This is a genomic window from Streptomyces aculeolatus, assembly GCF_020400605.1.
In the GTDB taxonomy this organism is placed as follows: domain Bacteria; phylum Actinomycetota; class Actinomycetes; order Streptomycetales; family Streptomycetaceae; genus Streptomyces; species Streptomyces aculeolatus.
Genome location: NZ_JAINRD010000019.1, coordinates 113,854 through 170,572 on the forward strand (window position 1 = coordinate 113,854; position 56,719 = coordinate 170,572).

The 56,719-nt window shown below is 74.0% G+C and carries 49 protein-coding genes (2 of these 49 running past the window's edge); 31 read left to right on the forward strand and 18 right to left on the reverse strand.

Annotated elements, in window-relative coordinates; translation table 11 throughout:
* The 3 genes from LG396_RS27320 to LG396_RS27330 all read left to right on the forward strand — a co-directional run.
* Positions 1-252 carry the 3' portion of an NAD(P)H-binding protein gene (locus LG396_RS27320; RefSeq protein ID WP_225796840.1) on the forward strand. The gene continues 102 nt to the left of window position 1, outside the view, so 252 of the gene's 354 nt are visible here — the last part of the coding sequence; its start codon lies off the left edge, out of view; its stop codon occupies positions 250-252.
* Positions 253-338: 86 nt separating this feature from the next.
* Complete coding sequence (locus LG396_RS27325) at positions 339-1,619, forward strand: glutaminase (RefSeq protein ID WP_225796794.1); 1,281 nt, start codon at positions 339-341, stop codon at positions 1,617-1,619.
* Positions 1,609-2,793 carry a GDSL-type esterase/lipase family protein gene (locus tag LG396_RS27330; protein ID WP_225796795.1) on the forward strand — a complete coding sequence of 395 codons (1,185 nt, stop codon included), beginning with the start codon at positions 1,609-1,611 and terminating at the stop codon, positions 2,791-2,793. The genes LG396_RS27325 and LG396_RS27330 overlap by 11 nt, the downstream gene beginning before the upstream one ends.
* A gap of 37 nt (positions 2,794-2,830) precedes the next feature.
* On the opposite strand, the gene LG396_RS27335 is transcribed toward LG396_RS27330, so the two are convergent.
* Positions 2,831-3,577 (reverse strand): phosphotransferase family protein, encoded by a 747-nt coding sequence (locus LG396_RS27335; protein ID WP_225796796.1) that lies wholly within the window; start codon positions 3,575-3,577, stop codon positions 2,831-2,833.
* 178 nt (positions 3,578-3,755) lie between these two features.
* On the opposite strand from LG396_RS27335, the gene LG396_RS27340 reads away from it, so the two are divergent.
* The 3 genes from LG396_RS27340 to LG396_RS27350 all read left to right on the forward strand — a co-directional run bounded on the left by LG396_RS27340 (position 3,756) and on the right by LG396_RS27350 (position 9,263).
* A complete protein-coding gene (locus LG396_RS27340; RefSeq protein ID WP_225796797.1) occupies positions 3,756-5,888 on the forward strand; it encodes a protein kinase domain-containing protein in 2,133 nt (710 codons plus the stop codon).
* 2 nt (positions 5,889-5,890) lie between these two features.
* A complete protein-coding gene (locus LG396_RS39425) occupies positions 5,891-7,225 on the forward strand; it encodes a serine/threonine-protein kinase (protein ID WP_308190133.1) in 1,335 nt (444 codons plus the stop codon).
* A gap of 157 nt (positions 7,226-7,382) precedes the next feature.
* Entirely contained in the window at positions 7,383-9,263 is a 1,881-nt protein-coding gene (locus LG396_RS27350; protein ID WP_225796798.1) for a glycoside hydrolase family 2 protein, read from the forward strand.
* 91 nt (positions 9,264-9,354) lie between these two features.
* Here LG396_RS27350 and LG396_RS27355 read toward each other — a convergent pair whose 3' ends face one another.
* Complete coding sequence (locus tag LG396_RS27355) at positions 9,355-10,392, reverse strand: LacI family DNA-binding transcriptional regulator (RefSeq protein ID WP_225796799.1); 1,038 nt, start codon at positions 10,390-10,392, stop codon at positions 9,355-9,357.
* A 138-nt stretch (positions 10,393-10,530) separates the two neighbouring features.
* On the opposite strand from LG396_RS27355, the gene LG396_RS27360 reads away from it, so the two are divergent.
* Entirely contained in the window at positions 10,531-11,490 is a 960-nt protein-coding gene (locus tag LG396_RS27360) for an NHL repeat-containing protein (RefSeq protein ID WP_225796800.1), read from the forward strand.
* A gap of 123 nt (positions 11,491-11,613) precedes the next feature.
* On the opposite strand, the gene LG396_RS27365 is transcribed toward LG396_RS27360, so the two are convergent.
* Positions 11,614-12,210: a hypothetical protein gene (locus LG396_RS27365; RefSeq protein WP_225796801.1), complete on the reverse strand. Its 597-nt coding sequence runs from the start codon at positions 12,208-12,210 to the stop codon at positions 11,614-11,616.
* Positions 12,211-12,306: 96 nt separating this feature from the next.
* Between LG396_RS27365 and LG396_RS27370 the strand changes: the two genes are divergently transcribed.
* A complete protein-coding gene (locus LG396_RS27370) occupies positions 12,307-12,834 on the forward strand; it encodes a GNAT family N-acetyltransferase (RefSeq protein WP_225796802.1) in 528 nt (175 codons plus the stop codon).
* A 46-nt stretch (positions 12,835-12,880) separates the two neighbouring features.
* Here the strand turns inward: LG396_RS27370 and paaK are convergent, their stop codons facing one another.
* Together paaK and paaI are read right to left on the reverse strand one after the other, a co-directional pair.
* Entirely contained in the window at positions 12,881-14,140 is a 1,260-nt protein-coding gene (gene paaK / locus LG396_RS27375; RefSeq protein ID WP_225796841.1) for a phenylacetate--CoA ligase PaaK, read from the reverse strand.
* A gap of 50 nt (positions 14,141-14,190) precedes the next feature.
* Positions 14,191-14,721 (reverse strand): hydroxyphenylacetyl-CoA thioesterase PaaI, encoded by a 531-nt coding sequence (gene paaI / locus LG396_RS27380; RefSeq protein WP_225796803.1) that lies wholly within the window; start codon positions 14,719-14,721, stop codon positions 14,191-14,193.
* A gap of 98 nt (positions 14,722-14,819) precedes the next feature.
* On the opposite strand from paaI, the gene LG396_RS27385 reads away from it, so the two are divergent.
* The 5 genes from LG396_RS27385 to LG396_RS27405 all read left to right on the forward strand — a co-directional run bounded on the left by LG396_RS27385 (position 14,820) and on the right by LG396_RS27405 (position 20,250).
* Positions 14,820-15,734 carry a 3-hydroxyacyl-CoA dehydrogenase family protein gene (locus tag LG396_RS27385; protein ID WP_225796804.1) on the forward strand — a complete coding sequence of 305 codons (915 nt, stop codon included), beginning with the start codon at positions 14,820-14,822 and terminating at the stop codon, positions 15,732-15,734.
* Between the two features lie 192 nt (positions 15,735-15,926).
* Positions 15,927-17,591: a DMT family transporter gene (locus tag LG396_RS27390; RefSeq protein WP_372483576.1), complete on the forward strand. Its 1,665-nt coding sequence runs from the start codon at positions 15,927-15,929 to the stop codon at positions 17,589-17,591.
* Entirely contained in the window at positions 17,503-18,360 is an 858-nt protein-coding gene (locus LG396_RS27395; protein WP_225796805.1) for a glutaminyl-peptide cyclotransferase, read from the forward strand. Before LG396_RS27390 ends, LG396_RS27395 begins: the two co-directional genes overlap by 89 nt.
* 107 nt (positions 18,361-18,467) lie before the next feature.
* Complete coding sequence (locus LG396_RS27400) at positions 18,468-18,824, forward strand: YciI family protein (RefSeq protein WP_018838453.1); 357 nt, start codon at positions 18,468-18,470, stop codon at positions 18,822-18,824.
* 85 nt (positions 18,825-18,909) lie between these two features.
* Entirely contained in the window at positions 18,910-20,250 is a 1,341-nt protein-coding gene (locus tag LG396_RS27405; RefSeq protein WP_225796806.1) for an RNA polymerase sigma factor, read from the forward strand.
* 65 nt (positions 20,251-20,315) lie between these two features.
* Here the strand turns inward: LG396_RS27405 and LG396_RS27410 are convergent, their stop codons facing one another.
* Positions 20,316-21,323 carry a sigma-70 family RNA polymerase sigma factor gene (locus tag LG396_RS27410; RefSeq protein ID WP_308190134.1) on the reverse strand — a complete coding sequence of 336 codons (1,008 nt, stop codon included), beginning with the start codon at positions 21,321-21,323 and terminating at the stop codon, positions 20,316-20,318.
* 153 nt (positions 21,324-21,476) lie between these two features.
* Between LG396_RS27410 and LG396_RS27415 the strand changes: the two genes are divergently transcribed.
* Complete coding sequence (locus LG396_RS27415; RefSeq protein WP_225796807.1) at positions 21,477-22,481, forward strand: DUF6528 family protein; 1,005 nt, start codon at positions 21,477-21,479, stop codon at positions 22,479-22,481.
* A gap of 179 nt (positions 22,482-22,660) precedes the next feature.
* Here LG396_RS27415 and LG396_RS27420 read toward each other — a convergent pair whose 3' ends face one another.
* Positions 22,661-23,431 (reverse strand): MerR family transcriptional regulator, encoded by a 771-nt coding sequence (locus LG396_RS27420; protein ID WP_225796808.1) that lies wholly within the window; start codon positions 23,429-23,431, stop codon positions 22,661-22,663.
* 274 nt (positions 23,432-23,705) lie between these two features.
* On the opposite strand from LG396_RS27420, the gene LG396_RS27425 reads away from it, so the two are divergent.
* The 3 genes from LG396_RS27425 to LG396_RS27435 are packed head-to-tail and all read left to right on the forward strand — an operon-like array spanning position 23,706 to position 27,210.
* Positions 23,706-25,256, forward strand: coding sequence for a flavin-containing monooxygenase (locus LG396_RS27425; protein WP_225796809.1), 1,551 nt, complete (start codon positions 23,706-23,708; stop codon positions 25,254-25,256).
* Positions 25,253-26,302: an alpha/beta fold hydrolase gene (locus tag LG396_RS27430; RefSeq protein ID WP_225796810.1), complete on the forward strand. Its 1,050-nt coding sequence runs from the start codon at positions 25,253-25,255 to the stop codon at positions 26,300-26,302. Before LG396_RS27425 ends, LG396_RS27430 begins: the two co-directional genes overlap by 4 nt.
* A complete protein-coding gene (locus LG396_RS27435; RefSeq protein ID WP_225796811.1) occupies positions 26,299-27,210 on the forward strand; it encodes an SDR family oxidoreductase in 912 nt (303 codons plus the stop codon). Before LG396_RS27430 ends, LG396_RS27435 begins: the two co-directional genes overlap by 4 nt.
* 111 nt (positions 27,211-27,321) lie before the next feature.
* On the opposite strand, the gene LG396_RS27440 is transcribed toward LG396_RS27435, so the two are convergent.
* Positions 27,322-27,519, reverse strand: a complete 198-nt coding sequence (locus LG396_RS27440) for a hypothetical protein (protein ID WP_037745798.1) — start codon at positions 27,517-27,519, stop codon at positions 27,322-27,324.
* 93 nt (positions 27,520-27,612) lie between these two features.
* Complete coding sequence (locus tag LG396_RS27445) at positions 27,613-31,050, reverse strand: S41 family peptidase (protein ID WP_225796812.1); 3,438 nt, start codon at positions 31,048-31,050, stop codon at positions 27,613-27,615.
* A 159-nt stretch (positions 31,051-31,209) separates the two neighbouring features.
* On the opposite strand from LG396_RS27445, the gene LG396_RS27450 reads away from it, so the two are divergent.
* The 4 genes from LG396_RS27450 to LG396_RS27465 are packed head-to-tail and all read left to right on the forward strand — an operon-like array spanning position 31,210 to position 34,733.
* Positions 31,210-32,412: an energy-coupling factor ABC transporter permease gene (locus LG396_RS27450; protein ID WP_225796813.1), complete on the forward strand. Its 1,203-nt coding sequence runs from the start codon at positions 31,210-31,212 to the stop codon at positions 32,410-32,412.
* A gap of 2 nt (positions 32,413-32,414) precedes the next feature.
* Positions 32,415-33,179, forward strand: coding sequence for a cobalt ECF transporter T component CbiQ (gene cbiQ, locus LG396_RS27455; protein ID WP_225796814.1), 765 nt, complete (start codon positions 32,415-32,417; stop codon positions 33,177-33,179).
* A complete protein-coding gene (locus tag LG396_RS27460) occupies positions 33,176-33,919 on the forward strand; it encodes an energy-coupling factor ABC transporter ATP-binding protein (RefSeq protein ID WP_225796815.1) in 744 nt (247 codons plus the stop codon). Before cbiQ ends, LG396_RS27460 begins: the two co-directional genes overlap by 4 nt.
* A 10-nt stretch (positions 33,920-33,929) precedes the next feature.
* Positions 33,930-34,733 carry an MOSC domain-containing protein gene (locus LG396_RS27465; RefSeq protein WP_225796816.1) on the forward strand — a complete coding sequence of 268 codons (804 nt, stop codon included), beginning with the start codon at positions 33,930-33,932 and terminating at the stop codon, positions 34,731-34,733.
* 15 nt (positions 34,734-34,748) lie between these two features.
* On the opposite strand, the gene LG396_RS27470 is transcribed toward LG396_RS27465, so the two are convergent.
* The 5 genes from LG396_RS27470 to LG396_RS27490 all read right to left on the reverse strand — a co-directional run bounded on the left by LG396_RS27470 (position 34,749) and on the right by LG396_RS27490 (position 41,131).
* Positions 34,749-35,999 carry a hypothetical protein gene (locus tag LG396_RS27470; RefSeq protein ID WP_225796817.1) on the reverse strand — a complete coding sequence of 417 codons (1,251 nt, stop codon included), beginning with the start codon at positions 35,997-35,999 and terminating at the stop codon, positions 34,749-34,751.
* Positions 36,000-36,107: 108 nt separating this feature from the next.
* Positions 36,108-36,959 (reverse strand): EamA family transporter, encoded by an 852-nt coding sequence (locus LG396_RS27475; protein ID WP_100299536.1) that lies wholly within the window; start codon positions 36,957-36,959, stop codon positions 36,108-36,110.
* Positions 36,956-37,450 carry a YbaK/EbsC family protein gene (locus LG396_RS27480; RefSeq protein WP_037745827.1) on the reverse strand — a complete coding sequence of 165 codons (495 nt, stop codon included), beginning with the start codon at positions 37,448-37,450 and terminating at the stop codon, positions 36,956-36,958. The genes LG396_RS27475 and LG396_RS27480 overlap by 4 nt, the downstream gene beginning before the upstream one ends.
* A 93-nt stretch (positions 37,451-37,543) precedes the next feature.
* A complete protein-coding gene (locus LG396_RS27485) occupies positions 37,544-39,274 on the reverse strand; it encodes a penicillin-binding transpeptidase domain-containing protein (protein ID WP_225796818.1) in 1,731 nt (576 codons plus the stop codon).
* Positions 39,275-39,370: 96 nt separating this feature from the next.
* On the reverse strand, positions 39,371-41,131 hold the full coding sequence (locus tag LG396_RS27490) for a dolichyl-phosphate-mannose--protein mannosyltransferase (protein ID WP_225796819.1): 1,761 nt from the start codon (positions 41,129-41,131) through the stop codon (positions 39,371-39,373).
* Between the two features lie 236 nt (positions 41,132-41,367).
* Here LG396_RS27490 and rsmI point away from each other — a divergent pair, with 236 nt between their 5' ends.
* From rsmI to LG396_RS27525, 7 genes are all read left to right on the forward strand, one after another.
* A complete protein-coding gene (gene rsmI, locus LG396_RS27495) occupies positions 41,368-42,228 on the forward strand; it encodes a 16S rRNA (cytidine(1402)-2'-O)-methyltransferase (protein WP_225796820.1) in 861 nt (286 codons plus the stop codon).
* 121 nt (positions 42,229-42,349) lie between these two features.
* The gene (locus tag LG396_RS27500; protein ID WP_018852753.1) at positions 42,350-42,613 is read left to right on the forward strand and encodes a hypothetical protein; all 264 of its coding nucleotides are present in this window, start codon (positions 42,350-42,352) and stop codon (positions 42,611-42,613) included.
* Between the two features lie 78 nt (positions 42,614-42,691).
* Positions 42,692-43,615 carry a TatD family hydrolase gene (locus LG396_RS27505; RefSeq protein ID WP_225796821.1) on the forward strand — a complete coding sequence of 308 codons (924 nt, stop codon included), beginning with the start codon at positions 42,692-42,694 and terminating at the stop codon, positions 43,613-43,615.
* Positions 43,612-44,505, forward strand: coding sequence for a 16S rRNA (adenine(1518)-N(6)/adenine(1519)-N(6))-dimethyltransferase RsmA (gene rsmA, locus LG396_RS27510; protein ID WP_037745840.1), 894 nt, complete (start codon positions 43,612-43,614; stop codon positions 44,503-44,505). Before LG396_RS27505 ends, rsmA begins: the two co-directional genes overlap by 4 nt.
* Positions 44,502-45,452: a 4-(cytidine 5'-diphospho)-2-C-methyl-D-erythritol kinase gene (locus LG396_RS27515; protein ID WP_225796822.1), complete on the forward strand. Its 951-nt coding sequence runs from the start codon at positions 44,502-44,504 to the stop codon at positions 45,450-45,452. The genes rsmA and LG396_RS27515 overlap by 4 nt, the downstream gene beginning before the upstream one ends.
* A gap of 103 nt (positions 45,453-45,555) precedes the next feature.
* Complete coding sequence (locus tag LG396_RS27520) at positions 45,556-47,409, forward strand: ABC-F family ATP-binding cassette domain-containing protein (protein WP_225796823.1); 1,854 nt, start codon at positions 45,556-45,558, stop codon at positions 47,407-47,409.
* 146 nt (positions 47,410-47,555) lie between these two features.
* A complete protein-coding gene (locus tag LG396_RS27525; protein ID WP_225796824.1) occupies positions 47,556-49,304 on the forward strand; it encodes an outer membrane protein assembly factor BamB family protein in 1,749 nt (582 codons plus the stop codon).
* 107 nt (positions 49,305-49,411) lie between these two features.
* Here LG396_RS27525 and galK read toward each other — a convergent pair whose 3' ends face one another.
* Genes galK through galT form a run of 3 tightly spaced genes read right to left on the reverse strand, consistent with a single transcriptional unit; the run spans position 49,412 to position 52,802 of the window.
* Positions 49,412-50,647 carry a galactokinase gene (gene galK, locus LG396_RS27530; protein WP_263979653.1) on the reverse strand — a complete coding sequence of 412 codons (1,236 nt, stop codon included), beginning with the start codon at positions 50,645-50,647 and terminating at the stop codon, positions 49,412-49,414.
* Positions 50,644-51,705 carry a UDP-glucose 4-epimerase GalE gene (gene galE, locus LG396_RS27535; RefSeq protein ID WP_225796844.1) on the reverse strand — a complete coding sequence of 354 codons (1,062 nt, stop codon included), beginning with the start codon at positions 51,703-51,705 and terminating at the stop codon, positions 50,644-50,646. The genes galK and galE overlap by 4 nt, the downstream gene beginning before the upstream one ends.
* Positions 51,706-51,713: 8 nt before the next feature.
* Complete coding sequence (gene galT / locus LG396_RS27540; RefSeq protein ID WP_225796825.1) at positions 51,714-52,802, reverse strand: galactose-1-phosphate uridylyltransferase; 1,089 nt, start codon at positions 52,800-52,802, stop codon at positions 51,714-51,716.
* A 266-nt stretch (positions 52,803-53,068) separates the two neighbouring features.
* On the opposite strand from galT, the gene LG396_RS27545 reads away from it, so the two are divergent.
* Complete coding sequence (locus tag LG396_RS27545; protein WP_225796826.1) at positions 53,069-54,739, forward strand: sodium:solute symporter family protein; 1,671 nt, start codon at positions 53,069-53,071, stop codon at positions 54,737-54,739.
* 9 nt (positions 54,740-54,748) lie between these two features.
* Complete coding sequence (locus tag LG396_RS27550) at positions 54,749-55,123, forward strand: membrane protein (protein WP_037745867.1); 375 nt, start codon at positions 54,749-54,751, stop codon at positions 55,121-55,123.
* A 106-nt stretch (positions 55,124-55,229) separates the two neighbouring features.
* Here LG396_RS27550 and LG396_RS27555 read toward each other — a convergent pair whose 3' ends face one another.
* Positions 55,230-55,925 carry a response regulator transcription factor gene (locus LG396_RS27555; protein WP_225796827.1) on the reverse strand — a complete coding sequence of 232 codons (696 nt, stop codon included), beginning with the start codon at positions 55,923-55,925 and terminating at the stop codon, positions 55,230-55,232.
* A 359-nt stretch (positions 55,926-56,284) separates the two neighbouring features.
* On the opposite strand from LG396_RS27555, the gene LG396_RS27560 reads away from it, so the two are divergent.
* On the forward strand, positions 56,285-56,719 hold the 5' portion of the coding sequence (locus LG396_RS27560; protein WP_222439901.1) for a response regulator transcription factor. The gene runs 330 nt beyond the window's last position; only the first 435 of its 765 coding nucleotides appear in the window; it begins with the start codon at positions 56,285-56,287; the stop codon falls past the right edge of the window.

The window sequence follows — 56,719 nt, forward strand, 5'->3', positions numbered from 1 at the left end:
CTCGCCGCGCGGGGCGTGGACGCACGGGTCGGCGATCTCTCCGGCATGACCGCGGAGGAACTGGCGGCCCTGTTCGGGGGTGCCGACGCGATCGTCTTCAGCGCCGGCTCGAACGGCGGCAGCAGGGAGGTCACGAGGGCCGTCGACGGCGACGGGGTACCCCGGATCGGCCGGCAGATCCTCGAACTCGACGGGGGCTCGACGCCGATCGGCGAGGCGGTCCGGGCGAACGTCCGCCAGACAGGGCCCTGAGGGTTTTCCCGGGCCGCCCCGCGCGCCGCGGCGGTCCCGGGTCCGCCGCCATGGCGTAGAAAGTTGATCTGCAGGGAGGAGGACGCATGCGGTCGGTCATTCCCGACTATCTGGCCGAGGCGCTCGGAGACGTCGAGTCGGACACGTCCGGAGAGCAGGCGGGGTACATCCCCCAGCTCGCGGCAGCGGACCCGGGGCGCCTCGGGGCCGTCTTCGCCACCGTCGACGGCGAGGTCTACGGGGCCGGCGACATCGACACCGAGTTCACGATCCAGTCGATCTCGAAGCCGTTCACGTACGCGCTGGCGCTCGCCGACCGCGGCTTCGACCCCGTGCTCGCGAAGGTCGGTGTCGAGCCGTCGGGGGAGGCGTTCAACGAGATCTCCCTCGAAAGCGACACCGGACGCCCCCGCAACCCCATGATCAACGCGGGCGCCATCACCACGCACTCCCTGGCCGGCACCCCGGACATGAGTCCGGCGGAGCGGGTGGAGCGCGTGGTCGACGGCCTCTCGGCCTTCGCCGGCCGCCCCCTGGGGATCGACGAGGCGGTGTGCGTGTCGGAGATGGAGCACGCCCACCGCAACCTCGCCATCGCGCACATGCTCCGCAGCCACAGCGTCCTCACCGAGGACCCGAGGGCCGTCGTCGACGGCTACACCCGCCAGTGCGCCGTGCTCGTCACCGCGCGGGACCTGGCCATGATGGCCGCGACGCTGGCCAACCGCGGGGTGAACCCCCTCTCGGGCCGGCAGGTGGTGGGCGAACGGGTGGTGCGCCAGGTGCTGAGCGTCATGTCCACCTGTGGCATGTACGACGCGGCCGGTGACTGGGCGACGCAGGTCGGCATCCCGGCGAAGAGCGGCGTGGCCGGAGGGCTGATCGGCGCGCTCCCCGGGCAGATCGGCATCGCCACGTTCTCACCGCGGCTGGATCCGCACGGGAACAGCGTCCGCGGGGTGTCGCTCTTCGAACGGTTCTCCTCCGACATGGGTCTGCACGTGATGGAGGTGCCGCCGGCGGCGCGGGCGGTGGTGCGGTCCAACCACGTCGCCGGCAGCGGCCCCGCCGCGGTCCGGGTCCTCCAACTGCAGGGCGGGATCGGCTTCGCCGCGGCCGAGAGGGTCGTCCGGGAAGCGGTGTCCACCGCGCCCCGGGAAGCCGGGGTGGCTCTCGACCTCACCATGGTTCATTCGATCGACGACGTGGCACGGCGCATGCTGCTGGAGGTCGTGCGCCGGCTCACGCTGGACGGGCACGAGGTCTACCTCGTCGATCCGGAATCGGTCATCCCCGATCCCGATCCCGGCGACGGCGGGCGGGTCACGGTCGTGGCCGACGTGGAAGAAGCCGTGCATGGACACTGAGCACGGCTGGACCAGTACCCCCGTCACCGCCGACCTCCTGCGCGGCGCACTCGACCTGGAACGGACCGAACGCGGCGTGCTGCCCCACCGGTTGCCCGCGTACGCCCGCGCGCAGATCCCCGACGGCCAGCTCGCGATGGCCGAGTCGCAGCCCTCCGGCGTACGGCTGGTCTTCCGTACCGCGGCCACCGCCGTCGAGGTGGACGTCGTGGCGACCAAGCGGGTCTACGCCGGCGCGGCGCCCCGCCCCGACGGGGTGTACGAGCTGCTCGTCGACGGCCGGCTCGCGGGCCGGGCCGGTGTGCCGGACGGTGACGTCTTCACCATCGACATGGCCGCCGGGACGGTGGAGACCCGGCCCGGGCCGGTGCGGACCCTGCGGTTCACCGGCCTGCCCGGCGACGACAAGGACGTCGAGATCTGGCTGCCGCACGACGAGACCACCCAGCTGGTCGCCCTGCGCACCGACGCCCCCGTCCGCACCGCGCCGCCCCGCGGCCGCAGGGTCTGGCTGCACCACGGCAGCTCGATCAGCCACGGCTCCAACGCCGACACCCCGACCGGGACCTGGCCGGCCGTGGCCGCGGCGCTGGGCGAAGTGGAGCTGGTGAACCTGGGGTTCGGCGGCGGCGCCCTCCTCGACCCGTTCACCGCCCGCGCGATGCGCGACACCCCCGCCGACCTGATCAGCGTCAAGATCGGCATCAACGTCGTCAACGCCGACCTGATGCGGCTGCGCGCGTTCGGCCCGGCCGTCCACGGCTTCCTCGACACGGTCCGCGAAGGACACCCCACCGCCCCGCTGCTGGTGGCGTCCGCCATCCACTGCCCCATCCACGAGGACACCCCCGGGCCCAGCGCCCCGGACGTCGGCGCGATGAGCGAGGGGCGGTTGCGGTTCCTGGCCACCGGCGACCCCGCCGAGACCGCCGCCGGGAAGCTGACCCTCGCCGTGGTACGGGACGAACTCGCCCGCATCGTCCGGCAGCGGGCCCCCTCCGACCCGAACCTGCACTACCTCGACGGCCTCGACCTCTACGGCGCGGCCGACTACGCGGAACGGCCGCTGCCCGACGAACTCCACCCGGATGCCGCCACCCACCGGCACATGGGGGAGCGCTTCGCCCGCCTCGTCTTCGGCGCCGGCGGCCCCTTCACCGCGGAGCACCGCTGACCGGCACCGCTGACCGCCGCCGACCCCGGCGGCGGCCTCACATCCGGGACTTCAGCACGTCGACCTCGCAGCCGGGCGCGAACGCGTCGAAGCCGTGCTCGACCAGCCAGCGAACCCCCAGCAGGCTGCGCAACGACCACCACGCGCGGATGGTGTCGGGGTCGACACCGGTGCCGTAGCCGGCGATGACGTCGCCGAGGTGCGCCTCGTGCCCGATCGTCAGGGTGGCGAGGTCGAACAGGGCATCGCCCGGGCCCGCCTCGGACCAGTCGATGATGCCGGTGACCTCGTCGCCGTCGACGAAGACGTGCTCGACCTGCAGGTCGCCGTGCGCGAACACCGGCGTCCACGGCCGGATCGCGGCCTCGGCGACCCGGCGGTTGCGGGCGACGAGGTCGGCGGGCAGGACACCGTTCGCCACGAGCAACTCGCACTCGCCGTCGAGTTCCGCCGCCAGCTCGTCCGGGTCCCGGCGGCGCCTGCCGGACCAGGGCGGCAACGGCGCCTCGTGCAGCTTCCGGACGGCGGCACCCGCCGCGGCCCACGCCGCCGGGGATGCGGTCGACGGCTCACCGAGGCGGCCGAGCGCCGTCCCCGGGACGGCGGCGATCGCGAGCACGGACGGCTTGCGCCACAGGACTTCCGGGGTCGGGACCGGCACCAGGGCCATCGCCTCGACCTCGACGTCGATGCGCGCCTGGTCGGAATCCACCTTCAGGAACACATCGCCGACGCGCAGGGTCGCGCGCTCGGAATGGGCGACGACGACATTGACCTCATCCATGGGCGACCAGTATCCCGGGAACGGTCGCCGCCGTCGCAGGGTTTGCCGCCTGCGCCTACGCGGCCGAGCGCGCCCCGCCACCCGGCGGCACATCCGGGGAAACCGGGATTCGCGCCCACCGGGCGCGGGCTTGTTGGAATCATGGTTTTCCTCGGTGGAGTCGAGGGAGGCAGTTCCCGTGGAGGAGTTGCGGCCGGGTGATCCTGACCGGGTCGGTCCCTACCGCCTCGTGGCCCGGCTGGGAGCCGGCGGCATGGGCGTGGTCTACCTCGGGTGCTCCCCTGGCGGCCTGCTCGTCGCGGTCAAGGTCGTCCGGGCGCGGCTCGCGGGCGACGCCGAGTACCGCGCGCGGTTCCGGCGGGAGGTGGCCTCGGCCCGTACGGTCAGCGGCGCGTACACCGCGTCGGTGCTGGACGCCGACCCGGACGCCGGTACGCCCTGGCTGGCCACCGCGTACCTGCCGGGGCTGTCGCTGCGGGAAGCGGTCGCCGCCCACGGGCGGTTCCCCGCGGACACCGTACGACTGCTGGCCACCGGGCTCGCCGAGGCGCTGGCCGACATCCACCGGGCCGGTCTGACGCATCGCGATCTGAAGCCCGGGAACATCATGCTGACCGCCGACGGCCCCAGGGTGATCGACTTCGGGATCGCCCGCCCCGAGGACGCCGTCTCGATCACCCGGGCGAACCGCAGCCCGGGTACCCGGGGCTTCATGTCCCCCGAGCAGGCCGCCGGTGGCGAAGTGGGGCCCGCGAGCGACATGTTCTCCCTCGGCGCCGTGCTGGCCTTCGCGGCGACCGGGGAGGAATCCCGTGCCGACGGCCGGGAGGCCGTCTCCCGCAGCGGGACGGCCGACCGCCTGCTCAGGGACCTCATCCGGGACTGCCGCCGCCGGGACCGCACGCAACGGCCCTCGGCCGCCGACCTGTTGACCAGGCTGGACCCGGCCGTGTCCGCGCAGGGCGCCACCTGGCTGCCCGCCGGCGTGGTCGAGGCGATCGACCGCCGCACGGCCCAGGCCCGGCGCCTGTCCCACGTGCCGGAGATCCGGCCGCGCGCGGAGCCGGTGCGGTGGGTGGCGGCCGACCCGGCGCGGATGGCGGAGGCGACCGCCGACGGTCAGGACACGGGGGAGGGCGGCGCCGGACGGGCGACGAGCAGGCGCCGGTTGCTGCTCGGCGGCGGCGCCCTGCTCGCGTTCGCCGGTACGGCCGCGGGCGTGGGCGCGGCGCTGTCGGGGAGCGGCGGCCCGGACCCGGGGACCGCGGCGGCGGGCTCGTCGGGTACGCCGACGAAGGGGCGTTCGCCGTCCGTTCCGCCCTCGCCACCGCCGCGGGCGGTGTCGCGGTGGAAGGTGCGGGTGGGCGATTACTATCCCGACCTGTTCACCACCGGCGGGCTGGTCCTGGCGCAGGTCGAGGGCCGCCTGCGTGCGCTCGATCCGGCGACCGGCAAGACCCGCTGGAAGCACGGCTCGTGGGGCGAGGACCACGTCAGTGCGGTCGGTGGCGACGTGCTCGTGTACGACCCCTCCCTGGGCGACGGGTATCTGGCCATGGTGCGTGCCGGGTCGGGAGCCGACCGGTGGACCCACCCGGGGCCGCCCGGGAAGGTGCCGATGTACCCCGTGGTGGGCGAGTCGGTGGCCTGCTACGGCTACGACTCGGTCACCGCCCTGGACCTGGACGACGGGCGCCCGCGCTGGACCGCGCCGGTCAAAGCGGAGCTCGGGGTGGCCGTCGACGGCGACCTCGTGATCGCCGTCGACAGGACGAGAGTCGCCGCACTGGACATCCACAGCGGCGGCGACAGATGGATCCGTCCGCTGGACTGGGGGCACTACCCGCAGGCCTGCTACGGGCTGGTCTTCGTCTGCGACGGCCCGGGAGCCGTGCACGCGCTGCGGGCGGACGACGGGCAGCCCGCCTGGAAGAGACCGGTCGGCGAGACGGTCTACCCGAGTTTCGGGTTCGCTTCGGGCGGCGGAGTGGTCTACTTCGGGACCGCCGAGGGCGACGTCCTCGCCCTGCGGGCCACCACAGGCGACGTCGTCTGGAAGCGGCGGCTGGGCGCGGAGTCCTCGTCCCGCAACCTGTGGAACGCGCTCGGCGCCGCGGGGGACATGCTGTACGTCGGCGGCGCCGACCGGAACGTCCACGCGCTCCGCGGCAGCGACGGGCGTACGGAGTGGACGTACCCGGCGGACGTCACGGTGCGCACGTCCCCGCCGGTGACCGTCGACGGCGGCATGACGTTCATCGGCACCGCCGAAGGCTTCGTCGAAGCGCTCAGCCCGCCGGCCGGGGCCTAGCAGTGCGGGAGTTGGAGCCCGGCGATCCGGGGGCGGTCGGCCGCTTCCGGATCCTGGCGCGCGTCGGCTCCGGGGGCATGGCGGTCGTCTACCTCGGGCGGTCCGCCGGCGGCCGGGCGGTCGCCGTCAAGATGATGCACGCCGAGTTCGCCGACGACCCGGAGCAACGCGCCCGCTTCCACCGCGAGGTGGCGGCCGCGCGGGCCGTAGGAGGGCCGTACAGCCCCGGGGTGCTCGACGCGGCCCCGGACGCGCCCACGCCCTGGATGGCGACCGAGTACCTGCCGGCGGTGTCGCTGCGGGAGGCGGTCGAGCGGTTCGGTCCGCTGCCCGCCGGCTCGGCGTGGTCGTTGGCCGCCGGCCTGGCCGAGGCGCTCGCCCTGGTCCACCGGGCCGGGTTCGTGCACCTCGACCTGAAGCCGGCGAACGTGCTGCTGGCCGCCGACGGCCCGCGGCTGATCGACTTCGGGATCGCCGCGGAACCGGGCGCCGGCGACGAGGCTCCGGGCACCGCGGCCGGCTCGCGCGGGTTCATGTCACCGGAACAGGAAGCCGGCACCGGGACCGGCCCGCCGAGCGACGTGTTCTCCCTGGGCAGCACGCTGGCGTACGCGTGCACCGGCGCCCCGCCCGCCGCCGGCTCCCCGGTGCGGGTGGCGGACGACGGGCTGCGAGCGGTGATCGAGGGCTGCCTGCGCCCGGATCCCTCCGACCGCCCGGGGCTGCCGGAACTGGTCGAGCGGCTGGCTTCGCCGGGCCCGCGGGAGCGGCGGGCGGTGTGGCCGCCGCAGGTCGCGGCCGAGATCGACCGCCGCATCGCCCAGGCCGGCAATCCTCCGGTGGCGCTGCCGCGTTCGGCCGGGGCCCCGGTGGGGCTCGTGCGCCGGCGGGCGCTGCTGCTGGGCGCCGGTGCGGTGGTCGCGGGCCTCGGAGCCGGCACGCCGCTGCTGATCGCCCACGCGTCCCGACGGCCCGGGGACGGGGCCGCACCGGAGCACGACCCCTCGCCGCGGCCGACCCGGAGCGAGCCGCCGGCCGCCGGGTCGCCCGCGGCGTCGCCCGCCGCGCGGTCCCGGGTGCTGGAGTTCTTCCTGACCGGCGACGTCGCGCTGACGTCGCTGACGTACTCGGTCGACGGGAGGACCACGACGCTGGAGGACGTCGCGCTGCCGTGGCGGACCGCCGTCGACATCCCCGAGTACCCGCCGTCGGTCCCCTGGCGGCTGGAGTACGCCCACGAGCCGGGCGAGGTCGGCTACCGCGTGATGGTCGACCGGATCATGCACGGCCAGGGGGGAGACTCCGGCACCGGCGGCGAGGACGAAGGGACGGCCTGACGCGCCACGGACCCGGGGCCCGCAGCACCTGTTTTAACGTTACGCGCCTGGAGTGGCTGCTCGGTCCCGGTGTGGTTTACAACGTTGCATCTTGGTGTTGTGATGGCAGGGACGTACCCCGTCCGACCTGACGTCCTCCCCCAGGAGACCCTTCGCCATGCCCGATTCCCACGCTCCCTCCGCCCCCGCGGGGACTCCCCGGCCCGAGTACCCCCGGCCCAGCTTCGTCCGGGCGGACTGGCTCAACCTCAACGGCACCTGGCAGTTCGCCCGCGATCCCGGGGACAGCGGGTTCGAGCGCGGGCTCGCCGGGGCCGAGCTGCCCGAGCGGATCGTCGTGCCGTTCTGCCCCGAGTCGGAGCTGTCCGGGATCGGCGACACCGACTTCCACCACGCCGTCTGGTACCGCCGCACCGTGCGGATACCCGGTGAGTGGGCCGGGCGGCGGGTCCTGCTGCACTTCGGGGCCGTCGACCACGACGCCACCGTGTGGGTCAACGGGCGGGAAGTCGCCCGGCACAGCGGGGGGTTCACCCCGTTCAGCGCCGACCTCGGCGGTGTCGTACGGGCCGGGGAGGAGGCCGTCGTCGTCGTGCGGGCGCGGGATGCCGCACAGGGCCCGCAGGCGCGGGGGAAGCAGTCGACCGCGTACGACAACCACGCCTGCTTCTACACCCGCACCACCGGCATCTGGCAGACCGTCTGGCTGGAGCCCGTCGCGGACACGCACCTCCAGCGGCCGCGTATCACCCCCGACCTGGCCGCCGGCTCCTTCCACGTCGAGGTCCCCCTCGCCGGGAGCCGCACCGGCCACCGCGTCCGCGCCGAACTGCGCGACGGGCACGGCACCGTCGCCGAGGCCGACGTCGCGGCGGACTTCGACCTCGCGCCGCGCCTCGTGCTGCCCGTACCCGGCGACCGGCGCCGCCCCTGGTCCCCCGAGGATCCGCATCTGTACGAACTGGCGCTGGAGCTGACCGGTCCCGACGGAAACCTGATCGACCGTGCCGTCTGCACCGCCGGTCTGCGCGCGGTGACGATCGACGGGAAGCGGATCCTGCTCAACGGCAAGCCCGTCTTCCAGCGGCTCGTGCTCGACCAGGGCTGGTACCCCGACGGCCTGATGACCGCTCCCGACGACGCCGCCCTCGTCCGCGACATCGAACTCTCCCTCGCCGCCGGGTTCAACGGCGCCCGCCTGCACCAGAAGGTCTTCGAGGAGCGCTTCCTGCACCACGCGGACCGCCTCGGCTACCTCGTGTGGGGCGAGTTCGGCGACTGGGGCGCCAGCACCGGAGCCCCCGTCGGCCCCGACAACCAGCAGCCCACCGCCGGCTTCGTCGCCCAGTGGCTGGAGGCCGTCGAACGCGACTACTCCCACCCGGCGCTCATCGGCTGGTGCCCGCTCAACGAGACCCGGCAGCTGCTCACCGACCGGCAGAGCGTCCTCGACGACATCACCCGCGCCATGTTCCTCGCCACCAAGGCCGCCGACACCTCCCGGCCGGTCCTCGACGCCTCCGGCTACGCCCACCGCGTACCGGAGACCGACGTCTACGACTCGCACTGCTACGAGCAGGACCCGGAGGTCTTCGGCGAGCTGATGGCCGGGCTGCGCGCGGGCATCCCCTTCGTCAACCCGCAGGACGAGGCGGCCGGGCAGACCTGGTCGCTGCCGTACGGCGGACAGCCCTACTTCTGCAGCGAGTTCGGCGGCATCTGGTGGAATCCGGAGGACGCCGCGGCGGCGGGCGAGGACCGGCTGGTGTCGTGGGGGTACGGGCAGCGGCCGCGCGACGAGGAGGCGTTCCACGAGCGGTTCGCCGGGCTGACGGGGGTACTGCTGGGGGATCCGGACATGTTCGGCTACTGCTACACGCAGTTGACGGACGTCTTCCAGGAGCAGAACGGGATCTACCGGTTCGACCGGTCGGAGAAGCTCGACGTGCGGCGCGTACGGGCCGCGCAGCTGCGGGCGGCGGCATTCGAGGAGGCGGCCGAGGGGGAGCCGGCGAAGGAGGAGGGCCGGGGGGCGTAGCGCCCCCGCGGGCACGGGCGGTCGCGTACGCGGGATGCCCGCGCCGGGTGCGTACGCGGCCGTCGTACGCGCCCGCCCGTACGCGCCCCGCTCACGCGCTCCGCCTGACCTCCAGCCGGTGCGCCGCCACCACCTGCCGGGCGCCCCGGCCCCCGTCCGCGATCCGGTCCAGCAGCAGCCCCAGCGCCGTCCGCGCGATCTCCGCCTTGTCCGGCGCGATCGTCGTCAGCGTCGGGTTGCTGTACCGCCCGTCGTCGATGTCGTCGATCCCGATCACCGCCACGTCCTCCGGCACCCGCAGCCCGCGCTCGTGCAGCGTGTGGATCGCACCGAGCGCGAGGAGGTCGGTGTAGCAGAACACCGCGTCGGGGCGGGCGCCGCGGTCCAGGGCGGCGGCCATGGCCAGCGCCCCGTCGCGGCGGTGGTACGAGGGCGTGTGGACGACGAGCGACGGGTCGTACGGCACGCCCGCGGCCCGCAGCGCCCGGCGGTAGCCCTCCGTCCGCCGCGGCGCCGTGCCGCCGCCGCGCGGCTCCTGGTGCCCGAGCGCGGCGACGCGGCGGCGGCCCCGGCCCAGGAGGTACGCGGTGGCGTCGGCGGCCGCGGCGACGTTGTCGATCGCCACGTGGTCGACGCCGGTGCCGGTGATGCGCTCGCCCAGAAGCACCAGCGGGGTGCCGCCGCGGCGGTTGTCGAACTCGTGGCGCTCGATGCCGAGGGGGCTGAAGAGCACGCCGTCGACCGTGCCCGGGTTCATGCCGCTGAGTACGAAGCGCTCGGCTTCGAGGCGGCCCTCGGTCTGGTCGATGAGCACGGTGTAGCCGCTCTCGCGGGCGGCCTGCACGACGTGCCGCGTCAGCTCGGCGAAGTACGGGATGTCGATCTCCGGAACCGCGACGGCGATCAGGCCGGCGCGGCGCAGCCGCAGGTTGCGGGCGGAGAGGTTGGGGCGGTAGCCGAGCTGGTCGATCGCCCAGTGCACGCGCTCGCGGGTCGCGGCGCTGACGGGGCGGTTGCCCGACAGCACGTTGGACACCGTGGTGGGCGACACCCGTGCCAGCGCGGCCACGTCGCGCACGCCGATGGCGCTGCGCTGCGGCGATGCGTCGGAGGGCGGCGGGGGCGGCATGGGGCCATCTTCTCAGGCAGGCGCGGCGCGGGGGGTGCGGGGGAACTCCGGGACGTGCACAATCCGTTGTGTCGAAAGTTCGCAGAGTTACCAAGGTGCGCCCACCCTTGCCGTCCCTGTCACGGAAGGCCCGCAACCATGACTCCGAAACCCTCCCGGCTCTCCCGCCGCCTGCTCCTCGGCGCCGCCGCCGGCGCGACGCTCACGGCCGCGACGGCGGCCGGCACGGGAGCCGCGTACGGCACCGGCAGGCCGGCCGGCGGCGACTGGCCGACCGAGTTCCCGCTCCCCGACGGCTGGCTCCCCGAGGGCATCACCATCGGCAGCGGCCCGTACGCCTACATGGGCTCCCGCGCCCACGGCGCCATCCTCCGCGCCGACCTGCGCACCGGCGCGCTCAAGGTCCTCCGCGCCGGAGCCCTCGGCAGGGCGTCCATCGGCCTGAAGCTGGACCACGACGACCTGCTGTACGTGGCGGGCGGCGCCGGCGGCACGGCGAGCGTCATCGACGCCCGTACCGGCGCACTGGTCGCGACCCACCGGCTGACGCCCCCGGCCGGCCACTTCATCAACGACACCGTCCTCCTCGGCCGTGACGCCTGGTTCACCGACTCCGGCGAGGCGGTCCTCCACGCCGTCCCCCGCGGCCGCTCCGGCGGGGTCCGCGCTCTCCCGCTCACCGGCGACTGGGTCCAGACCCCCCACGTCTACAACGCCAACGGAATCGTCGACACCCCCGACGGCCGCGGCGTCATCGTCGTCAGCAGCATCCCCGGCCGCCTGTACCACGTCGACGTGCGGACCGGCCATGCGACGGAAATCGCGCTGCGCGGCGCGGCGGACGTCTTCAACGGCGACGGCCTGGCCCGCGTCGGCCACACGCTGTACGTGGTCCGCAACCGCGACAACCTGGTCGCGGTCTTCCGCCTCGACCGCGCGGTGCGCACCGCCACGCTGCACCGCACCATCACGGACCCCCGCTTCGACGTCCCCACCACGGCGGCCCGCCACGGCAACCGCCTCTATCTGGTCAACGCGCGCTTCACCTCCCCCCAGAAACCGGACACCGCCTTCAACGCGGTGGCGGTCCCCCTCTGAGGGCGGGCGTCCTGCCCCGGGGCGCCGGCGGCACCGCGGGAGCCGTGCCGTCGGACGGGTTCCGACCGGATCGGTTCCGTACGTGATCCGGCCGCAACTCCGGCGCCCCGCGGCCGGGACCGGTTACGCCGTCTCCTCGAAGTAGGCGTCGAGGGCCGCCTCCAGGTCGACCGCCCACCCCTTCAGCTCCGCCTTGTCCTTGGCCTCCACCTCGGCCGGGCAGACGCCGCGGCTGTCGTGGACGCTGAGGACGAGGCGGCGGCCGAACCGGGAGGTCTTGTACTCGACCGCGCCGATCTCCGGCCACGTGAACTCGGCCTCGGTGTCGTCGAGCCGGAAGCGGACGCCGGTGCTGTCCACGGTCACGGAGCCGCGGCGGTCGGTGGCCTCGAAGACGGGTCCTTCGCCGGCTTCCGCCTCCTCGGCTTCGCCCTTGGCTTCGTCCTCGTCCTTGTCGTCGTCCTCGACTTCAGCCTCGGCCTCGGCGTCGGCCTTGTCCTTGCCGCTGTCGTCGTCCCCGGGGCCGGCGGCGGCTTCCGCGTCGTCCGCCGGGTCCGCGGCGTCCTCCGGGTCCGTGCCGGATTCCTTCTTCTCGTCGGTCTTTGGTGCTTCGTCCTTCTCCTTGTCGTCGGGCGGCGGCGCTACGAGGCCGGGCAGAGCGGCCGGGTCCGTCGCTGCGGCGTTGACGGGCGTGACGTTCAGACCTTTGTTCTCCTCCACGGTCCCAAAGTATGGCCGCTGGCCCCCCTCGCGGTCTGCGGGTCCGCGCACCTGCACCTGGATGCCCGGTTCTGCACCCTGCGGCGGCTTCGTACCATGGCCGTCATGGAGATCGTCGCCGTGCCCTACGACCACCCCGACGCGGTCATGCTCAACGACCGGGTCCAGATCGAGTACGCCGCGCGGTACGGCGAAGGCGATCACACGGTGATGGACCCGCTGCACTTCACGCCCCCGCACGGGCTCTACCTGCTGGCGTACGACGCCGACCGCACCCCGCTCGCCACGGGCGGCTGGCGGGCCATGGACGCGACGCCGGAGGGGCACCGCCCCGGCGACGCGGAGCTGAAGCGGATGTACGTGGTCCCGGAGGCCCGGGGGCGCGGGCTGGCCCGGCGGATACTCGCGGCGCTGGAGGAGAGCGCGCGGGCCGCGGGGCGGACGCGGATGGTGCTGGAGACCGGCATGAAGCAGCCGGAGGCCATAGCGCTGTACCTGTCGGAGGGGTACGAGCCGACGGAGAAGTTCGGCTACTACCGCTTCGAGCCCGACAGCCGCTGCTTCGCCAAGCCGCTGCCGGCCGCACAGGACGGCGAGCCGGCGGAGGGCGTCGCGGCGCGCTGAGCAGCGGCGGGACGCACCCCGCCGCGCCTGGCCATGCCCGTACCGGCTAACCCGCCCGCTCGTCCACCACCCGGCGGAGCTTGCCGACCGACCGCTCCAGCGTCTCCGGCTCCACGATCTCCACCTCGACGCCCACCCCCACGCCCTCCCGCACCCGCCGCGCGATCGCGTCGCCCGCCGCCGAGCGCTGCTCCACCGGCGCCCCCGGCCGCGCCTCGGCCCGTACCGTCATGCGGTCGAGCCGGCCCTGGCGGGTCAGCCGCAGCTGGAAGTGCGGGGCCACGCCGGGTGTGCGGAGCACGATCTCCTCGATCTGGCTCGGGAAGACGTTCACGCCGCGCAGGATGATCATGTCGTCGCAGCGTCCGGTGACCTTCTCCATCCGCCGGAACGCCGGCCGGGCCGTGCCCGGCAGCAGCCGGCTCAGGTCGCGGGTGCGGTAGCGGACGACCGGCATGGCCTCCTTCGTCAGCGACGTGAACACCAGCTCGCCGCCTTCGCCCGCCACCCTCACCTCGTCGGTGACCGGGTCCACGACCTCCGGCAGGAAGTGGTCCTCCCACACGTGCAGCCCGTCCTTGGTCTCCACGCACTCCTGCGCGACGCCGGGGCCGATCACCTCCGACAGGCCGTATATGTCCACCGCGTCCAGCCCGGCCCGCTCCTCGATCTCGTGCCGCATCTCCTCCGTCCACGGCTCGGCGCCGAAGATGCCGACGCGCAGCGAGCTGGTGCGCGGGTCGATGCCCTGGCGCTCGAACTCGTCGATGATCGTGAGCATGTAGGAGGGCGTGACCATGATGACCTCGGGCGCGAAGTCCCGGATGAGCTGCACCTGCCGCGCGGTCATCCCGCCGGAGGCGGGGATGACGGTGCAGCCGAGGCGCTCGGCGCCGTAGTGGGCGCCGAGGCCGCCGGTGAAGAGCCCGTAGCCGTACGCGACATGCACCCGGTGGCCGGGCCGCCCGCCCGCGGCGCGGATGGAGCGGGCGACGAGCCCGGACCAGGTGTCGAGGTCGGCCGCCGTGTAGCCGACGACGGTGGGCAGGCCGGTGGTGCCGCTGGAGGCGTGCAGGCGGCGGACGTCGGCGACGGGGACGGCGAACATCCCGAAGGGGTAGTCCTCGCGGAGGTCGTCCTTCGTGGTGAAGGGGAAGCGCGCGAGGTCGGCGAGGGAGCGGCAGTCGTCGGGGGTGACGCCGGCGGCGTCGAACTTGCGGCGGTAGAGGGGGACGTTGTCGTAGGCGCGGCGGAGCGTGGCGCGGAGGCGGTCGAGTTGGTACGCGGCGAGTTCGCCGGGGGTCATGCGCTCGCCCGCGTCGAGCAGGGGGGCGGGGCTGCCGGTCGTGGTGTCGCTCACGCTCGTCCCTCCGGGCCGTTCTCGTCGCCTGCGCCGCGGTGCTCGCCGTTGGCGGCGGCCGCTCCGGCCGCTCCGGCCGTTCCGGCCGCTCGGGTTGCCCGTGCCGCCCCGGCCGCGGCCTGCGCGCCCGTCGCCGGGTCGCGGACGATGCGGCTCCGGCCCCGGAACTCCGCGATCACCTCGGCGCCGCGCAGCACGCTCACGTCGTAGACCCCGTTTCGCCCGAAGCACACCCGCTCCTCCGCCCGTGCCACCAGCACGTCGCCGACGTGCGCGGGCGCCGCGTACGTGATGTCCGCGCCCGCCGCGACGGCGACGCCCCGGCTGTTGCAGGCGCAGGCGAAGGCGGTGTCGGCGAGGAGGAAGACGTAGCCGCCGTGGGCGATGCCGTGGCCGTTGGCCATCTCCGCCGTGACCGCCATCCGCAGCGTCGCGGCGCCCGGCGCGGCCTCCAGCAGCTCGATGCCGTGGCGGCGGGCGGCGGCGTCGGCCGCGAACACCGTCGTGCCGTCGTGCGGCGCGGTCATGTGCTGCACCACCTGACTCCCCTTGTGGCCCGACCGATCATTCGGTTAGCTTGCGGAGCGGCCGGATCCCAGTCAAGAGGTACGACAGGACGTACGACATGACGGAGCACAGCACAGCGCCGGACGCGCCCGGCGGCGAGGCGCCCGGCGCCGGGGCGCCGCGCGCCATGGCGGTCGTCGGCGGAGGCCGGATGGGCGCCGGGATCGCGCAGTCGTTCGCCGCCGCCGGGTCGCGGGTCGTGATCGTGGAGAGTGGCGCGGACGCGGCGGCGGCAGCCGTGGAGCGGGTCGCGGGATCGCTGCGGCGGGCCGCCGAGCGGGGCCGTCTTGCCGCCGGGGTCGACCCGGCGGAGGTGGTGGCGCGGGTGCGGGCCGTCGGGTCCCTCGCGGAGCTGCCGGCGGACGCGGGGCTGGAGCTGGTGGTGGAGGCGGTGCCGGAGGACGCCGGGCTGAAGGCGCGGGTGCTGGCCGGCGCCGAGCAGGTGCTGGGCCCGGACGCCGTGCTGGCGACGAACACCAGCTCGCTGTCCGTCGCCGAGCTGGCCGCGGCCCTCGGGCGGCCGGGGCGGTTCCTCGGCATGCACTTCTTCAACCCCGTACCCGCCTCGGAGCTGGTGGAGCTGGTCACCGCGCCGGAGACGGGCACAGAGGCGCTGGCGGCGGCGCGCGGCTGGGTGCGGACGCTGGGCAAGACGGCGGTGGTCGTCCGGGACTCGCCGGGCTTCGCCAGCAGCAGGCTCGGGGTGGCCCTGGGGCTGGAGGCGATCCGCATGGCGGAGGAGGGCGTGGCGGCGCCCGCGGACATCGACACCGCGATGGAGCTGGGCTACAGGCACCCGATGGGCCCGCTGCGCCTGACGGACCTGGTCGGGCTCGACGTCCGGCTGGCCATCGCCGAGCACCTGTGCCGGACGCTGGGGGAGCGGTTCGCGCCGCCGGAGCTGCTGCGCGCGAAGGTCGCGCGGGGCGAGCTGGGGCGTAAGACGGGGCAGGGTTTCTACACCTGGCCGTGAGCGGGCACCGGTGGCGGGACCGCGCGGCTCCATCCGGGTCTACCGGCCGGTAGGACGACCTGGGCCGGACCTTCGCGGGGGCGGAATGCGACTCGGGAGGGGTTGCCGGAGCGGTCGTACTGCTCCGGCAGTACGACCCAGAGCATCCGCCAGGATGACGACTTTCGCCACCGATCGCGGGATCGTTGCTATATGAGCCCACTCATGCTGTCGGTGCTGCTTTCGCTGGTGTCAGCGGTGGCGTACGCCGGCGCCGCCCTCGTCCAGGAGCGTGTCGCGGCCACCACGACCGACGCCGACGGCGCGGGCGGGGCGTTCGCGCCGCTGCACTGCGGGAGCTGGTGGGCCTCCGTCGTGCTCAACGCCTCGGGCGCGCTGCTGCACGTGGTGGCGCTCGCGTACGGGCCGCTGAGCCTGGTCCAGCCGCTGGGCGCGCTGACCATCGTCTTCGCGCTGCCGATGGCGGCGATGTTCCTCGGCCGCCGCGCCGGGCGGGCCGCCTGGCGCGGGGCGCTGCTGTCGACCGTGGGGCTGGTGGCGCTGCTGACGCTGGTCGACCCCGTGGAGTCGCGGGAGCTGGGCGGTACGACGGCGCTGGGGCTCGCCGTGGCGACGGTGGCCGTGCTGGGCGCGCTGACGCTGGCGGGTGCGCGGATACGGCATGTGGCGGCCCGCAGCGTGACGCTCGCGGTGGCCTCGGGCGCGGCGTTCGGCATGGCGTCGGTGTTCACGAAGGACGTCACCGCGGACTTCACCGACCCGCTGGCGATCGGCATGATCGCGATCCTCGCCCCGGCCGGGCTGCTGCTGTCGCAGGCGGCGTACCGCGGTGCGGGCCTGTCGGCGCCGCTGGCGACGCTGACGGTGGTCAACCCGGTGATAGCGGCCGCGGTCGGCGTCACGGCGCTGGGCGAGACGGTGCGGTACGGGGCGCTGGGCGCCCTGCTCGCCGTCGGGGCCGGCGTGATCGCGGCGGCTGGACTGATAGAGCTGACGGTGCAGGCGCACCGCACGCCGGCGGAGGAGCCGGACACGGAGCCCGCCGCGGAACCCGTGGCCGAGCCCGGTGCGGGCGCCGCGGCCGCGGCGCCGACCGCCGGCAAGGTGCCCGCCCCCGCCGCGCCGCCGGAGGAGCCGGCCAGGCCGGAGCCGGTCGCGGCGGCCGAGCCGGCCGCCCCGGCCACCCCGCTCCCTGACGGGCCCGGGGCCCCGCCCGGCTCCGTACCCGCGCCCACTCCGGCGTACCACGCGGGCGCGGCCGCCGCGGCGGCGCTCTACGAGACCGGCCCGGCCGCGGAGGCCGGGGCCGAGGCGCGCGGGACGGACGGGCCCGCGCAGGATCCGGCGCGGACGGGTGCGTCCGGGACGGACGCGCCCCACGCGGACGTGCCCAGGACAGGTGTGTCCACGACAGGTACGCCCACGACAGCCGTGCCCGAAGCCGTCCACGCCGCCGCCGGCCCGGTCGCGGCCCTGGGCGCCGATCCCCGTACGCCCGGAACCCCCGCCCCCCGTACCCCGGCGCCCGAGACCCCTGCACCCCGAGTCCCGGCGCCGGAGAACGCCGCCTCCGCGGGCCCGTCTCCCGCGGTGGCGGCGCTCATCGTCGCCGCTGCCGCCGCCTCCGGCGGCGCCGCGCTGTCGCCGTACCAGGTCGGCTGCTCCCGATTAGCCGGCCTGCCCGGCACCCGCCGGGCAACGGCGGCCGCCGACGACACCCGAGCCGCCCTGCCTCCGTGCTGCGCGGGGACTGTGCCAAGGTGGCCCCATGCGCCGCCTCGCCGTGACCGCCTCCGCCCTCCTCGCCGTGGCGCTGGCCGCCTGTTCGACGGGCGACCCCGAGGCGGCGGCCAGTGAGGGCGTAGCCGGCGGAAGAGAGAGCGGCCCGAGTCCGGCTCCCGCGGACCAGGGTGTTCAGGAGCTGCGGGCACGGGTGCTGGAGCGCCTGCCGCATGACCCCGAGGCGTTCACGCAGGGCCTGGAGCTGCGCGGGGACGTCCTCTACGAGGGCACCGGCCAGGAAGGCGCCTCCTCCGTACGTCGCGGCCCCGTCGGCGGCGAACCCACCGTCAGCCGCGACCTGCCCGCCCCGCTCTTCGGCGAGGGCCTGACGCTCGTCGGCCCCCGGCTCTGGCAGCTCACCTGGCAGAACGGCATCGCCATCGAACGCGACGCGGACACTCTCAAGGAACTGCGCCGTGTCCGCTACGAGGGCGAGGGCTGGGGCCTGTGCCAGGACCGCACCGACGGCGGCACCGGCGGCCGGCTCGTCATGAGCGACGGCAGCTCCCGGCTCACCTTCCGCGACCCGCGGACGTTCGAGCCCACCGGCCACGTGGACGTCACCCGCGACGACGTGCCCGTCGACCGGCTCAACGAGCTGGAGTGCACCTCCGACGGCGCCGTCTACGCGAACGTCTACCAGACCGACACCGTGGTCCGTATCGACCCGGACACCGGCTCCGTCACCGCCGACATCGACGCCTCCGGGCTGCTCCGGCCCGCGGAACTGCGCAGCGGGGCGCTCCAGCTCAACGGGATCGCCGCGCTCCCCGGCGGCGAGGAGTTCCTGCTCACGGGCAAGTACTGGCCCCGGATGTTCCGGGTCGAGTTCGTGCCGCGCTGAGGCCGCGGAAAAAAATCCGGGCGGGTGTCGATCCGGCAGGGTGTCGTTCGACGCATGGGCAGGAGGACGGCACACGGCCGCCCGCCGCGAGAACGAGGAGACGCGCGATGCGCTACATGATGCTGATCGAGCCGGACCTGGAGCGCAGCCCCAAGGACGGGATGCCCAGCCAGGAGATCATGGACGAGATGGGCAAGCTGCTGGAGGAGATGACCAAGTCGGGCGTGCTGCTCGACACCGCCGGGCTGAAGCCCCCGGAGGAGGCCGTGCGGGTCACCTCCGAACGGGGGAAGCTGTCCGTGGTCGACGGACCGTTCACCGAATCCAAGGAACTGGTCGGCGGCTATCTGATCGCCCAGGTCAAGTCCAAGGAGGAGGCCCTGGAGTGGGCCAACCGCTTCCTGAAGGTGCACGGTGAGGAGTGGGTCATCACCGTGGAGCTGCGGGAGATCATGGAGGGCTAGGGGCTGCCCTGACCGCGGGTGACGGCCCAGGTCAGGGCTGCTGCGAGTTGCCTTCGGCCGGGGCGGGCTGTTCTGATGTGGGGCTGTGACGGCTTCGCAGGACGCCCGCGCCCGGCGGGAGGACGCAACCGGGCCGCCGCCCGCCGCCGCGCGGCGGGCGACCGACCGCGCCGTGGCCGCGGTCTGGCGGATCGAGTCCGCGCGGATCATCGCGGGCGTGGCCCGTATCGTGCGCGACCTCGGCGTGGCGGAGGAACTGGCGCAGGACGCGCTGGTCGCCGCCCTGGAGCAGTGGCCCGAGTCGGGCGTGCCCGACAATCCCGGCGCGTGGCTCATGGCCACGGCCCGGCGGCGGGCGATCGACCTCGTACGCCGCAAGGAGCGCTACGCGCGCAAGCTGGCCGAGATCGGCCACGACCTGGAGAGCCGCCGCCCGGAGGGCGAGGCGCAGCTCGCCGCGGTCCTCGACGACGACATCGAGGACGACCTGCTGCGGCTGGTGTTCACGGCCTGCCACCCGGTGCTGTCCACACCCGCGCGGGTGGCGCTCACGCTGCGGCTGCTGGGCGGGCTGACCACGGACGAGATCGCGCGGGCGTTCCTGGTCACGGAGCCGACGGTGGCGCAGCGCATCGTACGGGCCAAGCGGACGCTGGCGAAGGCGGAGGTGCCGTTCGAGCAGCCGCAGGGGCAGGAGCGGGCGGAGCGCCTGGCGTCGGTGCTGGAGGTCATCTACCTCGTCTTCAACGAGGGCTACTCGGCGACCGCGGGCGACGACTGGATGCGCCCGGGGCTGTGCGAGGACGCGCTGCGGCTGGCGCGGGTGCTGGCGGGGCTGATGCCGAAGGAGCCGGAGGTGCACGGGCTGGCGGCGCTGCTGGAGATCCAGGCGTCGCGGGCGGGCGCGCGCACGGGGCCGGACGGCGAACCGGTGCTGCTGCTGGCGCAGAACCGCGGGCGGTGGGACCAGCTGCTGATCCGCCGCGGGTTCGCGGCGCTGGCGCGGGCGCAGTCGCTGGTCGCGACGGGGGCGCAGGGGCCGGGGCCGTACATGCTGCAGGCGGCGATCGCGTCCTGCCACGCGCGGGCGCCGCGGGCGGCGGACACGGACTGGGGGCAGATCGTCCGGCTCTACGAGGCGCTGGCGCGGGTGGCGCCGTCGCCGGTGGTGGAGCTGAACCGGGCGGTGGCGGTGTCCATGGCGTACGGGCCGGAGGACGCGCTGCGGATCGTCGACGGGCTCGCGGACGAGCCGGCGCTGAAGGACTACCACCTGCTGCCGAGCGTCCGCGGCGACCTGCTGCGGCGGCTGGGGCGGACGGAGGAGGCGCGGGAGGAGTTCGCGCGCGCGGCGGACCTGACGCGCAACGCGCAGGAGCGCACGCTGCTGCAGACCCGAGCGGAGTCCTCGCCGGACGAGCCCTAGCGGACGGCACTGGGGGGCCGGGAACCGTCCACGGCGGACCGACCGGAGCCGCTGCGGTCGCCCGGTCAGGCCTCCAGGACCAGCGGGAGGCCGAAGAGCGGGAACAGCCGCTCTGCGCTCAGGAAGCTGTTCAGCCCCGTGACCTTGCCGTCCTCGATCTCCAGGACCTGGATCGCCCAGCCGCGGTGCCCGCCGCTCTCCGGATCCGGGTGGTACTGCGCGAAGGCCGGCATGCCGTTCGCCGAGCAGGGGACCAGGCGGGAGCCGCGGCAGACCGCGCCGGTGCCGAGGAACCAGGTGCGCACGTCCTCCGGGCCCTGCAGCCACAGCGGCAGCGGGGGCATGGAGAGGATGACGTCCTCGCGCATCAGCGCCGTGAGCGCATCCAGGTCGTACCGCTCGAAGGCGTCCACATAGCGCTCCAGGAAGCGCTGCTGGTCCGCGTCCAGCGGCTTGGCCGGCTCGCTGTCCGCCGGGGCCTCGGTGGCCAGGGTGGCGCGGGCGCGCTGCAGCGCGCTGTTCACCGAGGCCACGGAGGTCTCCAGCAGGTCCGCGACCTCGCTCGCCTTCCAGGCGAGGACGTCGCGCAGGATCAGCACCACGCGCTGGCGGGGCGGCAGGTGCTGCAGCGCGGCGACGAAGGCGAGGCGCACGGAGTCGCGCTGGGCCGCGACCTCGGCGGGGTCGCCGCCCTCGGGGAGCACCTTCGTGTCGGGCATCGGCTCCAGCCACGTGGCCTCCGGGAGGGCGCCGCCGAGGGCGGCCTCCGGGGGCGTGGTGGCCGCGCCGGGGGACGACAGGTCCATCGGGCGGGCGCGGCGCTGCGGGCTGCCGTGCATGTCGAAGCAGACATTGGTGGCGATCCGGTACAGCCACGAGCGCATCGATGCGCGGCCCTCGAAGCGCTCGAAGCCCTTCCAGGCGCGCACCATCGTCTCCTGGACCGCGTCCTCCGCCTCGAAGGCGGAGCCGAGCATGCGATAGCAGTACCCGGTCAGCTCGATGCGGTGGGACTCCAGGCGCTTCTCCACCGGCTCTTCTGCGGCGGGGTCCGCCACGTCTTGTCTGGTCACGTTTGCCATCGTACGGGCGGGCACTGACAGCGGTCATCGGGTGCGACAGATGGGGAAAATTCACCAACCAGCCATCGCAAGGGCTTACTTCCCGCCACCCGCCATGGCACTGTGCGGATGATGTTGATCAGAGCAACCCGATCAGGAGTGCCCATGACCGGCAGACCCACCCGTCGTACGGCCCTGCTCACCGCGCTCGGCGCGGGCGCGGCCGCCACGCTTCCCGCCGCAGCGGCGCACGCCGCCGGCGGAAAGCCCACCCCGCCCGTCGCCGTCACCGACCAGAAGTCCCGCCGCGTCCTCATCCTCGACTCCCGCCTGCCGTGGGACTCGCCGGACGCCGTCCGGTGGGCCTTCTCGCCCGAGGGCGACGAGAGGTATGCGGACCTGGTGCCGCAGGCCAGCTGGACATACGTCGACGAGGCCAAGGCCCGCCGCCGCAAGGGGCGTACGTACCTGCTCACCACCGCCTCGTTCGGCTTCGCCGCCGTCGTCGAGGTGCCCACCGGACGGCGCTACTGGGCCGGCGCGCTCGCCGGCGGTACGGACACCGTCAACCCGCACAGCATCGAGCTGCTCCCCGACGGCAACGTCGCCGTCGCCGGCAGCACGGGCGACACCATCCGCCTCTACGCCGCCTCGCAGGGGCCGGCCGCCGACACCTACTTCGAGTACCGCTTCGACGACGCGCACGGGCTGCAGTGGGACAACCGGCGCGGCGTGCTGTGGGCGATAGGCCACGACGAGCTGATCGCCCTGAAGGTCGGCGGCACCCCCGCCGAGCCGACGCTCACCCTCGTCGACGCCGTCGCCCTGCCGCACCCCGACGGCCTCTCGGCCAGCGGGCACGACCTCAGCGCGGTCGCGGGCCGCCCCGGGCGGCTGTGGATCACCACGGGCTACGGCGTGTTCCAGTACGACATCGCCGGTCGCACGTTCCACCAGGACTATGCCGGTGCCGCTCAGATCAACAGGCGCAGCGTGAAGGCCGTCAGCGACGTGCAGGGGAGCGGCAGGGTGGTCACGACCACGCCGGAGCCGGGCCTCGGGAAGTCGTGGTGGACGACGACGGTGTCGGCCCACAACCCGGAGGGCGCGTACAAGCTCCCGGACGGCGGGATCTACAAGGCCCGCTGGTGGCTGTCGGAACCCCGGTGACCACCGGCTGACCGGGCCCGGCCACCCGCACCTGCGGTCCGCCCCCGGACCTGACCTCCGGGGAGGTCCCGCCGGTGCGCTCAAGGCCGGGGGGCACCGATCCGGTGCCGTGAAGCCCGTGCCGTGAAGCCGGTGCGGTGAAACCCGGTGCCGTCAACGCCGGCGCCGGTCCGGCCGGTTCAGTCCTCCGGCTCCTCGGCGGTGGATCCGGCGCGCGTGCGCTGCCAGTCCTCGAACTCCTTGCGCACCCGCCGGTCCATCGCCATGGCGACCTCCGCCTCCAGCACCTCCATCGACACCGGCCGCAGCTGCTCCAGCGCGTCCGTCAGCCGCTCCACCTGCTCCCCGCTCAGCTCGCCCGGCGCGGTCTCCACGACGTCGGCCAGCACGTGCTCGCGTATGAGCGCGGTGAACAGCTCGGCGAGGTCGTCCGCGTGCGCGCGCACCTCGCGGGCGGCGGCGAGCACCGCGGCCAGCGGCACGCCCCTGGCCACCAGCTTCGACGAGGCGTCCAGCAGCCGCCTGCTGACGTGGATGAACTCCTCGCCCTCCACGGCGACATAGCCCATGTCGATGGACGTCGCCAGGTTCTCCGGGGAGACCTCGCCCGCGAACCGGTCGGCCAGCTCCTCCGGCGTGATGCGCACCGGGGTCTCCTCCGACCAGGGCTTGGCCAGCGTCTCCTCCAGGCCGAGCAGCTCGGCGGCACCGCGCACGTCCCTGCCGCTCTCGAAGGCGGAGATCAACTCCGCGATGCCGCCCAGGGTGTGGCCGCGGTCCAGCAGCGCGGCGATCGTCCGCAGCCGGGACAGGTGTCCCTCCCCGTACCAGGCGATCCGGCCCTCCCGGCGCGGCGGTTGGAGGAGTTTGCGCTCGCGGTAGAAGCGCAGCGTGCGGACGGTGATGCCGGCGCGCTCGGCCAGCTCCTCCGTCCGGTATTCGCGTCCCACCGTCTGTCCCTTCCGCGGTCCTCCGCCGGTCTTGCGCCGGCTCTCCGTAGGTTCTTCGCCGTTCTCCGCCGGACCGTTACCGGTGTCCCGCCGTCCTCGCAGGTCCGTGCCGTACGCCCCGACCACCAGAGTAGGACCTCCTGCCGACACCCCGTCCCCCGGCGGAAGTCGATCACGCCGGCCCCCTACCCATCGGTAAGGACAAGCCCTACTCTCTCATCGTGCCAGTGAATGCTGGCGCGATTGCGGCTCCACTGCTGGGAGGACGACGGCGATGACGCGTGAACACGTCAGGGTGGCGGTGATCGGCTCCGGCTTCGGCGGCCTCGGGGCTGCCGTACGGCTGCGCCGGGAGGGGATCACGGACTTCGTCGTGCTGGAGCGGGCGGGCACGCTCGGCGGCACCTGGCGGGACAACAGCTATCCGGGCTGCGCCTGCGACGTCCCCTCGCACCTGTACTCGTTCTCCTTCGCGCCCAACGCCGAGTGGCCACGCACCTTCTCCGGGCAGCAGCACATCCGCGACTACCTGGAGCAGGTCGCCGACATCTTCGGGATACGGCAGCACATCCGCTTCGACCACGAGGTGCGCAGCATCCGCTGGGACGACGACGAGCTGCACTGGGAGATCGACACCGCGCACGCCGAACTCACCGCCGACGTCGTCGTCTCCGCCACCGGTCCGCTGTCCGACCCCAAGATCCCGGACATCCCCGGCCTCGACACGTTCCCCGGCAAGGTCTTCCACTCCGCGCGCTGGGACCACGGCGTGCCGCTGGGCGGCAAGCGCGTCGCCATGGTCGGCACCGGTGCCTCCGCCATCCAGATCGTGCCGTCCATCCAGCCCGAGGTGTCCCGGCTCACCGTCTTCCAGCGCACCCCGCCGTGGGTGCTGCCGCGCGTGGACCGCGCCATCAGCGCCCCCGAGCGGTGGCTGCACGCGCGCGTACCCGCGACGACGAAGCTGCGCAGGGGCATCCTGTGGGGCATCCGCGAGCTCCAGGTGGGGGCGTTCACCAAGCACCCCAACGAGCTGGGATTCGTGGAGGGCCTGGCCAAGCGGAACCTGGGCCGGGCCATCAAGGACCCCGAGCTGCGCCGCAAGCTCACCCCCGCCTACCGCATCGGCTGCAAGCGGATCCTGCTGTCCAACGACTACTATCCGGCGCTCGCCCAGCCCAACGTCGACGTCGTCGCCTCCGGTCTGAAGGAGGTGCGCGGCTCGACCCTCGTGGCCGCCGACGGCACCGAGACCGAGGCCGACGCGCTCATCTTCGGCACCGGCTTCCACGTCACGGACATGCCCATCGCCGACCGCATCAAGGGCCGCGACGGCACCACGCTCGCGGAGGCGTGGAGCGGCGGGATGGAGGCGCTGCGCGGTGCCAGCGCGGCCGGGTTCCCCAACCTGCTGACGGTCATCGGCCCCAACACGGGCCTCGGCAACAGCTCGATGATCCTCATCATCGAGGCGCAGCTGAACTACATGGCGGACTTCGTGCGCCGCCTCGACCACCTTGCCGGGCCGGGCGGCCGGGTCGCGCTCGACGCGCGGCCGGCGGCGGTGAAGGGCTGGAACGAACGGGTGCAGGAACGGATGAAGCGCACGGTGTGGAACACCGGCGGCTGCGACAGCTGGTACCTGGACGCCAACGGGCGCAACACGACCGTGTGGCCCGGTACGACGAGCGAGTTCAGGAAGGTGACGAGGAAGGTGCACGCGGAGGAGTACGAGGTCTTGCGCACCGGGGGAGGCGCGCCGCGTGCGGGCGCGGGCGCCGCCGAGTCCGCCGGCGCGCGCCGGGGCGAGGGGGGCGTCCGATGACGCGGCTCATGCACGTCACGTCCGGCCCGTACGCGCCGCCCACCCCGCGGCGCGAGCTGACCGCCGCCTCCGCCGACGGCACCCCGCTGTACGTCGAGGAGCACGGCCCGAAGGACGCGCCCGCGGTCGTCCTCGCGCACGGCTGGTGCTGCTCGACCGCCTTCTGGGCGCCCGTCGTCCGGCAGCTCGCACCCGACCACCGCGTCATCGCGTACGACCAGCGGGGCCATGGCCGCAGCCCCGAGGGCAGCCACGGCTCGTACCACACCGCCACCCTCGCCGACGACCTGGGCGCCGTGCTGGACGCGGTGCTGGCGCCCGGCGAGAAGGCCGTGATCGGCGGCCACTCGATGGGCGGCATGACGCTGATGGCCGCCGCCGGGCGCCCGTATCTGCGCGAGCGGGCGGCCGCCGTGATGCTGTGCAGCACGGGCAGCGCGCAGCTGGTGCCCGAGTCGCGGGTGGTGCCGCTGCGGGCCGGGGCGCTGCGCTCCGCGGTGCAGCGCGCGCTGCTGGTCTCGCGGCTGCCGATGGGGCCGGTGACGCCGCTGTCGAAGAAGGTGCTGGGCCCGGCGATCCTGGGCCGGGGCGCCACCCCGGCGCAGATCGAGGCGAGCGCCCGGATCGTCTTCGCCACCCCGCGCAAGGCGCGCGGCGTGTGGGGGCGGGTGCTGGCGACGCTCGACCTGGACGCGGACGTGGCCCGGATGCCGGTGCCGGCCGCGGTGGTGCACGGCAGCGCCGACCGGCTCACGCCGGTGCGGCTGGCGCGGAAGATCGAGGGGCTGCTGCCCGAGAGCGCGGGGTTCACCGAACTGGCCGGGCTGGGGCACATGACGCCCATCGAGGCGCCGTACGCGGTCGCCGAGGTGCTGCGCGGGCTCGTACGCGACCACCTGGCGGGAGCGCCGGAGGGGGCGCAGGCTGAAGATGCCGCCGACGCGACCGGCGGGGCGGCCGGCGAGACGGGCGCCGGGGCGCCCGGTGGGACGACTGCCGGACCGGCCGCCGCGGCGGCCGTCGAGAAGGAGGAGGCGGGCGCATGAGCCGCCGGCACGGACTCGTCGAGGGCAAGACCGTCGTCGTCACCGGCGCCGCCCGCGGCGTCGGCGCGCTGCTCGCGCGCCGGCTGGCGGCGCGCGGGGCGCGGCTCGCGCTGGTGGGGCTGGAGCCGGACGAGCTGAAGAAGGTCGCCGACTCGCTGCCGGGCGAGGCCGCCCACTGGCACGCCGACGTCACCGACCACGACGCGATGGCCGCCGCGGCGGCGGAGGTCGAGGAGCACTTCGGCGGCATCGACGTGGTCGTCGCCAACGCGGGCGTCGCCACCGGCGGCCCGTTCCTCGACTCCGACGCCGGCTCCTTCGACCGGGTCATCGAGGTCAACCTGCTGGGCAGCGTGGCCACCGCCCGCGCCTTCCTGCCCGCGCTGGTCCGTTCGCGCGGCTACCACCTCCAGATCGCCTCGCTCGCCGCCGTGACACCCGCGCCGATGATGGCGGCGTACTGCGCGTCGAAGTCGGGTGTGGAGGCGTTCGCGCACTGCCTGCGCGGCGAGGTCGGCCACCAGGGCGTGGACGTCGGCGTCGGCTATCTGAGCTGGACCGACACCGACATGGTGCGCGGCGCCGACGAGGACGAGGTGCTGCGCGACATGCGCGCGCGGCTGCCGTGGCCGTCCAACAAGACCTATCCGCTGGCGCCCGCCGTCGAGCGTCTCGTCGCGGGCATCGAGCGGCGCTCGCCGCACGTCTACGGGCAGTGGTGGCTGCGCGGCATGCAGTCGGTGCGCGGCGCGCTGCCGTCGCTGGTCACCGGGCCGCTGGGGCGGCGGGAGATGCGCAAGCTGGCGCCCCGGCTCGCCGCGACGCGGGAGGCGCGCGGCGGGCTGGTGGGCGCGGGCGGCGCGGCGGACGAGCGGACGCGGGCGCTGCGGGAGACGCGGGACGCGTAGCGCGCGGATGGGACGACGGCGCAGGGGCCGGGGACGGCGCAGGCGCGGGGCACGGCGAAGGGGCGCACCCGGTGCGGGTGCGCCCCTCGCGCGTGGCTCAACTACGCCGTGTCAGCGCTGCTCCTGCTCGTCGTCGCGGCCTTCCTGCATGCGGTCGCGGCCCCGCTCCGCGCCCTCCTGGGCACGCTGCGAAGGGTCCTGGCCGGACTCCTGCCCGCGCTCGCGGTTCTGCTGCGCCTTCTGCGCGGCCTCCTTGGCCTTCTTCGCGGCGTCGTCGGCCATGTCCTTCGCCTTGTCGAATGCGCCCATTCTTGTCACTCCTAGTGAGAGAGGGGATTCGGGCCTTCATCAGGCTTACATAGATGGGCGAATGCCGCATTTCGGGACCAAGTTCTGTGTCCGCTACGAGTGCTGCGTACGCGGCGGCAGCGGCGGCCTGCTCCGGTCCGGCACGTCGGTGTAGTCCGGCGGCGCCGCCGCCGGGTGCTCGGCCAGCAGGTCCAGCGCGGTGGCCACCGCGACGTTCAGCTCGGAGGTCCGGCCCTCCGCCCAGTCCAGCGGCGTGCGTTCCGCGACCACGTCGGGCGGGACGCCGGCGTTCTCCACGCCCCAGCCGTACTCGTCGAACCAGGCCGCGTTCATCGGCACCGTGATCACCGTGCCCTCGCCCAGCCGGTGCCGGCCCGTCATCCCGACGACCCCGCCCCACGTCCGCAGCCCCACCACCGGGCCGAGGCCCAGCAGTTTGAACGCCGCCGTGATCATGTCGCCGTCCGACGACGTGGCCTCGTCGGCCAGCGCCACCATCGGGCCGCGCGGCGCGGTCGAGGTGTACGACACGGGCTGCGCGTTGCGCGTCAGGTCCCAGCCCATGATCGTGCGGGTCAGCTTCTCCAGCACCAGCTCGCTGATGTGCCCGCCCGCGTTGCCCCGTACGTCCACGATCAGCGACTCCCGGTTCATCTCCATCCGCACGTCCCTGTTGAACTGCGCCCAGCCGCTGGCGACCAGGTCCGGGATGTGCAGGTAGCCGCAGCGCCCGCCGCTCAACTCGTGCACCACCGCGCGCCGCGCCGCCACCCAGTCCTGGTACCGCAGCGGCCGGTCGTCGACCAGCGGGACCACGGCGACCCGGCGCAGCCTGCCCCCACCGCCCTCGATCGCGAACGTCAGCTCCACCGAGGTGCCGCCGGCCCCCGCTAGCAGCGGGTAGGGACCGGTGACCGGGTCGACCGCGCGGCCGTCGACGTGCGTGAGCACCGAGCCCTCCGGGATGCCGGTGCCGGCCAGCGGGGAGCGGGCCCGGGTGTCGGAGGAGTCGCCGGGCAGGATGCGCACCAGCGCCCAGCCGAGGCCGTCGCGGGTGCGGACGAAGTTCACGCCGAGGAAGCCGATGGGCCGCTGGTAGTGCGGCGGGCCCTCGTTGCGGCGGGCGGGCGTGACGTACGCGTGCGACGTGCCCAGCTCGCCCAGCACTTCGCGCAGCAGGTCGGCGAACTCGTCCGGCGAGGCCACACGGTCCAGCAGCGGGCGGTACTGCGCCAGCACCGCGTCCCAGTCGACGCCGCACATGTGCGGCTCCCAGAAGTACGCCCGGATGATGCGGCCCGCCTCGTCGTACGCCTGGTGCCACTCGGCCACCGGGTCGGCGGTGTGCAGCACGCGCCGCATGTCGATGTACACGGTGGTGTCCGGGTCCGCCTGCGTGGTCGCCGGGATCGCGCGCAGCGAGCCGCCGTCGTTGGCCACCAGCCTGCTGCCGTCGCCGCTCACGGCGATCTCCGTGACCAGCGACGTCAGTTCGGTGAGCCGGGCGGTCGAGATGTCGAAGTGCTCCAGCGTCGGCCGGCCGGAGGTGTCCGAGGGGTTGGCGAACGTCTCGCCGAGCGCGCCGGAGATCGGCCAGCGCAGCCACACCAGCCCGCCGCCCGCGACCGGCACGAGGGACGAGTACTTCGACGCCGGCACCGGGATCGGCGCCACCCGGCTCTCCAGCCCCTCCGGATCGACCAGCACCGTGGAGTTCCCGCCGGCCGCCTCCGGCGCCGGCGGCGGCCCGACCGGGTCCATCCCGCCGGCGGCGGGCCGGCCCTCGGCGGACAGCGCGAACGGCGAAGGCGTCGCCGGATGCAGCGGTACGAGGTACGGGCGGGAGCCCAGCGGGAACGACAGGTCGCCGGTGTGCACGTCGTACACCGGGTCGAAGCCGCGCCAGGACAGGAACGCCAGATAGCGCCCGTCACGCGTGAACACCGGCTCCTCGTCCTCGAACCGGCCGTCCGTCACGTCCACGATCGTCCGGTCCGCGATCCGCGCGATCTTGATCTGCCGCAGCGAGCGGCCGATGCCCGGGTGCGCCCAGGCGATCCACTTGGAGTCCGGCGAGAACGCCAGGTCGCGTACGGGCCCGTTGACCGACCGGATCAGCTCGGTGACCTGGCAGTCGCCCGCCGCCTCCGCGGGCGACAGCTCCTCCGCGGCCCGCATCGCCTCGGCGAACTGTTCCGCCACCTCCGCCGACATCCGCTCGTCCGCGTGCACCCGCTCCGGCACCCGGACCAGCAGCAGGCGGCCGTCGTTCGAGGCGATCGCGATGTGCCGCCCGTCCGGCGAGGGCACCAGGGCCAGCACCCGGCCCAGCCGCCCCGCCGCCAGCCGCAGCGGCTCGCCGACGGCGCCGGTGCGCGGCAGGTCGGCGATCTCGATGGCGTCGTCGCCGGCGGCGTCCGTGACGTACGCGACGCGGTTGGTGTCGCCCAGCATCTCCGGCAGCCTGATCCGGACGCCGGGGGTCTCGGTGATCGTGCGCGCCGGGCCGTCGCGGTGGGTCAGCCAGTACAGCGCGCCGCGCACCGCGACGGCGCTGGCGCGCCCGGTGGTGTCGACGGTCAGTCCGTGGACGTTGTTCTGCGCGGCCACCTGGTACGGCCGCCGGCCGACCCGCGGGCTGCCGAGCCGGACGTCGAGGCGGCGCGGCCGCCCCCCGGGGCCGAAGTCCTCGGCGAGCCACAGCTCGCCCGCGCACTGGTAGACCACCCGCTGGCCGTCCGTGGCGGCGTTCCTGGCGTAGAACTCGGCGTGGTCGCTGTGCCGGCGCAGGTCCGTGCCGTCGGGGAGGCAGGAGTAGAGGTTGCCGGTGCCCTCGTGGTCGGAGAGGAAGGCGATCCGCGTGGCGGGCGGCGGCCCGACGAACATCACGCACTCCACGTGCCCGCCGAGGTCCGCGAGGAGCCTCTCACCGTGCAGGTAGATGCGGCCGGTGGCGCCGCCGCGGTAGCGCTTCCAGGCGGCGGGCTCGTGCGGCGGGCGGCCGGTGAGCAGCAGCGTCTTGCGGCAGCCGGAGAGTTCGGCGACGGCGATGTCGTCGACGGGGCCCCAGGGCAGCCGGCGCCCGGGGGAGCCGTCGGTCGCCACCAGGTAGGACCAGGTCTGGTACGACAGCGGCTGGCCCTGCGAGGACACCGCGAGGATCTGCGCCGCACCGCCCTCGCCGGCGGCCGGCGGGGTCCAGCCGCACACCCGGGTGTCCGGGCTGCCCCAGTACGTCAGCCGCCGCGCCCCGCCCCCCTCCGCCGACACGACGTGGATCTCGGCGTCGAGGCTGTGCCAACTGGTGAACGCGATGGACCGCCCGTCCGGCGAGAACCGCGGATGCCCCACGCGGGTGCGGTCGACGGTCAGCCGCCAGCCCCGCTCGGGCTTGGCGCCGGGGGCGGGCAGCGGGGCGAGCCACAGGTCGTCCTCGGCGGCGAAGCACAGGAGGTCCCCGTGCAGGTGGGGAAAGCGGAGGTAGGAGAGGCCCGGGCCGGGCGCGGCTGTGCTCTCGGAACCGGCTGTCACAAACTCCATGTTTCGGGGCGCAACGGGACACGGCAACTCGGGCGACACCTGTCGCGAGCCGGATGCTATTGCAATCTCTTTGCGATTGAGCTGGGTGACAGGGCCCCGACGTGTCGATACACAGGGGTCGAGGGCGGGAATCGACGGAGGGACGCCACCATGCACGTGCCCGACGGATTCATCGACGCACCCGTCTCGCTCGCCGCTGGCGCGGTCGCGGCGGGCGCCGTGGCCGTCGGCCTGCGCGGCGCGCGGCACGAACTGGCCGAGCGCACGGCACCGCTGGCCGGGCTCGTCGCGGCGTTCGTCTTCGCCGTGCAGATGCTGAACTTCCCGGTCGCGGCGGGCACGAGCGGGCACCTCCTGGGGGGCGCCCTGGCGGCGATACTCGTCGGGCCGTGGACGGCGGTGCTGTGCATAGCCGTCGTCCTGCTGATGCAGGCCCTGCTCTTCGCGGACGGCGGGCTGACCGCGCTGGGCGTGAACATCACGCTGATGGGCGTGGTGACGGTGGCGGTCTCCTACGCCGTCTTCCGCGCGCTGCTCGCGGTGCTGCCGCGGGGCGGGGGCGGCCGGGGCGGGCTCGGGGCGGCGGCGTTCGTGGCTGCGGCGCTGTCGGTACCGGCCTCCGCGCTGGCGTTCACGGGGCTGTACGCGCTGGGCGGCACGGCGGACGTGTCGCTGACGAAGGTGGCCACGGCGATGGTCGGCGTCCACCTCCTCATCGGCCTCGGCGAGGCGGCCATCACCACGGCGACGGTCGCCTCGGTGGCCGCGGTCCGGCCCGACCTGATCCACGGCGCGCAGGGGCTGCGGCGTCCGCTGGAGCTGCGTACGGCGGCGGTGGCGCGGCCGGGTGCGGGTGGAGGCGGAGGTGCGGGGGCGCCCGGTGCGGACGTACCGGTGGCGGCGGCCGGCGGCGGCACGGGGCCGGCGGACGGTCCGCAGGCGCCCGAGGCGCCGGCCTCGGGACGGGGGCCGCGGGGCCGGTCCACGCGGCGGATCTGGGCGGCGGGGGCGGCGGCCTCGCTGGTCCTCGCCGGGATCGTCAGCTTCTACGCCTCGTCCGACCCGGACGGCCTGGAGAAGGTCGCGGGCGACGAGGGCATCGCGAAGGAGGAGAAGGAGCACGCGCTCTCCGACTCCCCGCTCGCCGACTACGGCGTCGAGGACGTCACGAACACCCGCCTCTCCGGCGGCCTGGCGGGGGTCATCGGCGTCACCGCGACCCTGGCGGTGGGCAGCGGGGTGTTCGTCGTGCTCCGCCGCCGGACGGGTCCCGGCCAGCATTCCGACCAGGGTTCCGACCAGGGCGCCGGCGGGGTGTCCGCTCCGCCTCCGGCGACCCGGCAGGAAGGCTGACCTTGGGAGCGGGGCACACGCACAAGCTCTACCGGCACGGGGTCTCACGCGTGCACCGGCTGCCCGCGCACGTGAAGCTCGTCGCGGCCTTCTGCTTCGTCCTCGTCGTCGTCGCCACCCCCCGCGAAGCCGTGTGGGCCTTCGGCGCGTACGCCGTGCTGCTCGCCGCCGTCGTCGGCGCCGCGCGTGTGCCCCCGGGGTTCGTGCTGGTGCGGCTCGTCCTCGAAGTGCCCTTCGTCGCCTTCGCGGTGCTCCTGCCCTTCGTCGCGGAGGGTCCGCGCACCGAGGTCCTCGGTCTCTGGCTCAGCGAGTCCGGCCTCTGGGGGGCCTGGAACGTCCTCGCCAAGGGCACCATCGGCGTCGCCGCGTCCGTGCTGCTCGCCGCCACGACCGAACTGCGCGCGCTGCTCCTCGGGCTGCAACGGCTGCGCATGCCGGCGCTGCTGGTGCAGATCGCGTCCTTCATGGTCCGCTACGGCGACGTGATCGCCGACGAACTGCGCCGGATGCGCATCGCCCGCGAGTCACGCGGTTTCACCGCACGCGGCCCGCGCCACTGGGGCGTACTCGCCCGCACGGCCGGAGCCCTGTTCATCCGCTCCTACGAGCGCGGTGAGCGCGTCCACCTCGCCATGGTCAGCCGCGGCTACACGGGCACCATGCCCGTCGCCGACCGGGCGGGCACCACCGCGGCCCAGTGGTCGTACGCCGCCGCGCTGCCCCTCGCCGCCCTCGCCGTGTGCCTGCTGGGATGGAGCCTCGTATGACACCGCCCCCCGCCCTGGAGGTCGCCGGCCTCGCCTACGCCTACCCCGACGGCCACCAGGCCCTCTTCGGCGTCGACCTCACCGTTGAGCGCGGCGAGCGCGTGGCCGTCCTCGGGCCCAACGGCGCCGGCAAGACCACCTTCGTCCTGCATCTGAACGGCATCCTCGGCGGCGGCGCCGGCACCGTCCGCGTCGCCGGACTGCCCGTGGAGAAGCCGAACTTCGCCGAGATCCGCCGCCGCGTCGGCATCGTCTTCCAGGACCCCGACGACCAGCTGTTCATGCCCACCGTCCGCGACGACGTGGCCTTCGGGCCGGCTGCCGGCGGCATGCGCGGGCCCGAGCTGGAGGCCTGCGTGCAGCGTGCGCTGGCGCGGGTCGGCATGGCCGAGTACGCGGACCGGCCGCCGCACCACCTGTCCTTCGGCCAGCGCCGCCGGGTCGCCGTCGCCACCGTGCTGGCCATGGAGCCGGACCTGCTCGTGCTCGACGAGCCGTCCTCCAACCTCGACCCCGCCGCCCGCCGCGAACTCGCCGAGACCGTCCGTTCCCTCGACGTCACCGTGCTGATGGTCACCCACGACCTCCCCTACGCCCTCGAACTGTGCCCCCGCTCCGTCATCCTCGGCGGGGGACTGATCGTCGCCGACGGTCCGACCAAGGAACTCCTCCTCGACGCGGAACTGCTGGCCGCCTACCGCCTGGAAATACCCTTCGGCTTCGACCCGGGCCGGGCATAGGGTCCGAAGCATGCCCGAACTCCCGTCCGCGACAGCGGCTCCGGCGCACGCAACGGAACCGTCCGACGCCACCGTCGCCATGCTCCGGCGCTTCCCGGTCAAGTCCATGCTCGGCGAACGGCTGCCAGAACTCGTCATCGACGAGCGCGGCACCGCCGGCGACCGCCTCTGGGCCGTCACCTACGGCGACGGCAAGCTCGGCAGCGGTAAGAACTCCCGCCGCTTCCGCCGCACCGAGGGGCTGCTCCACTTCTCCGCCTCCTACACCGCCAACGCCACCGCCACCGCCGCCTCCTCCGGCGCCACCGCCACATCCGGCGCCGCCCGCGGCGACGGCACCGGCCGCCCGCACGTCGTCACTCCCGACGGCTCGGACCTGCGCGACGACGCGCACCTCGCCGAACTCCTCGGCGCGGACGTCCGGCTGGCCCGCGAGGACGCCGTATCGCACTTCGACGAGTGCGGCGTGACGCTGATAGGCACCGCCTCCCTGCACGCGCTGGGCCGCATATTGGGCGACACCGAACAGGCCGACGCCCGCCGCTTCCGCAAGAACATCCTCCTGAACACGGTCGAACCCTGGATCGAGGAGGACTGGGTGGGCCGGGAGGTGGCCGTGGGCGACGAGGTGCGGCTGCGGGTCACCAAGCGCATGAAGCGCTGCGTGATGACGACGATGTCGCAGCGCGACCTGCCGGAGGACCGCCGGGTGCTCAAGACGCTGACCGCGGACCGGGGGATGTGCATCGGCGTGGGCGCCGACGTCCTGACCCCCGGCACCGTACGCCTCGGCGACACGGTGCGCCCCGTCTGAGACCCGCCGGGCTCCTCAGCCCGCCGGCGGACTTCCCGGAGGCGGCGGCGGCCCCGCCGACGGCGGTGCGGCCGGGGGCGGCGGCGCGGCGATGGTCGGCGCCTGCGGCGCCGCGTCGTACCCCGGCTGTGGCGGAGACCCCGGCTGCGACGGCGTCCGGTCGGCTGCCTGCCCGACCGCCTGCCCCACCGGCTGCGGCGGTATGCGGCCGCCCGCCGCCGGCGGCGCGTACGCCTCCGCACCGGCCTCGGGCGCGCGCAGCATCATCGCGATCACCGCGACGGCTATCAGCGAGCCGCCGACGTAGGTGGCCAGGACGAGCCAGCCCTCCAGGTCCTCGGTGTACGCATCCCAGCCGAGGACGGGAATCTGCCGCTCTGACGGCACCTCGTTCGGGTAGTCGGTGATCGTCATGCCGATCATGCGGCGGACGTTGATGTAGAGGTAGACCGCGAGGACGGTGATCGCCGCACCGCGCACCACCGGACGCCGTAGCAGCGCCAGCACGCCGAGCGCCAGCAGCGACACCGCGAACACCGCCTCCCAGAACTCCGTGGTCCCGGCGAGCACCGGATAGAACGACTCGCCGGGGTCCACCAGTCCCTTGAAGTACTGGCCGGCGCTGACCCCCCCTTCGTCCCGGGTCAGCATGCGCACGATCCAGCCGACGAGCGCCAGGCCGAGCACCACCATCAGCCCGCCGGCGACCAGGTAGGCCTGCGTCCCCCCGGCCGGCGTCCCCGCGGGGTGCGCGGCCGGCCGCTCGCCCGCCCGCAGCATCAGCACCACCACGGCCGCCGAGAACAGCAGGACGAGGGACCAACTGCTGATGATCGCGACCTCGAGGTCGTTGCCCCCGATGTACCACTGCCGGAACTGGTCGCTTGTCGCCAGGCCGACCAGCTCGCGCGCGGCGGTCGCGAACATCACGAACCCGCACAGCAGCGCGGCCCCCCGCCCCGCCCGCCGGTTCATGGCCGCGACCACACCCGTCACCAGCAGCGCCGCCGTGAACGCCCACACGTACGGGCTGAACAGCTCGGGCTCCAGCATGACCCGCGGGTCGTACAGCGCCTTGAGGAAGTCGTCGGCCCCGCTGCTCACATAGTCGAAGTCGTAGTAGAGCCAGACGACCACCGTCCGGCCCAGGGCCGTGAGCAGCACCGCCACGGCCAGATACGCGCCCAGGCGCCGCGGCGCAAACTTGTCCGACGCCGCCGCCCCGGGCTGTCCTTTCGTCCCCTGGCCGAGCACTGCCATGGTCATCCCCCGTGTCTGTGTTGCCGAGATTCCATCCTGAAGGCCGAAGCCCCCGGAAAAAACCCCTGTGGATAACCCCTGTTGCGTACTCGTCACAGCCCCGGGACACCCCGGCTACGCCGGGAGCAGCACGAGCGCTATCCCCGCCACCATCAGGCACGCCCCCACGATCCGCGCCCCGCCGAACCGCTCCTTGAGGAACACCGCCCCGATCGCCGCCCCGACCACGATGCTCGACTCCCGCAGCGCCGCTATCGGCGCCAGCGGGGCGCGCGTCTGCGCCCAGAGCACCAGTCCGTACGCCGTGATGGAGATCGCCCCGCCCAGCAGCCCGCGCACCGCCACCGGCCGCAGTTCGCGCACGATCCCCGGGCCGCGGAGCACCAGCGCCGCCAGCGGGATCCACGGGCCCATCAGGAGCACCAGCCACGCCGTGTAGCCCATCGCGCTGCCGGAGGCGCGGACGCCGACGCCGTCGACGATCGTGTACGCGGCTATGGACAGGCCCGTCGCGAACGCCGCCGCCAGGGCCGGCCAGTGCGGGCGGGTGTCCGTGCCGCGCAGCCCCCACAGCGCGATGCCGCTCAGGCCCGCGCACGCCACCGCGACGCCCGCGGTCTGCCACAGGCCCAGCCGCTCGTCGAGGAAGAGGTGCGCGACCGCCGCCACGACCAGCGGGGCCGTGCCCCGGGCTATCGGGTAGACCTGCCCGAAGTCGCCCAGCCGGAACGACTGCATGAGCAGGGTCATGTACACGAGGTGGATGGCGACCGAGGCCAGCAGCCACGGCCAGGCGCCGGCCGCGGGGAACGGCACGAAGAACACCGCGGTCCCCGCGATCAGCAGGTCGCCCACGCCGATCAGCGCGAAGACGACCAACTGGTCCCTGAAACCGTGGGCGATGGCGTTCCAGGACGCGTGCATCACGGCGGCCGCGAGGACCGCCGCGGCTATGAGGGGGGTCACACCCCCGGCTCGCGCACCTCGGACACGTCCGCGACCCGTGCGCCCGCGTGCGCGACGAGGTCCTTGGGCGACATGGGGAACACCGTGTGCGGGTCGCCGGCGGCGGCCCAGACCTCGCCGTGGTCGAGGAGCCCGCGGTCGGCGAGGACCGTCATCCGCGTCACGTGCCCGAAGGGCGGCACGCCGCCGATGGCGTACCCCGTGGCCTCGCGCACCACCGCCGCGTCCGCCCGGCGCACGCCCGCGGCGCCCAACTCGGCCCGTACGCGCTCGGTGTCCACCCGCGAGGCGCCGTCCATCAGGACGAGCACCGGTGCGCCGTCCGCCGCGAAGATCAGGGACTTGACGATCTGGCTCAGCTCGCAGCCGATGGCCTCCGCGGCCTGCGCCGCCGTCCGGGTGGCGTCGGGGAAGCGGCGTACCGGGACGCTCAGGCCGAGTTCGGCGAGGGCGGCGGCGAAGAGCGGATGTGCGGCGTCGGCTGTCGTCATGGAGGTGACGTTAACGCCCGGTGTACGGGCCACGCGAACACATTCCGCCCACCGGGACCCGGCGGCGCGCCGCCGGGTCCCGGTACGTGCGCCTCAGCCGCCGTGCGCCGCCAGCACGTCCCGCACCAGCGGGCCCGCGAACTCGCCGCCGTGCCCGATGTTCGGCACCGTGGCCGCCGCCGCCAGATCCCCGCGGTACGCGGTGAACCAGGCGTCGGTCTCCTCCTGGCCGCCCATTTCCGCCGAGCCCGTCTTCGCGCCCACCTGACCGGTCAGCCCGCTCATCGCGCCCGCCGCCGTCCCGTACGACGCGGTCGCCTCCATCAGCTCCCGCAGCTCCTGCGCGGTCGACGTCTTCATCGACTTCGGCGCGGTCGCGAACTGCCGCCCGTCGAACGACTGCGGGACCAGATGCGGCTGCTTGAACACGCCGGCCTTCGCGGTCGCCGACACCGACGCCATCGTCAGCGGGTTCATCCGCACGCCGCCCTGGCCGATCAGCGACAGCGCCATCTCCACGCCGGACTGCACCGGCACCGCGCCGTCGAAGGTGGTCACGCCCGTCTGCCAGTTGAGCCCGATGCCGAAGACGTCCCTGGCCTGCTTCGTCAGGTCGTCGTTCTCCAGCTTCTCGGCCATCGAGATGAACGCCGTGTTGCAGGAGGCGGTGAAGGACTCGGCGAACGTGCCGCCCTGGATCGTGAAGGAGTTGTCCCCGACGTTCTCGAACTGCCAGCCGCCGTACGCCTTGTACCGCGGGCACGGGTGCGGCTCGTCGGGCGCGGCCATGCCCTTGTCCATGAGCATCGAGGCCGTGACGACCTTCATCGTCGAGCCGGGCGGCAGGGTGCCCTGCAGCGCGGTGTTGAAGCCGTTGCCCGTCTGGTTGGCGACCGCGAGGATCTCGCCGGTGCTGGGCTTGAGCGCCACGAGGGCCGCGCCGCCCTGCTTGGCGACCGCCGCTTCGGCGGTCTCCTGCACGTCCGCGTCCAGCGTCGTCGTCAGCGTGCCGGGTTTGGCCTTGGAGAGCACCAGAAGGGTCTCGGGCGCGGCCGCCTTGTCGTCGTCCTTGTCGTCCTTCTCGTTCTTCTTCCTGGCGGCGCTCTCCGTCCAGACCTTGACGCCCGCCTTGCCGCCGGCCTTCGCGCCGTACCGTTCACGCAGGTCGGCGACGACCGGCGCGAGCGAGGGGTACTTCTCGGGGTCGAGTTCGGCACCGGTGCGGTCCAGCGCCCTGATCGGCGGGGCCTCCCGCGAACCGGTCCGCAGCCGCTCGCCCTCGGAGAGCTTGGGATGTATGAGGGACGGGTCCCAGGCGACCTCGACGTCGCCCGTCTTCTCGTCCCGTACGACCTCCAGCGCCGAGGTGTACGCCCAGGGCTTGACGGTGTCCTCGAACGTCACCTGGGCGTCGACGCTGAACGGCACCCTGGTGCCGTCGGCCGGGCCGGGGGTCAGCTTGACCCTCTCGACACCCGCGTCCTTGCGGTACGACGTCAGGCCGGCGAGCGCCGCCTTCCGGTCGTCCGTCAGCCCGGCCGCGGTCTCGGTCTGGCCGCCCGCCCAGGCGGTCAGGAACTCCGCGGCGGCCCTGCTCGCCTCCCTGGGGCCCGGTGGCCCGGTCTTCACCGGATCGGATGAGGCCTGCGCCGACAGCGTGTTGCCGCCGGCCTCCGCTTCGTCGTCCTCCAGGAGGCTGTACGCGCCGAAGCCCGCCGCACCGACGACCGCGGCACCGACTCCGACGATTACTGCGATCCGGGTGCGCGTCGTTCGTGCCGACGCACCTGATCCGGCGTGTCTGCGCCGGTGGCTGCCCGCCATCTGCCGTGCTCCCTCTGCGCGCCCCGAGACCATGTCGACCCTGCGTCAAGCACATTAAGCCACCTGCCGCACCGCCGCCCACCGTGCCGGTGGTGCTCAGACCCAACTCCCCAGCCACATGCGCGCCTCCCAGGCGTCGCGCGTGATCGTTTCGCCGGTGTAGATCGGCCAGAAGTAGATGAAGTTCCAGAGCACGAGGAGGACGAGCACCCCGGCCGCGACCACGCCCGCGGCTCTGCGCCATTCGGTGGGCTGAGCGGGTCCGGGAGCCGGTCCGCCGCCGGACGCGACTGTGCCCTGGCCGGCGAGGGCCGCGGTGCCGGCGCGGGCCATCGCGCCGAGCATCATCGTCACCGCCAGGCACAGGTACGGAACGAAGACGACGGCGTAGAAGAGGAAGATCGTGCGCTCTTGGTAGAAGAGCCACGGCACCCAGCCGGCCGCCAGCCCGCACAGGATCGCGCCCGCGCGCCAGTCGCGGCGCAGGCCCCAGCGGTAGAGCGCGTAGACCGCGGCCGCCACGCCCAGCCACCACAGCAGCGGGGTGCCCAGCGCCAGGACCTCGCGGGCGCAGTTCTCCGTCGCGTCGGCGGGGCAGCCGTCTTCGCCGGGCCGGGGGTCGTCCCAGAAGTACGAGACGGGCCGGCCCACCACGGGCCAGCTCCACGGGTTGGAGTCGTAGGTGTGGCCGGAGTCGAGGTTGACGTGGAACCTGTAGACCACCGCGTGGTAGTGCCACAGGCTGCGCACGGCGTCGGGGATGAACGGGAACGCGGTGTCGCGGTCCTCCGCCCAGCCGCGGAAGTAGCCGTTGCCGGAGGCGAACCAGCCGGTCCAGGAGGCGACGTACACCGCGGCCGCCACCGGCACCGTGGAGAAGAACGCCGGCACCACGTCGAGGCGCAGTGCGCGCGCGTACGGGCGGCGGGATCCGGCCGTACGGCGTGCGCCCGCGTCCCACAGCACCGTCAGCAGGCCGAACGCGGCGAGGATGAACAGCGCGTTCCACTTGGTGCCCAGCGCGAGCCCCATGCAGACCCCCGCGGCGAGCCGCCACGGCCGCGCCCCCAGCCGCAGCCCGGAGGCCACCGCGTCGTCCGGCCGCCCCGCCGGCAGCGTGGCGGCCAGCCGTTCGCGCGCGCGGTCCCGGTCGACGAGCAGGCAGCCGAACGCCGCCAGCACCCAGAACATCAGCACCAGGTCGAGCAGCGCCGTGCGGCTCATCACGAAGTGCAGCCCGTCCACCGCCAGCAGCAGCCCCGCCAGGCAGCCGAGCAGCGTCGAGCGGAACAGCCGGCGGCCGATGCGGCACAGCATGAGCACCGACAGCGTGCCGAGCAGGGCGACGACGAAGCGCCAGCCGAAGGGCTCCAGGCCGAACGCCCACTCGCCGAGCGCGATCATCCACTTGCCGACGGGCGGGTGGACGACATACCCGGGATCCTCGCTGAGCGGGATGACCTGCGGGTCGTCGAGGAGCTTGTCGTTGGCGTCCTTGGGCCAGCTGCCCTCGTAGCCGAGCTGGAGCAGCGACCAGGCGTCCTTCGCGTAGTACGTCTCGTCGAATATCACCGCGCGCGGGCTGCTCAGGTTCACGAACCGCAGCACGCCGGCGAAGAGCGCCACGAGCAGCGGCCCGCCCCACGCGCCCAGCCGCGCGATCCGCAGCGCCGTCGCCGCGGGCACGCCGGCCACCTGCAGCAGCCGCGCACCGGAGCGCCGGTACGGCGGCACCAGCCGCTCCGTGACACCGGGCTCGCGCCGGGGCACGTACCCGAACGCGCGGAGCCGCCGCCGCCACCCGGGGGCGGGCGCCGACCGGCTCTGCGCGGGCTGCGTCACGGTGTCACTGCTCACGGGGGCATCCTAGGCGCGCCCGCCCCGCGGGCAGGCGGAGTGATCCGGACCGGCCCGAACGCCCCGTACGGCGCCCCCCGGCCGGGCCGCCGCCCCGCCGCCGGACGCCGCGTGAGCGGCGCCGGCATCCCGGGGCCCGCGCTCCTGGGCGCGGGGCGCCCGGTACGGCGTGGCAGTATGAACGGTTGCCGACGACGCCCGTGGCTGTGACGCAACATGGTGAAGATGCAGGTGAGATGACGGTGACCGGACTCCTCGTACTGGCAGGCACGCCCATCGGCGACCCCGGGGACGCCCCGCCGCGGCTGGCGACCGAGCTGGCCGCCGCCGACGTCATCGCCGCCGAGGACACCCGCCGGCTGCGCCGGCTGACGCAGGCGCTCGGGGTGCAGCCCACGGCCCGCGTCGTGTCGTACTTCGAGGGCAACGAGAGCGCCCGCACCCCCGACCTCGTCGAGGAGCTGGCCGGCGGCGCGCGCGTGCTGCTGGTCACCGACGCCGGCATGCCCTCCGTCTCCGACCCCGGCTACCGCCTCGTCGCCGCCGCGGTACGGCGCGGCATCACCGTCACCGCCGCGCCCGGCCCGTCCGCGGTGCTGGCGGCGCTCGCGGTCTCGGCGCTGCCGGTGGACCGGTTCTGCTTCGAGGGGTTCCTGCCGCGCAAACCGGGGGAGCGGCTGGCGCGGCTGCGCGAGGCGGCGGCCGAGCGGCGCACCCTGGTGTACTTCGAGGCCCCGCACCGGCTCGCCGACAGCCTCGCGGCGATGGCCGGGGTCTTCGGCGAGGACCGCAGGGCCGCCGTGTGCCGGGAGCTGACCAAGACGTACGAGGAGGTCAGGCGCGGCCCGCTGCGGGAGCTGGCGGACTGGGCGGCCGACGGCGTACGCGGCGAGGTCACGGTCGTGGTGGAGGGCGCCCCCGAGGACCGCGAGCGGCCCGGTGCCACGGAGCTGGTCCGCCGGGTCACCGTCCGTGAGGAGGCGGGGGAGGCGCGCAAGGAGGCCATCGCGGCGGTCGCCCGGGACGCCGGGGTACCCAAGCGCGAGGTGTTCGATGCCGTGGTGGCGGCGAAAAACTCGGCAAACAACTCAGAGTAGCCGGATCAAAACTCCTTCAATTGATGGTATGGGCGGCTGCGGGCCGTGCCGAATGGGTGTCCACTGGAATAGGGGATGCCTTTCGGCGACTTGTCCCTCACATGGACAAGAGGAGCTGCCAATGTCCGAGCCCGAGCCAGTGATCGAATCGTATGCCTTCGCCTGCATGATGTGCGGGCACGGCTGGGAGCAGACCTACGAGATCCACCACCACGTGGATTCGAAGGGCCGGCCCTTCGTCACGTACCACACCGACGGGGAACGGGTGCCCTCGCCGCTCACCCGGCCCACGTGCCTGAACTGCGGCGAGCACGTCGTACGCATCATGCGCGCCGGCCAGGTCCGGTCCGTCGAGGCGGTGCGGCAGCGCTCACGCCGCGACTGACCCCGCGGGGACCCCGCGCGGGCCGCCAGCGCACCGCCCCGCACGGCGGTGTTGTACCGGGCCAGTAGAGTCCCCGGCATGGCTCAGCACACCTCCGGCGGCGCGGACGCGAAGTCCGCGCCGCCGCCGCCCGAGCCGCTCGGGCACCCCGCGGCGGACTCGCACACGCACCTGGACATGCAGGACGGCACGGTCGCCGACGCCGTGGCCGCGGCCGCCCGGGTGGGCGTCACCACCCTCATCCAGGTGGGCTGCGACCTGGAGCGCTCCCGCTGGTCCGCGGAGACCGCCGCCGCGCACGACGCCGTGTGGGCGACGGTCGCCCTGCACCCCAACGAGGCCCCGCGGCTCGGCGCCGGCCTGGCGGCCGCCCTCGACGAGATCGACGCGCTCGCCGCGCTGCCGCAGGTCGTCGGCGTCGGCGAGACCGGCCTCGACTACTTCCGGACGGGCCCCGAGGGAATCGCCGCCCAGCAGCACTCGTTCCGCCGCCATGTCGACATGGCAAAACGCCGGCAAAAAGCCCTCGTCATTCACGATCGGGAGGCGCACGACGACGTGCTGCGCATTCTTGATGAAGAAGGGGCGCCGGAGCGGGTGGTATTCCACTGCTATTCCGGTGACGCGGAGATGGCCGAAACCTGTGCGGAAAACGGTTACTTCATGTCCTTCGCAGGAAACGTGACCTTCAAGAACGCGGGGCAGTTGCGCGAGGCGGTCGCCGTCGCCCCCGCGGAGCTGCTGCTCGTCGAGACGGACGCGCCGTTCCTGACGCCGATGCCGTACCGGGGCCGCCCCAACGCCCCGTACCTGATCCCCCTCACGCTGCGCGCCATGGCCGACGTGCGCGGCACGGACCCCGACGAGCTGGCCGCGGCGATCGCGGCGAACACCGCGCGCGCGTTCGGCTACGCCCCGGCCGGCGCGCCGGGCGCCGCCCCCGCAGCCCCGGGCGACTCGCCGCCGGTCGGCCGGGACGCAGGGCATAACCTGAAGCGGTGAGCGCCACCACCGGCGAGCCGGACCCGCTGCTCGGCCCCGCGGACGTCCGCGAGCTGGCGGCGGCCCTCGGCGTACGCCCCACCAAGCAGCGCGGCCAGAACTTCGTCATCGACCCCAACACCGTCCGCCGCATCGTGCGCGCCGCCGGCGTGCGGCCCGACGACGTCGTCGTCGAGATCGGCCCCGGCCTCGGCTCGCTCACCCTCGCCCTGCTCCAGGCGGCGTCCCACGTCACGGCCGTCGAGATCGACGACGCCCTCGCCAACGCCCTCCCCGCGACCGTACGGGCCAGGCTGCCGCGGCGCGCGGAGCACTTCGCGCTCCTGCACGCCGACGCGCTGCGGGTCACCGAGCTGCCGGGCCCGGAGCCGACGGCGCTGGTGGCCAACCTCCCGTACAACGTCGCCGTGCCCGTGCTGCTGCACATACTGGCCACGTTCCCCGGCATCGAACGCAGCCTGGTCATGGTGCAGGCCGAGGTCGCCGACCGGCTCGCCGCCGCCCCCGGGTCGAAGGTCTACGGGGTGCCGTCGCTGAAGGCCGCCTGGTACGCGGACGTCAAGCGCGCCGGCGCCATCGGCCGCAACGTCTTCTGGCCCGCGCCGAACGTCGACTCCGGGCTCGTCTCGCTCACCCGCCGCGAGCCGCCCGCGACCGGCGCCACCAGGACCGAGGTCTTCGCCGCCGTCGACGCCGCCTTCGCCCAGCGCCGCAAGACGCTGCGCGCGGCGCTCACCGGCTGGGCCGGCTCGGCACCCGCGGCGGAGGCCGCGCTGCGCGCCGCGGGCGTCTCGCCGCAGGCCCGCGGCGAGGCGCTGACCATCGAGGACTTCGCGCGGATCGCGGAGTCCCGGCACCGGACCGCCACCACGAGGAGCAGCACGCCGTGACACCGGGATCGACCACGCCCCCGTCCGCCGGGGCGCGGAGCGTCACCGTCCGCGTACCCGCGAAGGTCAACGTGCAGCTCGCCGTCGGCCCGCCGCGCCCGGACGGCTTCCACGACCTCGCGAACGTCTTCCTCGCCGTCGGCCTCTACGACGAGGTCACCGCCACCGAGGCCGACGACCTGCGCGTCACGGTCTCGGGCCCGGACGCCGCCGCCGTACCCGCGGACGCCACGAACCTCGCCGCCCGCGCCGCGCAGGCGCTCGCCGCCCGGCACGGGCGGGAGACGAACGTCCACCTGCACATCGCGAAGGACATCCCCGTCGCCGGCGGCATGGCCGGCGGCAGCGCGGACGGCGCGGGCGCGCTGCTGGCCTGCGACAAGCTGTGGGGCACCGGGACCGGCACCGACGAGTTGCTGCGGATCTGCGCCGAACTCGGCAGCGACGTGCCGTTCAGCCTGGTCGGCGGGGCGGCGCTGGGGCGCGGGCGGGGCGAGCGGCTGACGCCGCTGTCCGCGAAGGGCCCGCTGCACTGGGTCTTCGCGGTGGCCGACGGCGGGCTGTCGACGCCGGAGGTCTACGCCGAGTTCGACCGCCTGGCGGCGGGCCGGCCCGTACCGGAGCCGGACCCGTCCCCCGCGGTGCTGGACGCGCTGGGCTCCGGCGACCCGGCGGCGCTGGCGGCGGCCCTGACGGCCATCGACGGCGGCAACGACCTCCAGCCCGCGGCCCTCTCCCTCCGCCCGTCCCTGGCCGCGACCCTCGACGCCGGCACCGCGGCGGGCGCCCTGGCGGCCCTGGTCTCGGGGTCGGGCCCGACGTGCGCGTTCCTGACGGCGGACGAGCCGGCGGCGGAGGCCGTCGCGGCGGCACTGGAGTCGTCGGGCACCTGCCGCGGCGCCCGGGTGGCCCGGGCCCCGGCGCCGGGGGCGGCCGTGGTGGGCTGACGCCCGGGAAAGGCCGCGGGCACCGGTTCGCGGTCTGCGAACTACGCTGGGAGGCCGTCCGCCGAGGAACCCGACCCGACCCCGCGAGGAGCACCGCACCGTCATGGCCGCCGCCAACCTGGTCAACCTGGAAGCCGTCGACAAGGTCTACGGCACCCGCGCCCTCCTCGACGGCATCTCCCTCGGCGTCGCCGAAGGCGACCGCATCGGCGTCGTCGGCCGCAACGGCGACGGCAAGACCACCCTCGTCCGCCTCCTCGCCAAGCTCGAGGAGCCCGACGCCGGCCGCGTCACCCACACCGGCGGCCTCACCCTCGGCGTCCTCACCCAGGGCGACACCCTCGACCCCGCCGCCACCGTCCGGCACGAGGTCGTCGGCGACATGGCCGACCACGAGTGGGCCGGCGACGCCCGCGTCCGCGACGTGCTCACCGGCCTCTTCGGCGACCTCGACCTGCCCGGGTTCGAGCAGGGCCTCGACACCGTCATCGGCCCGCTCTCCGGCGGCGAACGCCGCCGCATCGCGCTGGCCAAGCTGCTCATCGGCACCCCCGGCCTCATCGTCCTGGACGAGCCGACCAACCACCTCGACGTCGAGGGCATCGCCTGGCTCGCCGAGCACCTGCGCACCCGCCGGGCCGCGCTCGTCGTCGTCACCCACGACCGCTGGTTCCTCGACCAGGTGTGCACCCGCATGTGGGACGTCCAGCGCGGCGCCGTCCACGAGTACGACGGCGGCTACTCCGACTACGTCTTCGCCCGGGCCGAGCGCGCCCGCATCGCCGCCACCGAGGAGGCCAAGCGGCAGAACCTGGTGCGCAAGGAGCTGGCCTGGCTGCGCCGCGGCGCCCCGGCCCGTACCAGCAAGCCCCGCTTCCGCATCGAGGCCGCCAACGCGCTCATCGCCGACGTGCCCCCTCCCCGCGACTCCGCGGAGCTGATGAAGTTCGCCAACTCCCGCCTCGGCAAGACGGTCTTCGACCTGGAGGACGTCACCGTACGGGCCGGCGGCGGCGCCGACGGCAGGGTGCTGCTCAAGGGGCTGACCTGGCAGCTCGGCCCCGGCGACCGCGTCGGGCTCCTCGGCGTCAACGGCGCGGGCAAGACGTCCCTGCTGCGTACGCTCGCGGACGCCGCCCGCTCCGGCGGCGAGCGGCAGCCGGCCGCCGGGCGGATCGTCGCGGGCCGGACGGTGCGGCTCGCGTACCTCTCGCAGGAGGTCACGGAGCTGGATCCGCAGTGGCGGCTGCTGGAGTCGGTCGAGCGGGTACGGCAGCGGGTGGACCTCGGCAAGGGGCGGGAGATGACCGCCTCGCAGCTGTGCGAGCAGTTCGGCTTCGGGCGCGAGAAGCAGTGGACGCCGGTGGGCGACCTGTCCGGCGGCGAGCGGCGGCGGCTGCAGTTGCTGCGGCTGCTGATGGACGAGCCGAACGTGCTGTTCCTCGACGAGCCGACCAACGACCTGGACATCGAGACCCTCACCCAGCTCGAAGACCTGCTGGACGGCTGGCCGGGGACGCTGGTGGTCATCAGCCACGACCGGTACTTCATCGAGCGGACGACGGACACGGTGCACGCGCTGCTGGGCGACGGGGCGCTGCGGATGCTGCCGGGCGGGATCGAGGAGTACCTGAACCGGCGGGCCCGTATCCGCGAGGCGCAGGCGCAGGCGCAGCCGCAGTCGGCGGGACAGGCCGGGACACCGCAGGCCGCGGCCCCGGCGGCCGGGCTGTCCGCGGCGGACGCGCGGGCGGCGAAGAAGGAGCTGCAGCGCATCGAGCGGCAGTTGGACCGGATCGGCGGCAAGGAGGGCGAGCTGCACGCCGCGATCGCCGAGCACGCGACGGACTTCGCGCGGGTGGCGGAGCTGGACGGGCAGCTGCGTGCGCTCGCGGCCGAGCGCGAGGAGCTGGAGCTGCGCTGGCTGGAGTTGGCGGAGGCGGCGGAGGCGGGCTGAGCCCGCGCGGGGGCGGATGGTCGGTGAGGTCGCGCACCGCCGGTCCCCGGGTTGTCCACAGGCCGAAGGCAGCCGTCACGTGCGAGTGGTAGAAATGAGCCACGCGACCGCAGCTCGTACGCACATCCATCCGGGGGGACAGGGACATGTCGCAGCCGCCACCGCCGCCGGGGCCGCCGTCCGGTGGCTTCGGGCCGCCGCCGGCCGAGGACCCGCAGCAGCCCGCCGGCCCCGGGTACGGATATCCGCAGACCCCGCCGCCCGCGCCCGGCGGCGGCTTCGGCGCGCCGCCGGAGCCGCAACAGCCCGCGCAGCAGCCCCAGTACGGCTATCCGCCGGCGCAGCCGCCGCAGACCCCGGCTCCTGCCCCGCAGCCGTACGGCCCGCCTGTGCAGCAGTCGCAGGAGCAGCACCACAGCTTTCCGCAGCCGGCCCCGGCGCACTCCGGCGGTTATCCCCAGGCGCAGGTCCCGGGCCTGCCCTCCGCGCCCGCGGCGCAGAAGCTCGTGCCCGTCTGGGCGGTCATCTCGGCGGTGCTGGCGATCCTCGTGGTCGCCGGCGGTACGGGCTGGTTCCTCACCCGCGACGACGGCGACACGCAGGCCGGCGGCGGCGGCGGCGGTGGCGGCGGGGCCAAGAAGGCCGTCAGCGAGAGCAAGCCCGCCAGCCCCGAGGGCGAGTTGCTCTTCGGCGTCGAGTACCCGCAGGTCGAAGAGGGCGCGACGTGGCCCGCGTCGGGCCAGTGGGCGACCGAGAAGATCTACGCCAAGGGCGAGCTGAACGCTGTGAAGGGCTACGACACCCAGACCGGCAAGGAGAAGTGGGAGCTGCCCACCGAGGGCCTCGTCTGCGGCGCCTCGCGGGCGGTCACCGACGACGGCAAGGCCGCCATGCTGGTGCAGGACGGCGAGGTCACCGACCCCGACGACTCGTACGCGCCGTGCTCGGAAGTCGTGCTCTTCGACGTCAACAGCGGCGAGGAGCTGTGGCGGCAGCATGTGGCGAGCGCCGACGAGAACGTGAAGTTCGACCACGTGACCATCGCCGGTGACACCGTCATCGCCTCCGGCCTCTCCGGCTCCGCGGCGTTCCCCCTCGCCGGCGGCGACCCGGTCTGGCAGACCAAGCCGACCACCGAGTGCAAGGACCACGACTACGCCAGCGACGGGGAGAACCTGCTGGGCCTGGTCTTCTGCGGCTCGCTCGACGAGGACATGAAGGTCCAGAAGGTCGACCCGGCCAGCGGCGGCATCTACTGGTCGTACGACGTGCCGGACGGGGTGCAGAGCGTGCAGGTGCTCTCGGTCGAGCCGCCGGTGATCACGATCGGCGCGGGCAAGACCACCGAGACGGACATCTTCGCCCTCGACGAGGGCAAGCTGCGCTCGAAGATCTCGCTGGGCACGGAGTCGGAGGGCCCGCGCTACAAGCCAGGTTGCGACTACTCCGGCGGCGCCGAGTCCTGCACGACGGTGGCGGTCGACGGCGACACGATGTACCTGCCGTCGCGCGCCCACCAGGGCAAGAGCGACTACGGCGACACGAACGAGATCGTCGCCTTCGACCTCGACTCGGGCAAGCCGACGAAGAAGTACGACGCCGGCGAGAAGCGGACGATGGTGCCGCTGCGGGTGGAGGACGGCAAGGTCATCGCGTACCGCAGGGGGACGTACGACACGGGGGGCGAGATCCTCTCCATCGACCCCCGCTCCGCCAAGGAGGAGATCTGGCTGGAGCTGCCGAACGACACGGCGGAGGCCGAGTCGACGCTGACCTACAGCGACAGCGTGCCGTACATATTCGAGCACGGCCGGTTCTATCTGGCGCAGGACATCATCAGCGACCGCGACGACGTGGAGTACTTCGCGCTCGCGTTCGGCAGCAAGGCCGAGTGACGGCGGCCCGCCCGGCGCCGGAAGAGGCGCCGGGCGGTACCGGACAGGACGTCTGAGCGATCCTGCACGGGCGGGCCGGGCCTGCAACGGGGACCGCCCTCGCAGCCTCAGACCAGGCGGCGGGCGCCTGCGCCGGGGACGGCGGTGAAGACCCGCGGCGGGCGGAAGTCCGCCGCGGCGAAGGCCGACTCGACGGCCTTGCCGACCGTGTCGACCGCGTCCGTCTCGACCAGCACGATCGCCGAGCCACCGAAGCCGCCGCCGGTCATGCGCGCGCCGAGCGCGCCCGCAGCGACCGACGACTCGACGACGACGTCGAGTTCGCGGCAGGAGACGCGGAAGTCGTCGCGCAGCGAGGTGTGCCCGGCGAGCAGCACGGGCCCGATGTCGCGGGTCCGGCCGGCGTCGAGCAGCGCGATGCACTCCTTGACGCGCCGGTCCTCGGTGACGACGTGCCGGACGAGCGGGTGCACCGCCACGTCCGTCAGCCGGGCCAGCGCGGCGTCCAGCTCCGCGTACGGCACGTCGCGCAGCGCCGGTACGCCCAGCGCCCGCGCCGCCGCCTCGCAGCCGGCCCGCCGCTGGGCGTACTCGCCGTCGCCCAGGGCGTGCTTGACCTGCGTGTCGACGACGAGCAGCGTGAGCCCCTCGGCGGCGAGGTCGAAGGGCACGGCGCGCTGCGTCAGGTCGCGGGTGTCGAGGTGGAGCACGTGGCCCGCGGTGCAGCACGCGGAGGCCATCTGGTCCATGATCCCGCTGGGTACGCCGACGAAGTCGTTCTCGGCACGCTGGCCCACCTTCGCCAGCTGCACGGGGTCGAGGTCCAGGCCGTACAGGTCGCTGAGCGCCAGCGCCGTGGAGACCTCCAGCGCCGCCGACGAGGACAGTCCGGCACCCGTGGGGACCGTGCTCTCGTAGTGGATGTCCGCGCCGCCGAAGTCGGCGAAGGCGTCGACGGTGCGGCGCAGCGCCCACACCACGCCCGCCGGGTAGGCGGCCCAGCCGCCGCGGTCACCCCCCACCGTCAGGGGATCGATGCGGTCGGCGTCCAGCTCCGTCAGGCGGGATTCGCCGTCGCCCGAGTGCAGCCGCAGCACGCCGTCGTCGCGGCGGCGGGCGGCGGCGAGGGTGGTGTGCGGGAGGGCGAGCGGCATGACGAAGCCGTCGTTGTAGTCGGTGTGCTCGCCGATGAGGTTGACGCGCCCGGGAGCGGCCCACACCCCGGCGGGCTGCTCCCCGTACAACTCGGCGAAGGCCGCGGCGGTCGCCGCGGCGCCGCCGGCCGGGTCGTCCGCGCCCGAGCCCGCCGCGCCCCGCACCCCTGTCGTCTCTCCGGTCGTCATCTGTCCCCTCCGCCTTCCCCCGCGCCCGCGACCCGCCGTGCGAAGTCCCAGGCGTCCGACACGATCCCCGCCAGTTCCGTGCGCGACGGCCGCCAGCCCAGCTGCTCCTTCGCCGCCTCCGCCGACGCCACCAGCACGGCCGGATCCCCGGCCCGCCGCGGCGCGACCACCTCGGGCACGGGGTGCCCGGTCACCCGGCGGACCGTCTCGACGACCTCGCGCACCGAGAACCCGGCGCCGTTGCCCAGGTTGCAGATGCGGTGCTCGCCGGGGCGTACGGCGTCGAGCGCGAGGAGATGCGCCTCGGCGAGGTCCGCGACGTGGATGTAGTCGCGGATGCAGGTGCCGTCCGGGGTCGGGTAGTCGTCGCCGAAGACGGAGATCGATTCGCGCCGCCCGAGGGCCACTTGGAGCACCAGCGGGATGAGGTGCGACTCGGGGTCGTGCCGTTCGCCGTACGGGCCGCCGCCGTGCTCCGGCAGGTACGCGCCGGCGACGTTGAAGTAGCGCAGCGACGCGGCGGCCAGCCCGTGGGCATGGCACTCCGCGCCGATCATCTGGTCGACGGCGAGCTTGGAGGCGCCGTACGGGTTCGTCGGCGCGGTGACGGCGTCCTCGGTGATCGGCACGGACTCCGGCTCGCCGTAGGTGGCGGCGGTGGAGGAGAACACCAGCCGCCGCACGCCCGCGTCGCGCATCGCGGCGAGCAGCTCCAGCGTGCCGCCGACGTTGTTGCGCCAGTACTTCTCGGGGTGCGTGACGGACTCGCCGACCTGCGAGAAGGCGGCGAAGTGCAGCACGCCGTCGTACGAGGAGTCCAGCCACTTCGCGGCGTGCTGGATCCGGTCCTCGACGAACTCGGCGCCCTCCGGCACCCCCGCGCGGAACCCGGTCGACAGGTCGTCGACGACCGTCACCGCGTGCCCGGCGGCCAGCAGGTGCGCCGCGACGACGCTCCCCACGTACCCGGCCCCACCGGTCACCAGGTACTTCCGGCCGCCCCCGGCGCGCCCGCCGCCGACCCCGCTGTCCCCGGCGCTCCCGGCGCCTCCGGCCACGTCATGACTCACGCGCTCGCTACCTCTCGCAGTCGTTCCGCCGCCCGTTCCGGCGGCACATCGGTGACAAAGGCGTCCATCGCGGACTCCGACCCCGCAAGATACTTCAGCTTGCCCGGGCTCCGCCGGATCGTGAACAGTTCGAGGTGCAGAGCGTAGTCAGCGCGCCCGGCCGCCCGCACCGGCGCCTGGTGCCACGCCGAGATGTACGGCGTCGGGGGCTCGCCGGGGCCGAAGATCCGGTCGAATCTGCGCAGGAGTTCGAGGTAGAGCCCGGGGAACTCGGCGCGCGCCTCGTCGCCCAGCGCCGGCAGGTCGGGCACGCGGCGGCGCGGGTAGAGGTGGACCTCGTACGGCCAGTGCGCCGCGTACGGCACGAACGCCACCCAGTGCTCCCCCGCCAGCACCACCCGCGTCCCCGCCGAGGTCTCGGCGGCGACGACGTCGTCGAAGAGGTTCCCGCCCGTCTTCGCCCGGTGCTGCTCGACGCACCGCATCATCTGCGCCGTGCGCGGGGTGGCGTACGGGTACGCGTAGATCTGCCCGTGCGGGTGGCCGAGGGTGACGCCGATCTCCTCGCCGCGGTTCTCGAAGCAGAAGACCTGTTCGACGCCGGGGAGTTCGCCCAGCTCCAGGGAGCGGTCGGTCCAGGCGTCGAGCACGAGCGCGGCCTGGCCGGGGGAGAGGTCCGCGAACGAGGCGTCGTGGTCGGAGGTGAAGCAGACGACCTCGCAGCGGCCCGCGCCCGGGGCGCTGACGAACGGCGGCTCGCCGGTCACCGGCCCCGGACCGCCGGTCAGCGAGGGGAAGCGGTTCTCGAAGACGGCGACCTCGTAGTCGTCGGCGGGGATCTCGCTCAGCCGCCCGCCCCGGGAGGGGCACAGGGGGCACTCGTCGGCGGGCGGGTGGTACGTACGGCCCTGCCGGTGCGAGGCGATGACCACCCACTCCCCGCGCAGCGGGTCGAAGCGCGCCTCCGACGCGGTGCGCGTCGGCTCCAGGGGGCGGCGGTCGACAGCGTCCCTGACGGCGTCGTCACGCGCGTCGAAGTAGATCAGCTCGCGCCCGTCCGCGAGCCGGGTGTGCGTCTTCTTCACTGGCGCCTCTTCCTGGGCCCTGGCCGCCTGCCCTGCCCGCCGGTCGTCATCGGTCCGGATCCCCAACACAATCGAACACAATGAACCACAAGCCAACAGGCGAGTCAACGCCGGAGCGTCGCTTACCCCAAATTATCCCTTATCAGACATTCTGGGTGCGAGATCCAACAGACAAGCAAACAGTCCCAACAGAAGCTTTCGGAATCCAACGCCACCCGTCTGGCTTCGTCTTCTGAACGCACCACGCACGGAAGCGGACCTGAAGCATGCACCCACTAGCGGCAGAGCTGCGGCTCGACACCAACGCCCTCGACTACGTGATCATGGCCATGTACTTCGCCGTCGTGCTCGGCATCGGGTTCATGGCCCGGCGAAGCGTCAAGACCAGCCTCGACTTCTTCCTCTCCGGCCGCTCCATGCCCGCCTGGATCACCGGTCTGGCGTTCATCTCCGCCAACCTCGGCGCCACCGAGATCCTCGGCATGGCCGCCAACAGCGCCCAGTACGGCGTCTACACCACGCACTGGTACTGGATCGGCGCCATCCCCGCCATGGTCTTCCTGGGCCTGGTGATGATGCCCTTCTACTACGGCTCGAAGGTCCGCTCGGTGCCGGAGTTCCTGCTGCACCGCTACGACCGCAGCGCACACCTGCTCAGCTCGGTGCTCTTCTCCTTCGCCGCCGTGCTCATCGCCGGCGTCAACCTCTACGCCATGGCCATCGTCGTCGAGGCGCTGCTCGGCTGGCCGGAGTGGGTCGCCATCGTCGTCTCCGCCGCCGTCGTGCTCGCGTACATCACCCTCGGCGGGCTGTCGTCCGCGGTCTACAACGAGGTGCTGCAGTTCTTCGTCATCATCGCCGCGCTGCTGCCGCTGACGATCCTCGCGCTCAAGCGCGTCGGCGGCTGGGACGGCCTCAGCGACACCCTCACCGCCTCCCGCGGCAGCGACTTCATGACCGCGTGGGGCGGCACCAGCATCGGCAGCGACAACCCGCTGGGCGCCAACTGGCTGACCATCGTCCTCGGTCTGGGCTTCGTGCTCAGCTTCGGCTACTGGACGACCAACTTCGCCGAGGTGCAGCGCGCGCTGTCGGCCAAGAACCTCTCCGCCGCCCAGCGCACGCCGCTCATCGGCGCGTACCCGAAGATCTTCATCGTCTTCCTGGTGATGATCCCCGGCCTCGTCGCGGCCGCCCTGGTGCCCGAGATCGGCACGTCCGGCTCGGACCTGACCTACAACGACTCGATTCCGTACCTCATGGAGCAACTGCTGCCCAACGGCATGCTGGGCGTGGCCATCACCGGCCTGCTGGCGGCGTTCATGGCGGGCATGGCGGCCAACGTCTCGTCGTTCAACACCGTGTTCACCACGGACATCTGGGAGCCGTACGTCAAGCGCGGCCAGACGGACGCGTACTACCTGCGCTTCGGGCGGATCATCACCGTGATCGGGGTGGCGGCCAGCGTCGGCACCGCGTTCATCGCGTCCAGCTTCAGCAACATCATGGCGTACCTGCAGACGCTGTTCTCCTTCTTCAACGTGCCGATGTTCGTGGTCTTCATCATCGGCATGTTCTGGAAGCGCACCTCCGTCAAGGCCGGCTTCTGGGGGCTGCTCGTCGGCACGGTCGCCGCGATGCTCAACTACTTCTGGATCTACAAGCAGGGCGTCATCAGCATCCCCAGCGACCAGGGCGCCAACTTCGTCTCCGCCATCGTCGGCTTCGTCGCCGGCGCCGCCGCGATGCTGGTCGTCACGCCGTTCACCCGCCCCAAGTCCCCCGAGCAGCTCGCGGGCCTCGTCTACGGCACCCGCTCCCCGGGCATGTCCGAGCCCCCCGCCGTGGGCGACGACGCCTGGTACCGCAAACCGGCGCTGCTGGGCTGGGGAGCGATCGTCCTGGCCGCCCTGTGCTACATCCCCTTCTCCTTCTAGGAGCGCACCATGAGCGACACCAACGAGCGCCCGGACGGCCCGGACCGCGGCATCCCGGACACCGGCGAACTGGCCGAGCAGATCGAGGAGCTGGAGCGCAGGTCGGCGACGGCCAGCAGGCTGTTCGACGTGCGGCGGCTGATCGGCGGCCTGTTCGTCGTGTACGGGCTGATCCTCGTGGTCGCCGGCGCCTTCGACTCCGACGCGGAGATCGCCAAGGCGGTGGACGTGCGCATCAACCTGTGGACGGGCCTGGGCATGCTGGCGCTCGGGCTGTTCTTCCTCGGCTGGCAACTGCTGCGGCCGGTGCGGCCGCCGTCGGCGGAGGAACTGGCGGAGGCGATGGACGGCCACCAGGGCAAGGACCGCCCCGACGGCCACTGACCCGTACACCGCCGGGTTGCCGTCCCCGTACGCGATTGTCCGAAAGCCGCCGCGCCCCCGCTGCCCCGCGCCGCCCCCGCACCGCGTCCGTGCCGCCCGGAAGCCGCTACACCCCCGCCTCGCCGTCGACCGCCGGGCGGGCGGCGGCGCGGTCCAGCAGTCCCGTACGGGCCGCGAGCGCCGCCGCTTCAAGCCGTGAACCCACCCCGAGCTTCATCAGCACCCGCTGCACGTGCGTACGGGCCGTGCTCGCGGCTATCCGCATCCCCTGTGCGATGAGCCGCGTGTCCTCGCCCTCCGCCACCCGCACCAGCACTTCGACCTCGCGCGGCGTCAGCATCTGGAGCAGCCGCGCGCCCTCGTCGTCGGGCTCCGCCGCCGGATTGAGCAGCTCGGTGAACGCGCTCTGCAACAACTGAGGAGCAACCGCCGCCTCCCCGGCCCGCGCCTTGACCAGCGCACGCTCCACGCCCTCGATGCGCTCGTCGTGCCGTACGTACCCGGAGGCGCCCGCGGCGAACGCCGCCGCTATGCCCCGCGGGTTCGGCACCGGGCCGAGCACCACCACCGCTATCTGCGGACGCTCCCGTTTGATCCGCAGGACAGGGTCGAACGCCCCGGGTGCGGCCGGGGTCGCCGTGCCCAGCAGGCACACCTCAGGTCCTCTGCTCACCACCAGCTCCGCGGCGCCCGCGGTGGGCGCGGCCGCGGCCAGCACCCGGTGCCCGCGCAGCTTCAGCGCGGACGCGAGAGCCTCGGCGAGCAGGCGGTGCTCGTCGACCACGATCAGCCGAACGGCCATCTCGCCTCCCCCCGGGGGTCTACTGCCCCGGCAACGTACAGCCTTACCGCTCCCGGGCCCGCCGGAACTCCGGAATCCATCCCCAACGGGGCCGTATCCGGCCGGTTTCTACTCCGCGTGGCGAACTCGCCACGGAAAGTTGGCCGTTGGGCTTCCCTTGTCGGTCGCGCGCCCTACGCTGTGGGGGCAGCACCGGTGGGGGCCGGTGCTCGTTCAGGGGGCGAGAGACGCGGGTACGGCGCACGGGGCGGGGTAGCTATGGGACGCGGCGGCGGCCGCTGCTCAGGCGGGCGCTCCACGCTCCGGGCGCCGTTCTCCGCATTCCGCGAGTTCTGGTAGTACGCGACATGGGGGTGTCCGTGGTTCGGATCCGGGTCCTGGTGGCCGATGCCCACCGCGTGTTCGCCGAGTCGCTGGCCGCGGCGCTGGCAGCAGAGCCGGATGTCGACGTGCTGCCGGCGGGCAGCGGGCAGGCCGCGCTGCGCTCGCTGGAGCGGGCGGCGGCGGAGGGCCGCCGGTTCGACGTGTTCCTGGTCGACGCCGACCTCGACCGCGACGTGCCCGCGGGCACCCCGGTGCCCGCGCAGGCGGTCGCGGGCAACGGCTCCGCGGCCGGTGCGCTGGGCGGGATATCGCTGACGGCGCGCGTCCGCGCGGCCCACCCGCAGACGCGCACGGTGGTCCTCGCGGCCCGCGACGACCCGGCGCGGGCGGCGGCGGCGCTGCAGGCCGGGGCGTACGGCTGGGTCGCCAAGGACAGCTCGCTGTCCCGGCTGCTGGCGGTGATCCGCGGT

What these genes read in the sequence shown, in the direction of transcription:
- LG396_RS27415 (WP_225796807.1), top strand. Translation starts at nt 21,477, where the DNA reads ATGACCGGCAGACCCACCCGTCGTACGGCCCTGCTCACCGCGCTCGGC.
- LG396_RS27470 (WP_225796817.1), bottom strand. Translation starts at nt 35,999, where the DNA reads ATGACCATGGCAGTGCTCGGCCAGGGGACGAAAGGACAGCCCGGGGCG.
- LG396_RS27335 (WP_225796796.1), bottom strand. Translation starts at nt 3,577, where the DNA reads ATGGATGAGGTCAATGTCGTCGTCGCCCATTCCGAGCGCGCGACCCTG.
- LG396_RS27325 (WP_225796794.1), top strand. Translation starts at nt 339, where the DNA reads ATGCGGTCGGTCATTCCCGACTATCTGGCCGAGGCGCTCGGAGACGTC.
- LG396_RS27355 (WP_225796799.1), bottom strand. Translation starts at nt 10,392, where the DNA reads ATGCCGCCCCCGCCGCCCTCCGACGCATCGCCGCAGCGCAGCGCCATC.
- paaI (WP_225796803.1), bottom strand. Translation starts at nt 14,721, where the DNA reads ATGACCGCGCCGCACGACGGCACGACGGTGTTCGCGGCCGACGCCGCC.
- LG396_RS27350 (WP_225796798.1), top strand. Translation starts at nt 7,383, where the DNA reads ATGCCCGATTCCCACGCTCCCTCCGCCCCCGCGGGGACTCCCCGGCCC.
- LG396_RS27385 (WP_225796804.1), top strand. Translation starts at nt 14,820, where the DNA reads ATGACGGAGCACAGCACAGCGCCGGACGCGCCCGGCGGCGAGGCGCCC.
- LG396_RS27550 (WP_037745867.1), top strand. Translation starts at nt 54,749, where the DNA reads ATGAGCGACACCAACGAGCGCCCGGACGGCCCGGACCGCGGCATCCCG.
- LG396_RS27545 (WP_225796826.1), top strand. Translation starts at nt 53,069, where the DNA reads ATGCACCCACTAGCGGCAGAGCTGCGGCTCGACACCAACGCCCTCGAC.
- LG396_RS27425 (WP_225796809.1), top strand. Translation starts at nt 23,706, where the DNA reads ATGACGCGTGAACACGTCAGGGTGGCGGTGATCGGCTCCGGCTTCGGC.
- LG396_RS27460 (WP_225796815.1), top strand. Translation starts at nt 33,176, where the DNA reads ATGACACCGCCCCCCGCCCTGGAGGTCGCCGGCCTCGCCTACGCCTAC.
- LG396_RS27465 (WP_225796816.1), top strand. Translation starts at nt 33,930, where the DNA reads ATGCCCGAACTCCCGTCCGCGACAGCGGCTCCGGCGCACGCAACGGAA.
- LG396_RS27430 (WP_225796810.1), top strand. Translation starts at nt 25,253, where the DNA reads ATGACGCGGCTCATGCACGTCACGTCCGGCCCGTACGCGCCGCCCACC.
- LG396_RS27450 (WP_225796813.1), top strand. Translation starts at nt 31,210, where the DNA reads ATGCACGTGCCCGACGGATTCATCGACGCACCCGTCTCGCTCGCCGCT.
- LG396_RS27370 (WP_225796802.1), top strand. Translation starts at nt 12,307, where the DNA reads ATGGCCGTCATGGAGATCGTCGCCGTGCCCTACGACCACCCCGACGCG.
- LG396_RS27400 (WP_018838453.1), top strand. Translation starts at nt 18,468, where the DNA reads ATGCGCTACATGATGCTGATCGAGCCGGACCTGGAGCGCAGCCCCAAG.
- LG396_RS27505 (WP_225796821.1), top strand. Translation starts at nt 42,692, where the DNA reads ATGGCTCAGCACACCTCCGGCGGCGCGGACGCGAAGTCCGCGCCGCCG.
- rsmI (WP_225796820.1), top strand. Translation starts at nt 41,368, where the DNA reads ATGACGGTGACCGGACTCCTCGTACTGGCAGGCACGCCCATCGGCGAC.
- LG396_RS27330 (WP_225796795.1), top strand. Translation starts at nt 1,609, where the DNA reads ATGGACACTGAGCACGGCTGGACCAGTACCCCCGTCACCGCCGACCTC.
- galK (WP_263979653.1), bottom strand. Translation starts at nt 50,647, where the DNA reads ATGACGACCGGAGAGACGACAGGGGTGCGGGGCGCGGCGGGCTCGGGC.
- LG396_RS27555 (WP_225796827.1), bottom strand. Translation starts at nt 55,925, where the DNA reads ATGGCCGTTCGGCTGATCGTGGTCGACGAGCACCGCCTGCTCGCCGAG.
- LG396_RS27435 (WP_225796811.1), top strand. Translation starts at nt 26,299, where the DNA reads ATGAGCCGCCGGCACGGACTCGTCGAGGGCAAGACCGTCGTCGTCACC.
- LG396_RS27360 (WP_225796800.1), top strand. Translation starts at nt 10,531, where the DNA reads ATGACTCCGAAACCCTCCCGGCTCTCCCGCCGCCTGCTCCTCGGCGCC.
- LG396_RS27480 (WP_037745827.1), bottom strand. Translation starts at nt 37,450, where the DNA reads ATGACGACAGCCGACGCCGCACATCCGCTCTTCGCCGCCGCCCTCGCC.
- LG396_RS27520 (WP_225796823.1), top strand. Translation starts at nt 45,556, where the DNA reads ATGGCCGCCGCCAACCTGGTCAACCTGGAAGCCGTCGACAAGGTCTAC.
- LG396_RS27485 (WP_225796818.1), bottom strand. Translation starts at nt 39,274, where the DNA reads ATGGCGGGCAGCCACCGGCGCAGACACGCCGGATCAGGTGCGTCGGCA.
- paaK (WP_225796841.1), bottom strand. Translation starts at nt 14,140, where the DNA reads ATGACCCCCGGCGAACTCGCCGCGTACCAACTCGACCGCCTCCGCGCC.
- LG396_RS27500 (WP_018852753.1), top strand. Translation starts at nt 42,350, where the DNA reads ATGTCCGAGCCCGAGCCAGTGATCGAATCGTATGCCTTCGCCTGCATG.
- LG396_RS27525 (WP_225796824.1), top strand. Translation starts at nt 47,556, where the DNA reads ATGTCGCAGCCGCCACCGCCGCCGGGGCCGCCGTCCGGTGGCTTCGGG.
- LG396_RS27395 (WP_225796805.1), top strand. Translation starts at nt 17,503, where the DNA reads ATGCGCCGCCTCGCCGTGACCGCCTCCGCCCTCCTCGCCGTGGCGCTG.
- LG396_RS27440 (WP_037745798.1), bottom strand. Translation starts at nt 27,519, where the DNA reads ATGGGCGCATTCGACAAGGCGAAGGACATGGCCGACGACGCCGCGAAG.
- LG396_RS27390 (WP_372483576.1), top strand. Translation starts at nt 15,927, where the DNA reads ATGAGCCCACTCATGCTGTCGGTGCTGCTTTCGCTGGTGTCAGCGGTG.